Genomic DNA, 57,671 nt, shown 5'->3' with positions numbered 1-57,671 from the left:
TGGGTGCCGTAGATCAGGCGCGAGAGCATGTCGCGACCAACGGCGTCGGTCCCGAGCAGGAATTCGGCACGGCCGCCTTCCTGCCACACTGGCGGGATCAGCACCGCATCGCGGTACTGGGCGGTCGGGTCATGCGGCGCGATGATCGGCGCGAAGATCGCGAGCAGGACGAGGAACAGGAAGAACACAAGGCCGATGACGGCACCGCGGTTCTCGGAGAAATAGTACCAGAATTCGGCCAGTCGCGCCCGGCGGGACGGATCTGTCGAAACGGCGCTCGTTGCAGCAGCTTGAGACATATCGCCCTCCTTAGTGCCGGATGCGGGGGTTGATGAGACCGTAGAGCAGGTCGACGGCAAGGTTCACCAGCATGATGATGCCAGCAATGACCAAGAGGCCACCCTGAATGACGGCGTAGTCGCGCCGGAAGACGGAATCGACCATCCACTTGCCGATGCCCGGCCAGGAGAAGATCGTCTCGGTCAGGATCGCGCCGGCGAGCATGACGCCCACCTGCAGGCCGATCGTCGTGATGACCGGGATCATCGCGTTTCGAAGCGCGTGGACACCGACGACACGGAAGGTCGAGAGGCCCTTGGCGCGCGCCGTGCGCACATAGTCTTCCGAAAGCACTTCAAGCATCGCCGATCGGGTCTGGCGCGCAATCACCGCCAGCGGGATGGTGCCAAGCACGATCGTCGGCAGGATGAGATGGCTCACCGCAGACTTGAACGCACCCGCCTGCCCCGACAACAACGAGTCGATCAGCATGAAGCCTGTAACCGGCGGGAAGAAGTACATCAGCGAGATGCGGCCCGAAACCGGCGTCCACTGCAGGATGCCGGAGACCAGCATGATCAACAGCAGGCCCCACCAGAAGATCGGCATGGAGAAACCGACGAGTGCGGTGCCCATGATCGTCTGGTCGACGAAGGAGCCGCGCTTGATCGCCGCGATGACGCCGGCGGGAATGCCGAGCACGATCGCGAAGATGATCGCGCAGAGCGAAAGCTCCAGCGTCGCCGGGAACAGTTCGAAGAACTGGTCGATCACCGGCTTCTTCGTCACGATCGACGTGCCGAAGTCGCCCTGGACGACGCCCAAGAGATAATCGAAGTATTGGATCACGAACGGCCGGTCGAAACCGAGCGCGTGTGAAATTTCCGCATGCCGCTCCGGCGACATGACACGCTCGCCCGAAAGCAGGGCGACAGGATCGCCCGGAAGCATGCGAATGAAGGAGAAGGCAATGATGGAGACCCCGATGAAAGTCGGGATCAGGACCGCCAAACGCCCCAAGAGAAATCGAAACATGTTTTACCCCGCGCCACGTTGCCGCGCCGTTGTCTCCCGGCGCTGGCACCACTGCATGTTTCCTTGAACCCTTCGGATTCGAGGGCAAAAACATGCAGCAACTCAAATTGCTACAGCGACCTTTGCGCGTCTGACAGGACGCGCGCCACTGTAGTAGATGCAAAGAGGGGCGTTTGCCCGTGGCAAACGCCCCCTTTCGGATCAGTTCATTAGCTTACTCGACAATATCCACGCCGTCGAAGGCAAAATCGCCGAGTGGGCTCTGGACGAAACCTTCGACATTCTTGCGCATCGGAACGACCGACAGCGAGTGGTCGAGCGTTGCCCAGGGCGCTTCGCGCTTGAAGACGACCTGCGCCTCTTCGTAGAGCTTGGTGCGCTCTGCCAGGTCGGACGTTTCCTTGGCCTTCTTGACCAGGGTGTCGAATTCCTGGTTGCACCACTGAGCGCGGTTGTTGCCGCCGACAGCGTTGCAGCCGAGAAGGGTGTCGAGGAAGTTGTCCGGGTCGCCGTTGTCGCCGGTCCAGCCGAGGATGACGGCACCGTCACGGTCCTTTGCCTTCGACTTGTCGAGGTATTCGGCCCATTCGTAGGACACGATCTCGACCTTGACACCGATCTTGGCGAAGTCAGCCTGCATCAATTCGGCAGCGCGGCGGGCGTTGAGCATGTACGGGCGCGAAACCGGCATCGCCCACAGCTTCATCGACAGATCCTTGACGCCTGCGTCTTCGAGCATCTTCTTGGCTGCGTCGAGATCGTAGGTGTCGTCCTGGAGCGTGTCGTTGTACGACCACATCGTCGGCGGGATCGGGTTCGTTGCCGGCTGGGCAGCGCCCTGGAATACGGCATCGACGATCGCCTGCTTGTTGATCGCCTTGTTCAGCGCCTTGCGGACTTCCGGCTTGTCGAACGGAGCCTGCGTCGTGTTGTAGGCGAGGTAAGCAACGTTCAGACCGGCCTGTTCCATGACCTTCAGGTTCGGATCGGCCTTCATGGCCTGTACGTCGGCCGAGTTCGGGTACGGCATCAGGTGGCATTCGCCGGCCTGCAGCTTCTGGAAGCGAACCGAAGCGTCGGTGGTGATCGCGAAGACGAGGTCGTCGATCTTCTGCTTGCCACCCCAGTAGTCGGGGTTTGCCTTGTAGCGGATGACGGCATCCTGCTGGTAGGCGACGAACGCGAACGGACCGGTGCCGAGCGGCATCTGGTTCATCTGGTTCATCTTGCCTTCGGCCTGCAGCTTGTCGGCATATTCCTTCGACAGGATCGAAGCGAACGGCATGGCGATGTTGGCGAGGAACGGTGCTTCCTTGCGCGTCAGGGTGAACTTGACCGTCAGGTCATCGACCTTCTCGACCGACTTGATGACTTCCGGGAAGCCCATGCCGGCTGCGTATTCCCACGAAGCGCCGGTCACGTATTTGTTCCAGGGATTGTCGGCCTTGAGCTGGCGCTCATACGAGAACACGACGTCGTCGGCGTTCAGCTCGCGAGTGGGAGTGAAGAACTCCGTCGTCTGGAACTTCACGCCCGGACGCAGCTTGAACGTGTATTCAAGGCCGTCATCGGAAATGGTCCAGCTCTCAGCGAGGCCCGGCTCGGTTTCGGTCGTGCCCTTCTTGAACTCGAGCAGGCGGTTGTAGACCGTGTGCGCCGCTGCGTCGAACGTCGTGCCGGCGGTGTAGAGGCCCGGATCAAAACCCTCAGGCGAACCTTCCGAGCAGTAAACGAACGTTTTCGACCAGGCGGAGCCGGCCATCAGCGTGGCAAGCGCCGTCGCTGCGAAGAGTGTAGTGAGCTTTTTCATGAGCTTTGCTTCCCAGATTTGTTCTTGTTCTCGTATTTTCCTGACGCGGAATGACGTTTGCCCCCGGTCAAGGCCGGATGGAACGACATTTGGCGTCGCATTGCAATAAGTCGCCAAACAAATTTGTCTATGCGAAAAATTCCTCCTATGGCGGAGCCGGAAATCTGTCCACTGTTTTAGAATACCCTGACATTTCCAGGGGCTTTTTCGGCCGCTGCTCGGCCGGCGTGCAACATCCCGATCCGGCTTATCGGTGACGGCGTGACCGAAGTGCGACGGTGACAGGCGGGAGTGTGGAGCAGGTCACATGTGCCGACCGCATCCATCGTGCACCCGCCTTGCGTGTGTCGCTCCGGCCGGGCGATCGGCGATTCGACGAAAATCGCAAGAAACGGTCAATCCCAAGATAGTTGGGTAGAAATCCCCTATGCGATCGTGCAATAGAACCTGGACAAAATCTCGGGGGAGACAATCGACGTGCCAAAACGTCCTTGGGAGGGGGCGGCATCCGCCACTCGGCGCTTTCAACATCGCGGCGACGCGACCGCGAGACGACCATGATGATGCCGATCCGCAATTTCGTCACCGGCTTCATGCCGTTGATTGAGCCGGCCTTGCGAGTAGACTGCCGCCTCGCGACAAAAGGGTAGCGCACGCGTGGCACGTTTGCTGGAAAATCACAGGCGTTACGATCTCCGCGACGATCTGGAGAAAGCGCTCAACCGCGTCGACTTCTTCCGCATCTTTCACACGATGGCATTGCGGTTCGGCTTCAACCATTTCGGCATTCTGCAGCTCGGCAACGAGAACGACGCCTGCATGTTGTCCACCCGGCTCGTCCTGCACGATCTTCCGTCGGGCCTCGCGGAAGAATACGACAAGCGCCACCGCTTCGGCGATTCGCTTTTCTACAAAACCCTGCACACATCGATCATTTCCTCCGTCTGGAGGTCAGGCGATCCCGGCTGCGCCAATGGCCAGAACCTGCTGGTCCAGCTCGGCTTCGAGCTGCTCTTGAGCGTGCCGGTGCACGCGGCAGCGACCGGCGCGCGATACGCCGTCCTGTTTCTGGGCGACGGCAACGACATCGGCCGCTCCGAGCATTTCGAGCTGACCTATGACGCCGTCTGCGCCTTCGACTATTTCTATCGCATCGCGCTTTCCAACAAGGCCGGCATGGGCCTGACGCCGCGCGAGACGGAGATCCTCAAGTGGATCTCCCATGGCAAGACGGCAAGCGAGATCGCGCTGATCGTATCGGTGTCCGAACACACCGTGAATTCGCATACGGCGACAATCCTGAAGAAGCTGGATGTCGTCAATCGGACCCAAATGGTGGCGAAGGCGATACGCGAACAGATCATTCAGTGAAGCCGATCGACGGGGCGATCTGAACCTGGCGGCGTCGCAAGGCGGCCCCGCTGACAGCAGGCGCCGCAGAAACGATGCAAACTCGCCACCCCACCCGCTTGCCGATGACAGGCGCGCGCAGCAGAATGGCTCCCGGTCACTCAGGTACTTGGACGATCATGACACAAAAAGCCCATATCCTGCTCGTTGACGACGACCCTGCGGAGAACCTCATTCTGCGCGGGCTGATCAAGAAGGTCAGCACCATCGAGATCGAACTGCATTATTGCCAGACGATCGAAAGCGCCCTCGAATTCCTTCGTTCGGGCAAACCGGTGTCGATGGTGTTGATGGACAATCGCCTTCAGCCGCAGCGCGACTTTCGCGAAACCGTGCCGGCACTCCGGTACCAGGGCTTCATCGGCCCGATCGGCGTGATCTCGGGGTCGCTCGTCGAGCCCTATTTCCAGAGTCTGGAAGAGTACGGCGCGGATTTCCGGATCGACAAGTCCGAGATCGATCCGACGGCAATAGAGTTCATCCTGAGGGAATATCTGGCACCGAACTGAAGGGGCGGCCGGCGGCCGCTTTGAGCGGCTAAATCATGAGCGGTAGAGCTACGGCGCCGAGGTCATGACTGATACGCGGCGCCGCAAACGTCGGATCAGGCCGCAGTCGTCTGCGGGGCCTGCGGACGCTTGGTCTCTTCCAGGCCGAGCAGGAAGTTGATCTGGGGACGCGCCTTGACCAGATCGTCGATGGTGTAGCCCTGAAGCACCTCGAAGAAAGCGTTCAAAGCCTTGCGCAGAGCGGTATTGAGGCCGCAGCTGTCAACCAGCGGGCAATCGATTTCACCGGCTTCGAAGCACTCGGCCATCGCGAAGCTGTCTTCCGTGACCTTGACCACGTCGAACAGGGTGATTGCGGAAGCGGGCCTCGGCAGCCGTACGCCGCCGTTGCGGCCACGAACAGTCTCGACCAGGCCAGCGCGGGTCAGCGGCTGGAGAATCTTGAACAGAAACAGCTCTGAGACGCCATAGGCCCTGGCGATTTCAGGAATGCGGCTGAGCTTCTCGCCGTTTGCAGCGCAGTACATCAACATGCGAACCGCGTAGTTCGTTTGTTTCGTCAGTCGCATCATTCACTCCGAAATCGAGAGGTTTATCAAACCTTCATATAGGACGGATCGTAGTTTGGAACAATTCCAAAATACCAAAAAAGTCACATCTGCTTGATCGTTAACGGTTTCCCAGTTGACTGTTTGGTGGCTGCCGATCAAAAAGATGAGCGATTTTGTTAACTTAGCTCAAACCAAAAAAATGGAGGAAACCATGTCCGTTTCAAGAGCTGCAATGGGCGTATTGTCCCTCACCGCCAGCCTGTTCGCGTCCACTGCTGCCTGGGCCGATGGCGAGGTCAACATCTATTCCTATCGTCAGCCCGATCTGATCAAGCCATTGCTTGATGCCTTTACCAAGGAAACCGGCATCACGACGAACGTGCTCTTCCTCGACAAGGGCCTCGTCGAGCGCATCCAGGCCGAAGGCGCCAACTCGCCTGCGGACGTGATCCTCACCGTCGACATCAGCCGCCTCACTGAAGCCAAGGATGCGGGCGTGACGCAGCCGGTCGCCAACGAGACGATCAACAAGGACATCCCGGCGCACTTCCGCGACCCCGATGGCAACTGGTTCGGCCTGACGACCCGCGGACGCGTTGTCTACGCCTCCAAGGACCGCGTCGCCGAAAACGACATCACCTATGAGGAACTCGCCGATCCCAAGTGGAAGGGCAAGATCTGCACCCGTGATGGCCAGCACTCCTACAATATCGGCCTGTTCGCCTCGATGATCGCCCACAACGGCGAAGCCGAGACCGAGAAGTGGCTGACTGGCCTGAAGAACAATCTGGCGAAGAAGCCCGATGGCGGCGACCGCGACCAGGCAAAGGCGATCCTTGCCGGCGAATGCGATCTGGCGCTTGGCAACACCTACTATGTCGGTCTGATGCTGACCAACGAGAAGGAGCCGGAACAGAAGGAATGGGCGGCGGCTATCAAGGTGCTCTTCCCGAACGCCAAGGACCGCGGCACGCATGTGAACATTTCGGGCATGGCACTCGCCAAGAACGCCCCGAACAAGGACAATGCGTTGAAGCTGATGGAATTCCTGTCGGAAGGCGAAGCGCAGAAGATCTACGCCGAGCAGGTATACGAATATCCGGTGCTGCCGGGTGCCGAGCCCTCCGACGTGGTCAAGTCGTTCGGCACGATCAAGCCCGACGAACTGCCGTTGGCCGACATTGCAGCCAACCGCAAGAAGGCATCGGAACTGGTCGACAAGGTCGGCTACAACGACGGCCCGCAGGACTGATCCTACTGCATGTTTCCTTAAATCCCATTCGATTTAAGGATCAAAACATGCAGCAATTCAAAGTGCTACAGCGACCTTTGCGCGTCAAATTAAGACGCGCGGCGCTGTAGCCATCGCGTGAATTGGAAACAGCGGGCCGTGTGCCCGCTGTTTTCGTTTTGATGACAGCGTCGCGCCTTGTGTGGGGAAGCCGCTCGACGGACCAGAGGGCTACTGAGCCTGCGCCCTCAGTTCGCCGGCATAATCGAGGATCGCCTTGCGCCGTTCCGGTGTGCCGGGATGGGTCGCAAGGATGCTGGTGTCGGAACTGTCGCCAAGCTCCTTTTCGAGCAGGTCGAAGAACCGTGCGATTGCCGTCGGATCCCGCCTGGCTTTCAGCATCAGTTCCACCGAATGCCGATCTGCTGCCGCTTCCGCGCTACGCGAAAAGGAGAGCGTAAGGAGACCGGCACCCTGCACCAGAATGTCCTCAGCACCGGAGCCGATGTCGCCACCGATCATCATGACCAGCCCAGCGACGCCCGCGGCGCGGTAGATCTGGCGCAGGCTATGCTCGAGTTCGACATGACCGATCTCGTGCGCCAGCACGCCGACGATCATTTCGGTATCGTCGCCGGCAAGCTCGATCAGCTCATCGGTAACGATCAGCGTGCCGTCGGGCAGCGCGAAAGCATTCGGGCCGATGGTCCCGCCCATGCGGAAGTTGAGGGTGTAGCCACCCTCGCCGCGATCGGACAGCCGTGCGATCGCGTTGAACCCCTCACGGATCTTGTCCTGGCGCTCAATTGCAAGCGCCGACGTGTCGAGCAGCGTGCGATCCATCGTCTCCATGGTGCTTGCCGACATGATCTTCGGCACGATCGGCGGCGTCACCAGCACGGCGATTTCGACCAGCGCCGGTACGGCATAACGATAGATGGCCACGCCGCTGAGCACGGTCGCCAGGACGACCGCGATCAGGCGCGGGTGAAAACGCTCCCATTCGTGGACGAGATTGGTTTTTCCCTTGCGTTTCAGGAAACGATCGACGGCGTCGTTGTCGGTCGTCTCGAACAGAGAACCATCGGGAAACTCGATGCGACGCGGAATGGCGCCGACGCGCGCAGAAATATCGACGGCAGCAAGTGCTCCACCTGCAAGTTCGGCGCCGGCCTCATCCAAAGCCTTGAGGCCACCGCCATCTTCGATCAGCCGCGAGGGCACCGACCGGCTGGAACCGGCCGGATGCCACTCGCCAACAGCAATCTCCGTGCCGTTAGAAGCCAAAGTCGAACCCTTCGAAGTCCATGAACTCCGAACCGACGGCCGAACCTTCCTGGGCGATCCGGTCGAACATCTCGCCGACATTGCCTTCGAAATGGACGCCCGTGTGTTCATTGACATAACGCGCCATGCGCACGGCTGCCCAGGGACGCATAAGGCCCAGCGTGAAGATGGTGACGATCATGTTGGTAATCGCGATCCAGGCGTAACGGCCCCGCGACAGGTCGCTCGTCAACTGATGCTTGCCGTCGAAGGTCGTTGCCGACCAGGCGACGTTGCGCACGCCGGCACGGTAGAACAGCGCCGCGACCCCGAAGATCGAGAGGAATGCAATGTAGGCGATGACGAACAAGGCAATCATCGAAACGTGCATTCCCAGCGTTGCCTCAATGGAGCCGTCGAACAACGACATGATCACGGCCAGATTGAGGAAACCAATAAAGGCAATGATCAGCAGGCCAGCGACGATGATGGCCGCCGACAGGAACCACGACTTGTAGATCGCACCGACGGAAGGATCGGTCGCGAATGCCCGTTGCCCATAACGCAGGTTGCTGCCGATGTAGCGATAGGACCAGCGGCTGGCGAGCGGCACCAGGATGCCAAGTGTGAGGACCGAAATAACCGGACCGACGATGAAGGCGAGAAACGCACCGCCGACGCCGCCGACGAAATCGAACCGCACATTGCGATAGCTGGTCACGCGGGCACTGAAGCGCAGGCCCCTGACGACCAGCCATGGCACGAAGGCCACCAGCAACAGGGCAAGAATGATGCCGGCGATCGGCACGACGTTCAGCATGACGTTGTAGAAGATCAGGTAAGCGAAAACGATCACCCGACCGATCAGGATCTGCTTACCCTTTGCGTGATATTCGAAGGCGCGCCCGAGAAGCACCGTGTTACCGTAGAAATAGCGGTTGCGGCGGACCTTCGCCCAGGCGGAATAGATGCCGAGCGTGATGATCGTCAGCAGCACGTTGACGATCCAGATGCCAAAATACTCTTTTCCGCTACCGGTAAACGACAGACGGTGGAAATTGTCCGGTACCCTCTGCGTCAACGTCCCTTGCATCGACGCCGTTTCGGCCACGACCATGATAAAACCTCTCTCAATGAAATCAGCTTGCGGCAGCCCGCCATCACACAGGCGCCGCGTTGCGACAGATTGACGTCAATTGTGAACCCAGCGAACTGTGGCTATCCCCCGGATGAGCCTTCCATGCAAATGAACGGTCGAAATGCCTGCAATATTCGACCAAGGCGCGAATCAATTTTCCGCCGCCTCGGGCATATCAAATTAGTTGCAGTGCAACATGACATGCAACAGAAAAGGGTCTTTCGAAGGGGCCCCGGCATGCAAAAAAAGGCCTCTCGAAGGAGGCCTCGGGCACGCAACAAAAAAGGGCCTCCCGAAGGAGGCCCTGGAGGCGGGAGGATCTTTATCCCGTCATTACTTCATCGTCGGCATGACGAACTCGGCACCGTCCTTGATGCCTGACGGCCAACGCTCAGTGATCGTCTTGGTCTTGGTCCAGAACTTGATCGAGTCCGTGCCGTGCTGGTTGAGGTCGCCGAAGGACGAGGACTTCCAGCCGCCGAAGGAGTGGTAGGCGAGCGGAACCGGGATCGGAACGTTGACGCCGACCATGCCGATGTTGATGCGCGAGGCGAAGTCACGGGCAGCATCGCCATCGCGGGTATAGATCGCGACGCCATTGCCGTATTCGTGCTTCATCGGCAGGTCGAGGGCTTCCTCGTAGTTCTTGGCGCGAACAACCGAAAGGACCGGTCCGAAGATTTCGGTCTTGTAGATATCCATATCCGGGGTGACGTGGTCGAACAGGCAACCGCCGACGAAGTAGCCGTCCTCATAGCCCTGGAGCTTGAAGTCGCGGCCGTCGACCACGAGTTTCGCACCCTGCTCGAGGCCGCTGTCGATCAGGCTTCTGATGCGCTTCTCCGCTTCCTTGGTGACAACCGGGCCCATGTCGGCCTTCTCGTCGGTATAGGGGCCGATGCGCAGGCTTTCGACCATCGGCGTCAGCTTGGCGATCAGGCGGTTGGCAGTGTCCTCGCCAACGGGAACGGCAACCGAGATAGCCATGCAGCGCTCGCCGGCCGAGCCGTAGCCGGCGCCCATCAGCGCGTTGGCGGCCTGGTCCAAATCGGCGTCCGGCATGATGATCATGTGGTTCTTGGCGCCGCCGAAGCACTGGGCGCGCTTGCCGTTCATGGCAGCCGTGCCGTAGACGTAGCGGGCGATCGGGGTCGAGCCGACGAAGGATACGGCCGAAATGTCGGGGTTGGTGAGGATCGCGTCGACCGCGCCCTTGTCGCCATTGACGACGTTGAGGATGCCGGCCGGCAGACCTGCCTCGATCATCAGTTCGGCCAGGCGGACCGGCACGGACGGATCACGCTCGGACGGCTTCAGGATGAAGGCGTTGCCGCAGGCGATCGCCGGGGCGAACATCCACATCGGGATCATGGCGGGGAAGTTGAACGGCGTGATGCCGGCGCCGATGCCGACGGCCTGGCGGATCGAGTACATGTCGATGCCGGGGCCGGCACCTTCGGTGAACTCGCTCTTCTGCAGATGCGGAATGCCGATGACGAATTCGCAGACTTCCAGGCCGCGCACGAGATCGCCCTTGGCGTCTTCAATCGTCTTGCCGTGCTCGCGCGAGAGGATCTCGGCCAGCTCGTTCATGTGGGTGTTGAGAAGTTCGACGAACTTCATGAACACGCGGGCGCGGCGCTGCGGGTTGGTGGCTGCCCACTTCGGCTGCGCGGCCTTGGCGCTGGCGACGGCAGCGCCGAGTTCCGCGTCGCTTGCCAGCGCCACGGTGCCCTGCACTTCGCCCGTTGCCGGGTTGAAGATGTTGCTCGTGCGCCCGCTGGTGCCGGCGACGCGCTTGCCATCGATGAAATGACCGAGTTCGTACATGGATGTCTCCTCCTGATCTTGATTGTGGCGGCATGATCGCACTACGATTTGAACAAAGCAATTTCCGATATTCAGCAACCGTTGTGCGCAAATTGAAGTCCATAGGGATCAGAAACATGAATTGGGACGACGTGAGAATGTTTCTGGCGGTCGCGCGCACCGGGCAGATCCTTGCCGCCTCCAAGCGGCTCGGCCTCAACCATGCCACGCTCAGCCGGCGGGTGACCTCGCTTGAGGAAACGCTGAAGACCCGTCTCCTGGTGCGCAGGCCGAACGGCTGCGAACTGACGGCCGAAGGCGAGATCTTCCTGGCGGCGGCCGAACGCATGGAAACGGAGATGCTGGCAGCACAGTCGCAGATCGGCCGCATCGACACGGCGATCGCCGGGACGGTACGCATCGGCGCGCCGGATGGATTTGGTGTCTCCTTCCTCGCGCCGCGCCTCGGGCGGCTGACGGCGCGCTATCCGGAACTGAAGCTGCAGCTCGTGCCGGTGCCCCGCTCCTTCTCGCTGTCGCAGCGTGAAGCCGATATCGCCATCACCATCGAAAGGCCGGAACAGGGACGCCTGGTCTCATCGAAGCTTACCGACTACACGCTCGGTCTCTACGCCTCCTCGACCTATCTTGCGCAGCACGGCACGCCGCAAACGATCGACGACCTCAAGCACCATCGCCGCATCGGCTATGTCGAGGACCTGATCTTCACGCCGTCGCTGAATTTTTCGGCCGAGATCATGCGCAGCTGGGATGCCGCCTTCGAAATCTCGAGCGCCACCGGGCAGACGGAGGCGGTGCGCTCCAGCGCCGGCATCGGCATCCTGCACAACTACATCGCCCGGCACACGCCGGAACTCGAGCGCATCCTGCCTGAAACCACAATCCGGCGTGCCTACTGGACCACCTACCACGAAAGCGCCCGCGACCTGGTGCGCGTGCGCACCGTGGCGGCCTTCCTGCAGGAGCTGGTGACCGCGGAGCACCAGATGTTTGCCTGACCGCGCTCCAGAGCTACAGCGCCGCGCGTCTTGTTAGACGCGCAAAGGTCGCTGTAGCACTTTGAATGGCTGCATGTTTTTATCCTTACATCGAAAACGATTTTAGGAAACATGCAGTGGAGCGATCCCGGACGATTGCGCGCCGGCGAATGTCTCTACCCACAGAATCCAACGCGGCGGTCTGGCGCGTTTTTCGCTGTCAATGTGCGACTTGTGAAACTGCCGACATCAATTCTTCGGGATTCAGCGCCCGGCACATATTTTGGCCCTGGCCATCAACTTCCGTGAAGCTCCAACGCACCACACCTTCTCGATCGAGCAGGAACTGGCCAATGAGTTGCATATGGCCGGGTACCCTCACCTGCTGATCGGCTTCTGTGATTTCGTACCCATCCTTCTCGCTGAGAAGGTCGCCCGCGGTCGCCGGATCCATCGGTTCAGGCAATTCACCCGGCCGATCGACCCGCATCGTCATGACCACGTCCATTCCAACCTTGCGTGGCCAGTCGGTCTCATTCTCCGTAAACTCGAGGAGGGGTAAGCCGAAGGCGCGGTGTGAAGCTCGCTCCGGGTCCGATGCAGCAAGAAGACCGGGTATCGGATGATAGCGGAAATAGAGTCGCGCGCGCTCGACCGGGGTGTTGACCACCGCCAGAGATTCGACGCCTTTTTCGCGCAGAGCCGTGTTGAACTGTGCCATCGCCGCGACATGGCGTCGGCAGAACGGACACAGCAGGCCTCGAAACAAACCGACCAACAACGGGCGACGGCCGCGAAAATCATCAAGTGCGATCTTCCCCTCGCGTGAGATCGCATCCAGCACAAAGTTCGGAGCCTGGTCGCCCGGTTGTAACGGATGATCCAGATAATGTGCAGACATGGTCAACCTCCTCGCCCGAAGGACCAATGAAGAAGAGGCAGCACAAGACGTACTTCAAAGAGCCCGTACTGGGCGCAAACGTCCTGCTCCAACGCAGAGAGCTCTCGGCCTCCGCCATGTTGCCGAGGTCGAAATCAAGCGCCGCAGGGCCTGACCTCTCGCCATACAGCGCCGCGCGTCTTATTAGACGCGCAAAGGTCGCTGTCGCACTTTGAATTGCTGCATGTTTTTTCCTTAAATCGAATAGGATTTAAGGAAACATGCAGTAGCGTACAGCCAGGATCGACCTGAGAATGGCCTCACATTGGCCCACGAGCAAGCAGTAAACAGCGAATCGTCATCCGTGCCACGGGACGGCACGGCGGCGAGGTCGAATGGACCTCCTGACACGCGCCTTCCCTGGTTAGATAGACACTCCGGCCTCGCGGAGTCCGTCCGCCAGTCGATCGAGCACAGTGGGATCCCGGTAAGGCAAGGCCCGCTTGAGGTGGTTGATGGAAAAGTTCGGGTTAACCTCGAACACTTCGCGCCAGTAGCGGCGCGCCTCCTCGTGGCGCCCGGTGCGACCATAGAGGCAGGCGAGATAAAGGCGCGTCATGTCCGATCGCGGCGCAAGCGCCAGGCGGCGCTTGAAGGCGATCTCGGCCTCGCCGAAACGGCCGAGGTTCAACAACGTCCGACCCAGGAAATGCAGCGACAGGTCGAATTGCGGATCGAGCCGATGGGCCCGTGTGTAGAATGGCAGCGCGTCTTCGTACCGACCTTGGAAATCCCGTATCGTGCCAAGTGCAGTATGGCAGCTCGCGGAATTGGGATCGAGTTCGATCGCCCTTTGAGCGGCATGCTCCGCTTCGTCGAAGTGCCGCATCCAACAGTGCGCGAGCGAGAGAGCGTGATGGCCATGCGGCTCGTTATCGTCGATATCGACGGCCCTTTGTGCCAGCTCCAAAGCGCGTTCAAGATCGTCGGCCGTCCCGCCGTTCCACCGATTGATGAAATCGGTCAAGGCGATGATCGCGAGAGAAGCGTAGGCAGCCGCAAGCCCCGGATCGATGGCGATGGCACGCTCGAGCATGCTGCGCGCCTCCGCGGACGATACGGCGTTGAACTGCAGAATCGCCTGGCGGGAACGGACGAGCAGATCATAGGCTTCTGGATCGACCTTGCCGAGGCTCCCGCGTCGCTCTTCCTCGCCGGTTGTTAGCTTCACCTTGAGCGCGGTGACGATGGTGCGGGTCACTTCGTCCTGAACCGCAAAGATATCTTCAATTCCCCGATCGTAGCGCTCGGCCCATAGATGACCGCCGGTCGTGCCGTCGATCATCTGGGCATTGATGCGGATTCGATCAGCGGCCCGGCGTACGCTGCCTTCCAGGACATAGCGGACGCCAAGTTCCCGGCTCACCTTGCGGATATCTGGCGCCTTGCCCTTGTAGGCGAAAGAGGAGTTGCGGGCGATCACGAAGAGGCCGGAAACCTTTGAGAGATCCGTGATGATGTCCTCGGTGATGCCGTCGGCGAAATACCCCTGCTCCGGGTCGCCGGACATGTTGTCGAACGGCAGAACGGCTATCGATGGCTTCTTTGGAAGCTGCGGCGGGGCTTCGGTGGCAATCTTGACGGGATCGTTTGTGCGGTCGTCCGGCGACCACGTCCAGATATGCACCGGGCGTTCGATGTTCTTGACCTCGTGATGACCGCTGTCGACGAAGTCGAGGTCGATGCGACCATGCACATATTCATGAACACCATCCGCAATGGCTACGCTGCCAGGCCTGGCAAGCGCCTCGATACGCGCCGCCACATTGACCCCATCGCCGTAGAGATCGCTGTCGGCGACCATGATGTCGCCCAGGTTGACGCCGACGCGAAGCACGATCGCCAGGTCTGCCGGCACGTCCTTGTTGGCGGCTGCCATGGCCCGCTGAAGTGCCGCGGCGCATTCGACGGCGTTGACGGCGCTGGAGAACTCGACGAGCACGCCGTCGCCGGTCCTCTTGAAGACGCGGCCCTGATGTGTGGCGACGAGTGGCTCCAACACCTCTTTCCATCGCGCCATGAGCTGCGTGTAGGTGCTTTTCTCGTCACGCTCCATGAGCCGGCTGTAGCCGACTACGTCAGCCGCCAAAATGGCAGCGAGCCGCCGTGTGATGGGTTCGTTGGCCATGGACAATGGCGCCTTCCTGGGGCGCCTTCCTGGCGCCCATTGGCGAAATTTTACTGGCGTCTTGCTCCCATGTCCATTCGGCTTGAAGCCGATTGGTCGATATCCAACATCGTGGCAGGGCGCGCCAACCTCCACTTGTGTGGCGGTTCCAAAAAATGTCAGCTTCAGGGTGCGATCCGGGCCTCAGGAACGACCGGTTCGGGTCGATGGCGGAGATGGACACAGCGACGTTTGGAATTCCGTTCCTGCCTTAAGCGGATTTAAGCGTTGGAACACCAACCCGCACCGTCGATTGTGGTGCATTTGTCGTCCAAATATCCGGAGAACGTCGATAGAGACGGAAGCAGGTGCGCGAAAAGCGCTTAATATCAGATAGATATAAAGAGAATGGTACGGTTGGGGGGTCTCGAACCTCCGACCTCAGGTGCCACAAACCTGCGCTCTAACCAACTGAGCTACAACCGCACAAACGAGCGACATCAGTCGCTTGGCGGCTCACATACGGAGACTTCCGCCGCTTTGCAAGCCTAAACTTGAGATTATCCTGCAAAAAGACCGGATGGCAAGCCACCCGGTCCCATTCATGCCAAGCGCGGCCAGGGGCCGGCGCGGATCAGACCTTCTTGAAAGAAGACATCGCCTTTTCAGCGGCTTCCTTGCCAGGCTTGGTAACATTCTCAGCAACCTTCTTGGTTGCTTCCTGCATCGACTTGGTCTGTTCGACGGCAAGTTCAGCCTGCTTGCGGAAGAAAGAGGTCTGCAGCTCGACGAATTCGGACAGCGACTTCACACCGAGCAGCGCTTCCATGTGCGAAAGCGAGTTTTCGGCATTGGTGCGCAGGGCGTCGATGGCCTTGAGGCCGAGTTCAACGCTACCGGTCTGGGCGCTTTCAAGCGTCGCTTCGACGGTCTTGCTTGCTTCCTCGGCAGCGGTCTTCATCTTGGAATAAGCGTCCTTCGACTGGGCAGCGCCCTTTTCCGCGAAGTCGCGGAAGCTGTCGGCAACCTTTGCCGGGTCGAAAGAGGAGAAGGAAAATGCGTCGTCGATCTTCTTGGTAGCCATGAATGCGCTCCTTGGTGTCAGGGCCCTCTTTTGAGGCGCCGTTGATTGATGCACACTATATAACCGATCCTATTGTGCATTGCAATAAAATTGTGCAGTGCACAAATTCGCCTGCGTTAACCCTTCGCGATGAAAGGGGTGAGCGAAAGACGCCGATTGCTGGACCCTCAGCCGCGTGGCGGGTATTAATAGAGTGTTAACGTACCAGCGACCCGTCAATAGGCCCGTCCATGCCCGCAAGACAGTACCCCTTCATCGACATTGCCGTGCATGAGCGGGTGCGCGAACATTTTGCGCGCGGCGATGCGGCGATCCTGTTTTCGAGGGACCTTAACCGCGTTCTGTGGGCCAACGATCAGGGTGCCGCCTTCTTCGGCGCAGACTCGATCTACGACTTCATCGACACGGGCCCCAATGCGAACGACCTGTCGGCGCGGCAGTTGAAGGCCGCCGCGACGCAGCTCGTTTCGGTCGGCGATCGTCGCCAGCTCTTGATGCGCATTGCCGCGGGCTTTCGAAGCGTGCCGCTCAATACGACGGTGGAACTGATCCGCGTCCGGCCGGACGAATTGGGCGTGCTGTTCACCGCACCCCATTCCGGCAAGCCGCTTTCGACGGAAGATCGCGCGGCGCGCATGATCGCCGGGCTCGACGGCCCGGACACGCACATGGCCGTGCTGGATGCCGACGGTACGATCGTCGCCCAGTCGCCTGGCTTTGCCAATCTCGGCATGTCCGACGAGACGCGCCGCCAACTCGTCGCCGCCGTTGCCCGCGACCATGACTGGCTGATCAAGCGCCCGGTCGCCACGGCAAAGGGACACCTGCCCGCCGCCATCGGTAAGATCGCCGACGAACCGGCGCTTCATCTTCTCTTTGCGGTGGAAACCATCCTCGGCAACCTCGACCCGGATGAAGCACCGGCCGAGGCTGTCTTGCCGCCGACAGCCGTCGCGGAGGTCGTCGAGGCCGATGTTGTGACCGACGTCGCACCCGCTGTCGTCGAAACGGAAGCGGCGATGGCTACTGGCGCGGTGGAAACGGTCGTCGAGCAATCGGCTCCCGACGAGCTGGCTTCGGCGGATCAGCGGATCGTCGCCGAACGTGAAATCGAGCAGCCGCTTGCGGAAGCCGACGACGTCGTCGCCGCAGTCGAAGCAGAGGAACCCGACCTCGCCGTCGACACCGATACCGAAACGCCGCTGGAAACAGCGACCGCCGAAACATCAGATGCGGCCCAGGAACAGACGGACGCCGCACCAGAAGGCGCGGAGCAGTTGCCGTCCGCCGAGACGGCAATTGTCGCCGAGGCAGCGCCTGTCCCCGATGCTACATCGGTTGAACCGCGCGAACACAAAGACGCCCCTGTCGGCGCTCAGTCCGACTTCGCCTTTGCGATCGGCGGGCGGGCGGTGCGGTTCGTCTGGAAAATCGACGCGGAAGGACAGTTCAGCGAAATCTCGGAGGAGTTTGCCTCGGCGGTCGGGCCGAAGGCCGCCGACGTGATCGGTGTCAGCTTCGCCTCGCTTGCGGCGCGCTATGGTCTCGACCCCGACAACAAGATCAACGAGCTCCTGCACCGCCGCGACACCTGGTCCGGCAAGACGATTTTCTGGCCGGTCGAAGGCACGAGCCTTAAGGTCCCGGTCGACCTCGCCGCCCTGCCCACCTACTCGCGCTCGCGGGAGTTCGACGGTTTCCGCGGCTTCGGCATCGTGCGCGTTGCAGATGCCGTCGAAGATCACAACGCCAACGGCCTTTCGCTCGATCGTGACGAGGATGCGATAGAGGCCAACGATCTGACGGCGCCAACTTCGCCGAATGGCGTGGCAGCCGTTGAAGAGGCGACCCACGAGATCGCGACCGCCGGCGCGAATGAAGCCGACGAACCTGCACTTTTTTCCGACGAGCCGCAGCCGACCGAGGCAGTAACGACCGACCAGCCCGCGGTGCCGGCCGATCCCTTCCTTGGTGAGCGCCCAGCACTTCGCATCGTCGAGACGCCCGGACGCCGGGCTTCCGACAAGATCATCGAACTCGAGCTACACCGCCCGGCCGGTTCAAGCGCGCTCACCCGCGGCGAGCAGGCGGCTTTTCGCGAAATCGCGCGGCAGCTCGGCGAAAATTTTGTGGGACGCCCAGAGGCGCACGAGACCCGGTCGGACGAGGCTTCAGACGACGCCATCCAAGGCGAAGCGGAACAACCGGTATCTGAAACCCTGGACGAAGCAGCTCTTGAGGCCGCGCCGACCGCGACCAGCGAGTCTGAGTTCGAGACGCCAGAAGCTTCGAGCGAGGTGGCCGCAGCCAAACCTCGATCCGACGACCTGGCCGAGGCGAGCATGGACCCGGCGACGATCGCGACCGTCGGTTTCAGCGGCGAGATCCTCGATAGCCTGCCTGTCGGCCTGCTCGTGCATCTCGGCGACGACCTGCTGCACGCCAATCCGGAATTCCTGCGACTGACGGGCTACGACACGCTCGATGATTTCAAAGAGGAAGGCGGCATCGACGCGCTCTTTGCCAATGACGAGGAGGTCGGCGACACGGAGCCGGACGGCACGATGACGCTGATCCGCAAGACCGGGCAGTTGCTTCCGGTAACGGCCCACTTGCACTCGATCCGCTGGGACGGAAAGAGCGCGCTGATGCTGGCCCTGGCATCGACGGAAGTCGCGCAGCCCCAAGAGAGCGAAGCGAGCCCGGTCGAAACCGCTCCGGCTCCCGTCGCCGACGAACAGGTCGGCAAGCTCAAGACCGAAATCGACGAGCTGCGCTCGATCCTCGAGACGGCGACCGATGGTGTCGTCATTCTCGGACACGACGGCGATATCCGCTCGATCAACCGCTCAGCGAGCGCGCTCTTCAACTACGATGAGAGCGAAATCCGCGGCAAGCCGTTTGCAGCGCTCTTTGCCCATGAGAGCCAGAAGGCGGTCATCGATTATCTGCAATGCCTGTCCGGCCATGGGGTTGCCAGCGTACTCAACGACGGCCGCGAAGTGATCGGCCGCGAGGCCGCAGGCGGCTTCCTGCCGCTGTTCATGACCATCGGCCGCCTGTCCGCCTCCAACGGCTATTGCGCCGTCATCCGCGACATCACCCAGTGGAAGCGGACCGAAGAGGAGTTGCGCAACGCCAAGCGCGCGGCCGAGACGGCAAATGCCCACAAGACGGAGTTCCTGGCGCGCGTCAGCCACGAAATCCGCACGCCTCTCAATGCGATCATCGGCTTTTCCGACATGATGGCGAGCGAGCATTTCGGCCCGGTTGGCCATCCGCGCTATATCGAATACGCCGGCGACATCGGCCGCTCCGGCCGCCATGTGCTCGATATCGTCAACGACTTGCTCGATATCTCGAAGATCGAGGCGGGCGAGATGGATCTCGACTTCGGCTCGGTCGAAATCAACGATGCGGTTTCCGAAGCGGTGTCGCTGGTGCAGCCGCAGGCAAACAGCCAGCGCGTCATCATCCGCACGTCGCTTTCGACAGCTGTGCCGAACGTGGTTGCCGACAGCCGCTCGATCAAGCAGATCGCACTCAACATCCTGGCGAACGCCATCCGCTTCACGCCATCGGGCGGACAGATCGTGGTGTCGACCTCCTATGAGCCGAACGGCAGCGTGATCCTGCGTATCCGCGACACCGGCGTCGGCATGACGCGCAGCGAACTCGACCAGGCGATGAAGCCCTTCCGGCAGGTGACGACCGGTGGCCGCAAGCGTGGCGACGGCACCGGCCTCGGGCTGCCGCTGACCAAAGCCATGGCCGAAGCCAACCGTGCGCAGTTCGCCATCACCTCGGCACCGAACGAGGGCACGCTGGTGGAAATCTCCTTCCCGTCACAACGCGTCTTGGCGAACTGACGACAGATGCTGTAAGGAAATGTTGACTTGGGGAAACCAGTTTGTTGGCATCCTCACGGCAATTCCTGCTGCATAATCCTCTTCTTGAAATCGGAGGCGATCCAAGGGGAAGATTATGCAGCGAGTTTAAAGCGTTACAGCATCCTTAGAGCGTCATGTCAGACGCGCGGCGCTGTGGCCGTTTCGCTCCGGATCAGATCGATTGCAGTCCACGTCACAAATCCTCAAGCGGCGCCCAACCGGCGCGAAAACCGGTCTTTCGCATCCGCTGCTCGCCGTATGGGCCGGGGGCGCATCGCTGATCGTGCTGATGCCGATCCTCGCCATTGCATGGCTGGCGATTTCCGGCGGCGGTTCCGACTGGCCGCATCTCATGCAAAACGTCATCCCGCGCGCCACCATCCGCACGTTGCTGCTGATCGCGTTCACCGGGATGACGACGGCCGTCGTCGGCATCGTGACCGCGTGGCTGGTGGCGAGTTGCGAGTTTCCCTTGCGCCGGTTTCTGTCCGCCGCGCTGGTGTTGCCGCTTGCCATTCCCGCCTATCTCGCCGCCTACGCCTTCGGTGAGCTGTTCACCTTCACCGGGCCGGTGCAGGGGCTGATCCGCGCTATCTTCGGCTTCAAGACCAGCCGCGACTACTGGTTTCCCGATATCCGCTCGCTCGGCGGCGCCGTCCTGGTGCTGAGTTCCGTGCTCTATCCCTATATCTATCTCGCCTGTCGCTCGATGTTTCTGATGCAAGGGCGCGCGGCGGCCGATGTTGCCCGCACGCTCGGCGCCGGGCCGCTCAAGGTGTTCTTCCGCATCCAGATCCCGATGGCGCGACCGGCGATCATGATCGGTCTGACGCTGGTGGCGATGGAGACGCTGAACGACATCGGTGCCGTCGAATTCCTCGGCGTGCAGACACTGACCTTCTCGATCTTCGACACCTGGCTCAACCGCGGCAGCCTTGCCGGCGCGGCGCAGATCGCCTGCATCATGCTCGTCTTCGTCATCGGGCTGATGATGATCGAGCGGGCTGCCCGGCGAAGGCAGCGCTTCTCCAGCCAGAAGACGACGTCGGCAGTCCATGATGCGACCAGGCTTCCGCTTTCCGGCTGGAAGAAGTGGGCCGCGACGATTGCGTGCCTGCTTCCGGTGCTCTCCGGCTTCGCGGTCCCGTTCCTGATCCTCGGCAATTACGCGCTGAAGCGCCTCGATCAATTCATCGAACCGCGGTTGCTGAACGCACTCTTCCACAGCATCCTGGTTTCCGGTGCAACCGCGCTGGTCACGGTGCTGCTCGGTTTCGTGCTTGCCTATGCCGCGCGTACCGGACGCTCGCGTTTCACCGATACCGCCGGCCGCCTCGCCTCCTTCGGCTATGGCGTGCCCGGCACGGTTCTGGCGATCGGCGTGCTCTTCCCGCTGGCAGCGCTAGACAATCTGGTCGACGCCGGCTTTCGCAGCACCTTGGGCATATCCACCGGGCTACTGATGACGGGAACGGGCTTTGCCATCATCTACGCCTGCACCGTCCGGTTCCTCACCATGGCCGAAGGCACGCTGGAGGCGGGTTTCCAGAAGCTGTCGCCGCACCTCGACATGGCTGCACGTGCGCTTGGCCGCACCGGAGGGCAGACGCTGCGAACCGTGCTTCTGCCGATGATGCGCCCCGCCGTGTTGACCGCAGCACTTCTCGTCTTCATCGAGACCATGAAGGAACTGTCGGCGACGATCATGCTGCGCCCGTTCAACTTCAACACGCTTGCGACGCTTGTTTACGAGGACGCATCGCGTGCCAAGGTCGAGGATGCATCGGTGGCTGCGATGATCATCGTCGTTGCCGGCATGATCCCCGTGATCCTGGTTTCGAGATCGATGGAGCGTCGGCCCTAACGCAGGTCGCGCAAAAGTGCGCAGCGGTTTTGCGATAAGGACATGCGTTAAGAAAAGAGCTTAAAGCGCAACAAGGGAATCCTGGAAATCGCAACGCGCTTAACAGCATTTCCAGGAAAAGTGCGAAGCGGTTTTCCGTCTGGAAATACGGGAAAACAAAGAGATAGAGCGTTTCCGCACCTCCGCCCAAAACGCTCTGTCCCGAAGGCAAAAAAAGAGGTGGCTGGGAGGCCACCTCGATAATTCAATGCTAAACCAACAAATGCTCGAGAAGTAATGACATCATGTCTGCGGCGGCATCGCTGCCAGGCGCCGACCACTCATCGGCCGGCCTCAAGTTGACATGACCATGCGCCCCCAATCGTTAACAAGACCTTACCAGCCGATCCGACAATTTTAGGGATTTATCAGCAAGTCTGAAGCCTTGGTTAATTCCGAAAGCGCGAACAAGTTAACGGCCCCTCAATTTTTGAGGGCATCGAGCCCGGCGAAAAGATCGAGCGCTTCCGGGTTGGCGAGCGCCTCCTTGTTCTTGACCGGGCGTCCATGCACAACGTCGCGGACCGCCAATTCGACGATCTTGCCCGACTTCGTGCGCGGAATATCGGCAACGGCGATGATCTTCGCCGGCACATGGCGGGGCGATGCGCCGGTGCGGATACGGTTCCTGATCGCCTTCTCCAATTGCTCATCGAGCGAGGCGCCGGATGCCATGCGCACGAACAGCACGACGCGCACGTCGTCTTCCCAGTCCTGTCCGATGCAGAGCGCTTCGGCCACCTCTTCCATCTGCTCGACCTGATTGTAGATCTCCGCCGTGCCGATGCGCACACCGCCGGGATTGAGTGTCGCGTCGGAGCGACCATGGATGACGATGCCGCCATGCGACGTCCATTCGGCAAAGTCGCCATGGCACCAGACGTTGTCGAAACGTTCGAAATAGGCGGCGCGGTATTTGACGCCTTCGGGATCGTTCCAGAACATCACCGGCATCGACGGGAATGCCTTGGTGCAGACGAGTTCACCCTTTTCGCCGCGCACGGAGCGCCCCTCGTCGTCCCAGACATCGATGGCCAGTCCGAGGCCAGGACCCTGGATCTCGCCACGCCAGACCGGCTTCAGCGGATTGCCGAGCACGAAGCACGAAACGATGTCGGTGCCGCCGGAGATCGACGCAAGCTGGACGTCCTGTTTGATGCCTTCATAGACGAAGGAGAAGCCTTCGGGCGACAGCGGCGAGCCAGTCGAGGTCAAGAGCCGCAGGCTTGAAAGGTCGTGGGTCTTGGCCGGCTCAAATCCGCCCTTGCGGACCGCGTCGATGTATTTTGCCGACGTACCGAAGACGGCAAACGTTTCGTCCGCCGCATAATCGAACAGGACGTTTCCATCAGGATAGAACGGCGAGCCGTCGAACAGGCACAGCGTCGCGCCGACCGCCAGGCCGGAGGCGAGCCAGTTCCACATCATCCAGCCGCAGGTGGTGAAATAGAAGAGCTTCTCCCCGTCGCCGAGCCCGCAGTGGAAGCGATGTTCCTTCAAATGCTGCAGCAGCGTGCCGCCGGCCGAATGAACGATGCACTTCGGGACGCCCGTGGTGCCGGAGGAGAAGAGCACATAGAGCGGGTGGCTGAACGGCAAACGCTCGAAGGCGAGCGCCTCGGCTTTAAACGGAGCGATGAAGTCCTCGAGCGTCACGCCATCGGCAATTGAGGCCGCCAGCGCCCTCGCCTCGCCCGCATAGGGAACGATGAGGGCTGGAACGTCGAGAGCCATGGAGACCGCACGAACCTTGGCGTCGACGTCCTGTCGTTTGCCGTTGTACCAATAGCCGTCGCAGGCGATGAACAGTTTCGGGGTGATCTGGCCAAAGCGATCGAGAACGCCCTGCTCGCCAAAATCGGGAGAACAGGACGACCAGATCGCACCGATCGACGCGGTCGCCAGCATGAGAGCGATCGTTTCGGGCATATTGGGCATCATCGCGGCGACGCGGTCACCCTTGCCGATGCTGCGCGCTTTCAGCGCCTGCTGCAGCCGCGAGACCAGCGTGCGCAGATCATCCCAGGAAAGCCGGTAGCTGACCTTATCCTCGCCGCGGAAAATGAGCGCATCGTCGCCGCCGGCGCGCCGCAGCAGGTTCTCGGCGAAATTCAGCGACGCCTCGGGAAAGAACCGAGCGTCGAGCATGCTGTTACCATTGACCAGAGCCGTCGCGCCACGATCGCCGATGACTTCGCAATGCTCCCAGACCGCCGTCCAGAAATCGCCGCGTTCGGCAACCGACCACGCGTGAAACGCGTCGTAATCGGCAAAGTCTTTGCCGAAGCGCTCGCTGCACCAGGCGATAAATTGCGCCATCGGGCTGTGCTCGCGGATCTCTGGACCGGGAACCCACAAAGGTTGCTCAGACTGCATGCTTTCCTCCACTCCTACTCCATGCCCTCTATACCATGCTGCAACGCAAAATAAACAGCAGGAGAACCCGCTCCGGCGTCGCATTGGCGACATTTCCATGTCGGGCGCATTTGATTTATGCGGGCTGAAAGCCTATCCAAGCAGCGTGATCCCAAGCGATGGGCAACCAGGCGGAAATGACAAGAAAAATCCTGCATATGATGGGTGAATCACGCCTTTGGTCGCGGCTTCGTCGTCGCCATTTCCTCTGGCCGGCGGCGATCGGCATCGTGCTGGCCGTCGGATACAACGCGGCCCTGCCGCTCGTGATCTCGACGACGGACGTGCGGCCGACGATGGAGCGCATGCTCGACGCCTGGTCGGGTGGCAAGAGCAGGATAACCGGCGAGCCGAACATCCGTTTCTGGCCGAACCCGACGCTGACATTGTACGGCGCCACGATCGAGACGACCGACGGTACCCCCCGCACACTCGCCCGGATCGGCAGCATCACCGCAGCCTTCAGCCTGGTTTCTGCGCTTCGCGGCGAACCGGCACTCGAAGACATCCGCCTCATCGAGCCTGTGGTAACGCTGGAGCGTGGCATCGACGGCACGCTCAACTGGGAGCGGCCGCGCTGGCTTGCGCCGCGCGAGGCGAAAGCGGACAACGACGACACCCCCTTCGGCGACATCACGATCGAGAATGGCCGCCTGCAGGTATTCGACCGGGCGACCAATTATGCGCGGGAGTTTCCCGGCATATCCGGCACCGTGAAGTGGCCCTCCTTTGCCGGGCGCCTGAATGCGCAACTGTCGAGCATGATCGGCGGGCAGGCCGTGAGCTGGGCGCTGGCCTGCGACGAGCCGCTGACGCTGCTGGCCGGCCGCAACACGACGCTGAAGACATCGCTGACCTCGGCCCCCCTCAATTTCTCCTTCGAGGGCGTCGGCAATCTGTCGATGAAACCATTCGCCTCGGGGCGGCTCCAGGTTTCCACCGCCTCGCTGCCGGCGCTTGCCGCGTGGTTTGAGGGGGCCTCGCATGAGGGGCTGCCCGAGAGCAGCTTCGATCTCAGTGCCAACGTCACGACCGGAGACGCGACGCTGAAGCTGGATGACTTGCGCCTGGCGATCGGCGGCGCGACGGCAACCGGGGTGCTCGACGTTGTCGCTCCTGCCAACGACACACCGCGCGTCGAGGGCACGCTCGCGTTCGACAGGATCGACCTCAACGGACTGCAACCACTTTTTGCGCAGCTTCCGGTCGATCCAGAAGAACTCGCCAGACATATGACCGAGGCTTTCGCCCGCACCTGGCGCGTCGACGTGCGCCTTTCGACGCAGGAGGCAGCGATCGGCCCGTTGCGGCTGACCGACGTGGCGGCCGGCGTCATGGTCGATCACGGGCGGGCGTCGCTTGATATCGGCGACAGCACCTATGCCAATGGCAGGCTCAGCGGCCGCCTCGTGCTGTCGGAAGCGGGCTTGACCCGTGGCGGCAAGCTAGAGCTGGCTCTCAAGGATGCGGATCTTGCGGCCGCCGTCGCCGACTTCGGCTTCACCGGCCCGGTGCCGACGGGACGCGGCAACGTCAACCTGGACCTGGCGACCGATCACCCGTTCTGGACGCCACGCGCAGCCGACGCATCCGGGCGCCTGACCTTGTCGCTTGCCAACGGCAGACTATCCGAATTCGACTCCGACGCCTTCTCGGACCTGGTCCGCAGGGGTGAGTTCTTCTCGCTGTCGCAGGCAGGCAGCGGCACGTTCGATTTTCAGCGGGCCGACATCGAGGCGCGCTTCAGCGACGGATCGGCCCGGTTGAACCGCGCTACCTTTATCGGGCCGACGGGCAGCCTGTCGGTCAACGGCGTCATACCCTATCGCAGCGGCAGCCTGGCTCTTGCCGGAACCTTTACCGACGCTACCAATGCCGCCCAGCGATTGCGGTTCTTCGTCGGCGGCTCCTGGCCGAATGCGGTGATCTCGCCGCTCTCGGTTCTCGGCGAGCCCAACTGAAACGGCCGGCGCTTTAAATGCACCAGCCGTCCTCTTGAAAACGGAGCTGAACTCTACTGCGCGAAAGCGGCGCGCTCGTCCTTCTCGCGTTGCGCTTCACGCTGTTTGGTCACAACAGAGGCAACGACGACACCGATCGCGACAATGCCGATCAGGATCGTGCAGATCGCGTTGATTTCAGGCGTCACCCCGAGACGAACCTGGCTGTAGATCTTCATCGGCAGCGTGGTGGCACCGGGGCCTGTGGTGAAGCTCGAGATCACGAGATCGTCGAGCGACAGCGTGAAGGCCAGCACCCAGCCGGAAAAGACGGCCGGCGCGATCACCGGCAGAGTGATCGCAAAGAAGGTCCTGACCGGGGTCGCGCCCAGATCCAGCGCCGCCTCCTCGATCGACTGGTCGAAGCTCAGGAGCCGCGACTGCACGACAACGGCAACGAAGCACATGGTGAAGGTGATGTGCGCAAGGGTGATCGTCCAGAAGCCACGGTCGAGCCCGATGGCAACGAACAGCAACAGCAGCGACAGGCCGGTGATCACCTCAGGCATGACCAGCGGCGCATAGACCATGCCGGAAAACAGCATGCGGCCGCGAAAGCGCGTGTAGCGCACCAGCGCGAGGGCCGCCAAGGTCCCGAGCACGGTTGCGCAGGTGGCCGAGATCAATGCCACGCGGATGGTGACCCAGGCGGCGTCGAGAAGCGCCTGATTGTGCCAGAGCTGCGCGTACCATTTGGTCGAAAACCCGGCCCATACCGTGACCAGCTTCGATTCGTTGAACGAGAAGATCACCAAAAGCACGATCGGCAGATAGAGAAAGCCGAAGCCGAGCACGATCGAGGCAATGTTGAAGCGTGACCAGTTGCCCATGACCTACTTCCCCTCGCCGTCGGCTTTGGCCTGCGCGTTCTGGAAGAACACGATCGGTATCACCAGGATCAAAAGCAGGATCGTGGCAACCGCCGAAGAGACCGGCCAGTCGCGGTTGGCGTTGAACTCGTTCCACAGCGTCTTGCCGATCATCAGCGTTTCCGATCCGCCGAGCAGATCGGGGATGACGAACTCGCCGACAGCCGGAATGAAGACGAGCAGGCAACCGGCAACGACGCCGGCCAGTGACAGCGGGAACGTGACGCGCCAGAAGGCGGAGAATGGCGTGCAGCCGAGATCCAGCGCCGCTTCCGTCAGCGTGTGGTCCATCTTCTCCAGCGACGAATAGATCGGCAGGACCATGAACGGCAGGTAGGAATAGACGATACCGATATAGATCGCCCAGTTGGTGTTGAGGATGATCAGCGGCTGGTCGATGACATTGATGCTCATCAGGAACTGGTTGAGCAGTCCTTCCGGCTTCAGGATGGCGATCCAGGCGTAAACGCGGATCAGGAAGCTGGTCCAAAACGGCAGGATCACCAACATCAACAGCGTCGGGCGGATCGATTTCGGCGCCTTCGCCATCCCGTAGGCGACGGGATAGGCGATCATCAACGTCAGCACCGTCGAGATTCCGGCGATGATGACACTCGACACATAGGCGTTGAAGTAGAGAACGTCCTCGGTCAGCCAGACATAGTTGTCGAGCGAGAACTCCCGTGCCTTTTCCATAATGCCGGAAAGGCCACCGAGGAGATCGAAGACCGGCGTATAGGGTGGCATCGCCACCGCCGTCTGCGACAACGAGATACGGAAGACGATGAAGAAGGGAATCAGGAAGAAGAACAGTAGCCAGGCATAGGGGATGATGATGACCAGGCGGCTGAAGACGGCTGATGCAACGCGCGCCATGGCTTCAATCCTTCAAGACGACGCCGGCGTCTTCGCCGAACGAGATCCAGACCTGCTGGTCGTAGCCGAAGGGATCTTCCACGGCGCGCACCGCGTTCAAGGACGACGCCTTCACGACCCTGCCATCCTTCAATCTGATATGGAAGACGGTCATGTCGCCGAGATAGCCGACGTCCCAGATCTCACCCTCGACCGCGTTGACCGGCGCGTGCGCCGGCGGCTGGCGGGTGACACGGATCTTTTCCGGGCGAATGGCGACCGCGGCCTTGGCGCCGGCGGCAGGCCTCTCCGGCGATGCCATGCGAATGGGAAAGCCGTTGCCGGTTTCAATGCTGAGGTAGCCGTTTTCCGCGGTTGTGGCTGTTCCGTCGAAGATGTTCACATCGCCGATGAAGTCGGCGACGAAGCGCGAATTGGGCGCCTCGTAGATTTCCGCTGGCGTTGCCACCTGCGCGACCTTGCCGTGGCTCATGACGGCGATGCGGTCCGCCATCGTCATCGCTTCCTCCTGGTCGTGCGTGACCACGACGAAGGTAAGGCCGAGTTCCTGCTGCAGGTCCATCAGTTCGAACTGGGTTTCCTCGCGCAGCTTCTTGTCGAGTGCGCCGAGCGGCTCGTCGAGCAGCAGCACCTTCGGGCGCTTGGCGAGTGAGCGTGCCAGCGCGACACGTTGGCGCTGGCCGCCGGAAAGCTGGTGCGGCTTGCGCTTGGCAAACTTCTCGAGCTTCACCAGCTTGAGCATCTGGCCGACGCGCTCGGCGATGTCGGCCTTGGGCATGCCGTCCTGCTTCAGGCCGAAGGCGATGTTGGTCTCAACGGTCATATGCGGAAACAGCGCGTAGGACTGGAACATCATGTTGACGGGCCGCCGGTAGGGCGGAATGCCGGCAAGGTTCTGGCCGTCGAGAATGATCTCCCCCGAGGTCGGCTGCTCGAAACCGGCCAGCATGCGCAGGAGCGTCGACTTTCCGCAGCCCGACGCACCCAAGAGTGCAAAGAACTCGCGCGTGTAGATGTTGAGCGAAAGATCGTCGACGGCGGTGAAATCGCCGAACTTCTTGGTGACGTTCTTGACGGAAATGAATGGCTTGGAAGCGGGATCCGCCCAGGGGGCGAAAGAGCGCCTGATACTGCCGAGTGACTTCATCATCTATCCCCGAATGATACAGCCGATGGGCACTCTCGTTTTCCCCGGTGCCCCCTTTAAGAAAATTGCCCGGATTTTGAGGTCCGGGCAATTCGTTTTGCTCTTACTGGCCGGTGACGACCTTTGTCCAGAGCCGGGTCAATACCCGCTGCTCCTTCGCCTCGAACGGCGTGACCGTGAACAGTTTCTGCATCACATCATCGGTGGGGTAGATGGCGGTGTCTTCGAGAACCGCCTTGTCCAGGAACTGCTGCGAGGCCTTGTTGCCGTTGGCGTAGAAGACATAGTTCGACGCCTTGGCGACGACCTCCGGCTTCATCATGTAGTTGAGGAATTCATGCGCTTCGGCGACATGCGGAGCGTCCGCCGGAATGGCGAGCATGTCGAACCACATCTGCGCGCCCTGCGACGGGATCGCATAATCGACGGTTACGCCAGCCTTGGCTTCGGCGGCGCGGTCACGGGCCTGAAAGACATCGCCGGAAAAGCCGACCGCGAGGCAGATATCGCCATTGGCAAGCGCGTTGATGTATTCCGACGAGTGAAACTTGCGGATATTCGGACGAACGCTGGCAAGCAGTTCGGCAGCCTTTTCAAGATCGGCCGCTTCGTGGCTATCAGGATTGAGGCCGAGATAGGCGAGCGCCGACGGCATCACATCCGTCGGGGAATCGAGAACATGGATGCCGCAATCCTTGAACTTGGCGGCTAGTTCCGGCTTGAAGATGACGTCCCAGTTGGGCTTCTCGTCGGTGCCGAGAATTTCCTTCATCTTGTCGACGTTGTAGCCGATGCCGGTGGTGCCCCACATGTAGTCGATGGCGTATTCGTTGCCCGGATCGTACTTGGCCGTACGCTCCATGATCACGTCCCACATATTGGTGAGGTTCGGGAGCTTGGACTTGTCGAGCTTCTGGAACACGCCGGCCGCGATCTGGCGCTGCAGGAAGGTCGCCGTCGGGACGACGACGTCGTAGCCCGAGCCGCCTGCGAGCAATTTGGTTTCGAGGATCTCGTTGGAATCGAAGACGTCGTAGACGACCTTGATGCCCGTTTCCTTGGTGAAGTCTTCCAGAATGCTGCTGTCGATATAATCCGACCAGTTATAGACGTTGACCACCCGCTCCTGCGCCGAAGCGAGCATGGTCGAACCGGCCAGTATGACCGTCGCCATGGTTGTAACGATGAATTTGGACATGCAGTTCCCTCGTTATTATCGGTCCGGACAAGGCCGCCCCGTGACACGGATCCAGGCCCATTCTGGATCGCTCCGGGGCGAGGTTAGGCATGTTTCTCGACAACCTCAAGCGGTTTTGTGCCGGAAAGAGGCGGACCTCTTCAGCCACCCCAGTTTTCGCAAGCCAAGGAAAATCGGGCACTTATGGCGAAGGGCGCGATCCCGCCATCGGCAGGTACCAAGCGGCCGACGTTAACCATGGCGGCAACCAGCCAGAACACGCGTTCGTTTACGATTGATTAACCATAAGGCGCATGCGATTTTTCCCCTCGGTTGTGTATCAGCGTCTGGGTAGTGTCATGAGTGGACGGAACCGCAGGATCGATCCGAGAGAGTTGAAGCGCCTTTCGATACTCGAGCCACAGAAATCCCTTGCGGCGATCGCGGTCGACTGGGCGATCATCGCCACCGCCATCGCCGTCAGCGAATATACCGGCAATATCCTCGTCTACCTCATGACCGTGATCGTGATTGCCGGTCGCATGCATGCGTTCGGTTGTCTCGTTCATGAGGCGGCGCACTACCGCATCATCAAGAACCGCAAGCTCAGCGACTGGATGAGCGACCTGTTGCTCGCCTGGCCGATGCTGGCGACCGTCGATGGCTACCGGCAGAACCACCTGGCACACCACCAGCATGCCAACACCGACGACGACCCGGACTGGACGGCAAAGCTCGGCATGGCGCAGTTCACCTTTCCGCAGAAGATCGCGCGTGGCGTGATGCAACTGCTCGGCTATCTCGTCGCCGTCAACTCGATCCGCGACATGGTGCACATGGCCAAGCGCATGTCGAAGAACGACCGGTCGACGCGGAGCTACAAGATGCTGCGCCTTTGCTTCTATATCGCTGCCGCCGCCATTTTCAGCCTTCTCGGCATCTGGCGCGAATTCGCGCTCTACTGGCTCGTGCCGTTCTTCACCTTCTTCTGCCTGTTCCTTTACGTGCGCAGCGTTGCGGAGCATTTCGGCAACATGGACTATAGCGACGAGCTGACGAGTTCACGCACGGTCTATCCGCATGCCTGGGAAAGACTGTTCTTTGCTCCGCACCACATCAACTATCATCTGGAGCACCACCTCTATCCCGGCGTGCCGTTCTATAACCTGCCCGAACTGCACGCGATCCTGATGCGCGACAAAGCCTATGCGGACAAGGCGCACATTACCCGCGGCTATACGACCGGACTACCGGCCGAATGCTTCGCCGCCAGTGCGCCGCTGCTGCCGAGCCATCACCCCGTCCGCTACTGAAAGTCCCAGCGCCTACTGAAAATCGAAGACGCTGAGGCCTGTTGCCATCTCGTCGAGCCCAAGCGGGCGCGTCACCGGAGGCTCGGCGCGCGCAAGACAGCCCTGCCGCTCGCAGAGCCGACAGGCCGCCCCGATCGCAACCGCGGGCGAGCGTAGCGTGCCATAGACCACCTCATCGGCAAAAGAGGCCTCACAACTGATCAGCAACGCGGTGCGGCGAACCCGCTCTTCAAAGCCCGCCTGCGGACCATCGAGCGTGCGCGACACGGTAAGGAACGCCAGTCCCTCTGTTGTCTCTACGCGGTCCACCAGGATTTGCCCCGGCACCGAGAAGGCGGCATGGATATTGAGCTTCGGACAGCCGCCGCCGAACCTCGCTTGCGGGAAACCCGATGCGCCGGAACGACGGAGCCGATGCCCGGCATTGTCGATCTCCATCAGGAAAAACGGAACGCCGGTCGCGCCGGGCCGCTGCAGCATGGTCAGCCGGTTGGCGACCTGCTCGAACGACACTTGGAAACGCGCCCTGAGCACGTCGATATCGTATCTCGCCCGGACGGCTGCCGCATGAAATGCCGCATAGGGCATCATCAATGCGTGGGCGGCATAGCGGGCGAGTTCGAAGCGGCCGATGCGGCGCGCTTCGGCGGTCGACAGGCGCAGCGTCTCCAACTCCCGGACGATCGCTTCGTGACAGGCAATCGAGGCAACCTCCATGGCGATCTCGCGCAACTGGTCATAGGGCGATAGGCGCTCGGAGATGAAGAGCCGCATGGAATGGCGATCGAAGCGGCGACGCAGATTGGGCATGGCATGAACGGGCAGATTGCGCACGACCAGGCCGTGTTCCTTCTTCAGCCAGGCTTTCAGTGCGCCGATCAGATCATCGCCCGGCGAAAGCGCCTCGTGAAAGGCCTCCGCCATTTCTTCGATCCGGGCGAAATGATTGGGTCTCGCCTCCAGCGTCTCGCGCACCTCGTCCATCGGTAGGCGGGTGCCCGACAGCGCCTCCATGTGCCCCTGCCCCGCCAGGAGGTCGGCAAGGTCCTTTAGCCGCGCCGCCTGCTCGCGATAGGCGCGGTAAAGCTTGACGACGCCGCCGGCGGCATTGGGCGCCGCTTCGGCAACTTCGATCAATTCCTGATCCCCCGGCAGTTCCGCCGCCAGCAGCGGATCGGCAAAGACCTCGCGCAATTGCGCCAGTCCACCGCCAGTTTCACCCTGCAGTTCCTCGAGGTCGACCTTGTAGACCGATGCGAGTTTCAGAAGCAGCTGGACGGTCAGCGGACGCTGATTGCGCTCGATCAGGTTGAGGTAGGACGGCGAGATGCCAAGCGCTTCGGCCATCGCCGTCTGCGTCAGCGAGAGCCCGTTGCGGATCCGCCGGACACGAGGACCGGCAAAGATCTTGTTCTCAGCCATTTGTCACTACCTTTACAACTCTGACGACGACCACACATTTACATAATTTACAAATTTACCGTGCACGCCTGTCAAAGGCAAGACAAGATAACCCTTTTGAAAGGCCATGAACTTCGATTTCCATAGCCCTATTGCGCAGCGCAATGTAAAAACTGTCACATCAACTAGAGACGAGGAAAGCCATACGACAAAAGTCGAATGGTGGATGAGTTCCAGCAGGAGGAAATGATGACTGATTTTTACAAGCTTGTTCCCAGTGCCCAGCAAGGCCGCTTTGATGGCATCGAACGCCCCTACACCGCTGAAACCGTGAAGCGGCTGCGTGGTTCGGTCGAGATCCGTTACTCCCTGGCCGAAATGGGTGCCAACCGCTTGTGGAAGCTCATTCACGAAGAGGACTTCGTCAACGCGCTCGGCGCGCTCTCGGGCAATCAGGCCATGCAGATGGTTCGCGCCGGCCTGAAAGCAATCTACCTCTCCGGCTGGCAGGTCGCGGCCGACGCCAACACCGCATCAGCGATGTATCCGGACCAATCGCTCTATCCGGCAAATGCCGCTCCGGAGCTGGCAAAGCGCATCAACCGCACGCTCCAGCGCGCCGACCAGATCGAGACCTCGGAAGGCAAGGGGCTATCGGTCGACACCTGGTTCGCACCGATCGTTGCCGACGCCGAAGCCGGTTTCGGCGGCCCGCTCAATGCCTTCGAGATCATGAAGGCCTTCATCGAGGCCGGAGCTGCGGGCGTTCACTACGAGGACCAGCTGGCGTCCGAAAAGAAGTGCGGCCATCTCGGCGGCAAGGTCCTGATCCCGACGGCCGCGCATATCCGCAATCTCAACGCGGCACGGCTTGCAGCCGACGTCATGGGTACGCCGACGCTCGTCATCGCCCGCACCGATGCGGAAGCGGCCAAGCTGTTGACGTCGGATATCGACGAACGCGATCGCCCCTTCGTCGATTATGACGCCGGACGCACGGTCGAAGGCTTCTACCAGGTGAAGAACGGCATCGAGCCGTGCATCGCGCGCGCCATCGCCTATGCGCCGCATTGCGACCTGATCTGGTGCGAAACCTCCAAGCCGGACCTGGAGCAGGCCCGCAAGTTTGCCGAGGGCGTGCACAAGGCGCATCCGGGCAAGCTGCTCGCCTACAACTGCTCGCCGTCGTTCAACTGGAAGAAAAACCTCGACGACGCGACGATCGCCAAGTTCCAGCGGGAACTCGGTGCGATGGGCTACAAGTTCCAGTTCATCACGCTTGCCGGCTTCCACCAGCTGAACTTCGGCATGTTCGAGTTGGCGCGCGGCTACAAGGCCCGGCAGATGGCGGCCTATTCGGAGCTTCAGGAGGCGGAGTTCGCCGCCGAGGTCAATGGCTACACCGCGACCAAGCACCAGCGCGAAGTCGGCACCGGCTATTTCGACGCCGTGTCGCTGGCCATCACCGGCGGCCAGTCATCGACGACAGCCATGAAGGAATCGACCGAGCACGACCAGTTCCGCCCGGCCGCAGAGTGAAGGACCGGGGAGCGCGGCAATCCCTGCCCGCCGCGCTCCCCATGCAATCGACGAGAAACCGCTGACACCAAGGAGAACTCCAATGACAGTTCAGACACGCGTCAAGGAAAGGGCCGAGGAACAGTCTTCGGCCATGACCCCGGATCAGCAGGCGGCGATCCGCATGGTCGCCAACGACCTGCACCGCCTTAACCAGGCCGTCATGAAAGCCGTCGACGCCGGCGTATCGGTCGAGCTGGTACGTTCGGCCCGCCATCATGGCGGCGAAGGCAACTGGGGCGACCTGTTGATCCCTGTTATCGTCACTCAGGGACGCGCGTGATGACGGTGCTGACGGCCGCAGCCTTGCTGCTTCTGGCGGCTTGGTCGAGCATACCCAAACCACAGACGGCAACCGCGACCGTCCGCCGCCCCGTTTAGCACCCCACAGACCGACAACCCTGACGCGAAAACGGCCGGCAGCAACGCCGGCCTGCCGCGTTTCACGCCGGTCTTGCAAGCAGATATACCATTTCAAGTTGCTTATTGCCGAGGCTCCTGCCTATACTAACTCGGTCTAGTGCGAGCGGGGGCACGCATGTTCCGGACAGGAACGGCGAATACGGAAGAACTGATCTATCTGATCTATGGCGCTGCGTTCGGCGAATGCAGCTGGGAGGATTTTCTGAGCCGGTTGGCGGGCACTGTGCCAAACGGTAAGTCCGCGCTCCACTATCATGACCTCGCGGCACCCGCGTCGCATGTCCCCTATGTCTCCGGATTTACGGCCGACGACCTCGATCAATTCAACAACCATTTCGCCGCAGTGAACCCGTGGATCCCGAGAACCGTTCTGGTACCCGTCGGCCGGGGCCTATGTGGCGAGCATATCGTTTCGCGGGAAGATCTGGTCAAATCCGAATTCTACAACGACTGGCTAAAGCGACAAACCGGATGCGAGACCAGCGTCGGCGTGACGATCATAAGAGATGCGACACGCACATTCATTCTATCGACATGTACGACATCAACCGACGCAGAGTTCAACCATCACGCCGCCGATCAATATACGAGCCTTGCACCGCATCTCAAACGCGCGTTCGAGTTTGTCCGGAAGCGCGATGTGATGACGGTCGAGCGCCAGCAAGGGCAATCTTTGCTCGATTCGATCGGCGTTGGCCTGATGTATGTCGGCGAGAATCTCCGTGTCCGCTCCATGAATGAACACGCGCAACGCATATCGGCGACAGGCGCGCCAATTCGTATCGCTACAGGCGGGCGCTTGACGTTAAGCTGTCCGCAGACAAGCGCAGCGCTGGAAGCGCTGACATTGCGTGGCTGCACGGATACGCGCCCACATGTCTCCATTGTCAAGGGCGCCGGTGGGACGGCATATCGCATCACGCTCTTGAAGTTGAATTCCGATGCCTTCACCGAACTCCTTAGCGGCCCAACCGTTGCTGTCGTCATTGAACCGACCACGTCGCTGCTTCCGGAAGTGCGGAGCAGGCACTTGGAGGACATCTACGGATTGACTCCCGCCGAAATCAGAATCGCCTCCGGCCTCGCTGCAGGACTGTCGTTAAGGGAAATCGCCCTGGCGAACAGCGTCAGCTACGAAACGATCCGCACCCAGCTGAAGAGCATCTATTCCAAGACCCAGGTGAACTCGCAGGCGGCACTCGTCAGCCTCTTGATGCGCTGACCGCTTCAGCTGCGGCGGGGTCGTTTGCCGGCGAAGATGTCGGCGTGGCTTTTCAGTAATTTTGTCATGCGATCGACGACCGTGCGGATTTCCGTGCGATGGCGGTCCTCGTTGTTCATCACGATCCATTGCCGATGCATAAGCGCAGGGATCTCCTCGCCCGCCCGCTCCAGCAGAGGGTCGAGGTCGCCGACGAAACAGGGCAGCACGGCACAACCGGCTCCCGCCCGGGCGAGATCGAGCAACGAACGAGGGCGCGTTACGGTCGCTACGATACGTCCCGTCGCGTTCTCATGCGGCCAACGCAGATAGGATGAGATTGCATCCTCGTCGCCGACGGCGACCCATCGGCCGTTTGCCGCCGGCGTTGCATTCTTCTGCCGGTAGACGGCATAGGCAACTTCTCCCACCGGGCGGGCTGCCAGATAGCTCTCTTCCGGCTCGAAAGCGCGGATGCCGATATCGCTCTCGCGATAGGCAAGGTTGGCGCGGGTCTCGCCTATGGTGATCGCAAGGCTGAAGCCATCGCGCTCGGTGCAGAGCGCCGGGAAATTTTCGGCAAGCAGCCAGGACACCCAGGTTCCGGCGGTGATGCGAACGACCGCCCCCTCGCCCTCCCGTCGCCAGCTCTCGACGCGGCGGGCCGCCGCCTCCATCTCCTCGAGCTGCTCGAACAGAACCTGCCCGTCGCCGGTCAGCTGGTAGCCGGTCTGGCTGCGCACGAACAGCGTGCGGCCGGTGCGTTCCTCGATCTCGAGCATGCGCCGGCCCAAGGTCGCCGGGCTGGAGCCCAGCGCCTGCGCGGCGCCCGTCAGTCCGCCGGTGCGCGCGACACTCATGAAGCAGCGATAAATGTCCCAATCCATGTCTTTCATCGGTGAAAAACATAGGCCGATATCTTGTGTATGTAAAATAGCCTTTGCTGCATAGAAGAGGGGATGCCATCCAATGAGGAGCATCACCATGGAAATACTGGCAATGGCCTATCTGGCCGATATGACGATGAAAAGCCGCCGCTGGGACGAACATTTCGACCCCAAGCCGCCGGGGTTGGTGAGGCGGATGTTTCGCCGCTGCATCGCTGCGTTTGCGGCGCATCAAGAGATACAAGCCGGCAAGAATAGCCTACAAACGACTTGCGCCGCGCAACCGGTGGGTCGCGCGGCGCAATGCTGAGGACGAAGCCGCTGTGGCCTTGGCCAATCAGGCGGCGCGGTAAGCGTGGATATCGGCGGCTTCCGGCTCGAGCCGGAACTGCTCGACCAGCATCATCAGCGTGTCGGCCTGGTTGGAGAGCGCCAGGCTCGTTGCCGTTGCCTCTTCGACCATCGAGGCGTTCTGCTGGGTCATCTGGTCCATCTGGTTGACCGATCCGTTGACCTCGTTGAGCGCCACCGCCTGGTCACGGCTGGCGGTCGCGATCATTTCGACATGCTGGCTGACAGTAACGATCTGGGCGCTGATCGAGGCCAGCACCGCGCCGGTCTCCTTGACCAGGTGCGAACCGGAATTGACCTCGTTGGTCGACTTGTTGATGAGGCCCTTGATCTCGCGGGCAGCTTCGGCTGAGCGTTGCGCCAGTTCGCGAACCTCCTGTGCCACCACCGCGAAGCCCTTGCCGGCTTCGCCGGCACGTGCCGCCTCGATGCCGGCATTCAGCGCCAAGAGGTTGGTCTGGAACGCAATGTCGTCGATCACCTCGATGATCTGCTCGATCTGGCGTGAGGCCTCTTCGATGCGGCCCATGGCGGCGATCGCATTGGTGACGACGGTTGCCGAGCTGTCGGCGCTCTTCTTCGTCTGCGTGACGGCGACGTTAGCCTCGTTCGCGCGCTCCGCCGACGAGCGGACCGTCACGGTGATCTGGTCGACCGCAGCGGCCGTCTCTTCGAGCGAGGCTGCCTGGGCCTCCGTCCGCTTCGACAGCGAGTCAGCGGCATGATGCATGTCCGAGCCGCTCTGCTGGATCGCCTGTGCATTGGCGCGGATCTGGGCCAGCGTATCCTGCAGGCGGATCAGCGAGCCGTTGAAGTCCGTGCGCAGCTGTTCGAGGCGGCCATGGAACGGAATGTCGATCTGGCGCGACAGGTCGCCCTGCGCCAGACGGCCGAGGCCGGCGGCGAGTTCGCTGACGGCAAGATCGATCTGGCGATCGAGCTCGCGCTTCTCGGCGTCGTTGCGGCTTCGCTCGATCTCGGCGCGGGCGCGCTGTTCTTCGCTTTCTGCCTCGATGCGCACCTTGGAAAGCGCGTTTTCCTTGAAGACGCCCAAGGCGCGGGCCATGTCGCCGATCTCGTCCTGACGGGCGTCGCCGTCAATGGAGGTATCGAGGCGGCCGTCTGCCAGGCGACGCATGGCGGCGGTGATCTGACCGATCGGCTTCTTCAGCGTCAGCGTCAGGGCGATGCCGGCAAGCAGGGCGATGACGACGCCTGCAACAGTCGCGGCCACGGAGATCTGGTTTGCTTCCTGGCGCTCGGTGCCGGCGGCAACCTTCTGCTGTTCGGCAAAACCGGTCAGGTCGCTCCAGATCTGGTTGATCGACTGGCCGGCGGCGTCGAAATCGGCGGTCCGCTTCACGGTGATTTCAACCAGAGACGCGGCGTCCTTTTTCATTACGGTGATGATCGGCATCAGCGTGTCGGCAATGGCGTCGAAGGAGGCACCTTCGCTTGCAACACCGCGCAGCGCTGCCATGTTCTGCTGAACTGCAAGGAACTTGTCGAGCAGCTTCTGGCGGTTGCTTTCCGTCGTCGACCCCATGAAGGTTGCGGCGGAGATCTGGATGTCGGTGATCGAGCTCGAAAGCCGGCGCGTGGCCGTCAGAACGGATTCGGTGCTGACGATAAGCTGATCGAGTTCGGCGAAAATCCGGGTGGCATCGCGCATCTTGCCGACAGAAGCCGCTTCGAGACGGAAGCTCGCGGTGCGGAAACGGTCGACATACTTCGAGATACCGGCAAGCGTTTCAGGACCGGCGGGCGCCTTCAAAAGCGCACCGATCTCGCTCGATGCGGAGGTGATCGTCTCGGTCAGCGACTTCTCGTCTTTCGGCAACAGCCGGAAGATGTCGCGCTCGGTGCGGCCGATCATCGGGAAGCGTTCCTTGACGGCCTTGAGCTTATCCTCGACCGTCGTCGCCTTGCTGACTTCGGTGCCGAACTCGTTGAAGAAGCGGCTGGCGCGCATCAGCTTTTCGGCTTCGCGCAGCATGGTCTTGGCGGCATTCTCGTTCTTGCGCACGGCATATTGCAGCCGGTTCGACTCGTCGTTGATCTTGGCGCGTTCGACCAAGAGAGCATCGAGGTTCGCCGTCATCGTTGCGCGCATCTCCTGCTCGCCGACATGCAGCTTCCAGAGCCCGTCGATGCGGGCTTCGATGTCGGCGGTCGCGGCGATAGCGGCCGTCAACTCGTCCTGGCCGCTCTGGCCGGCAACCTGTGCGGCGGTCTCGGCGAGAATTTCCTTCTGCGCAGTGATCTTGCCCTGCACGGCGTCGCGGGTTTCCTCGGTGGTCGAGTGCAGGAAGTTGTTCATCCCCGCATAGACATCCTTGAAGCCGCTCAGCGTCTGCAGGACGCTGTTCGAAATCTCCATCCGGCCCTGAAGCAGGCCGGACGCATAAAGGCCGGTAATGCCGACGGCACAGATGCTGACGACGAAGGGCAGAATGAAGAACAGCACCTTCGTCTGGATCTTGAAACGGGCAAGAATTCTATCGATGAACATGGAAAACACCTTGGCTCGCAGCTCGCATTCGCCTCCCCCGGCGGCTCGAAACATGTCCCGCCTTCCGCGTAACCGCGAAAAGGACGAAACGATCGAGAGCCACCCGATGCGCAAACAGGCTGATGTTTTTCGGAAAAATCATGCGGCGCACACCGCCAGTCCGTCAGCAATCATTGCGGGACCGCGCCACCTCCCCGGTAGCGAAGTCCTGACGGAACTCACTTCGTCGCAATATTCATTTTGAACGATTAAAAATTGTATAAGCGCGGAGCACTCGCCAACGAATTTCCGAAGGCGTTGGGCTCATGAGGCGCTCGAGGTCCGGCCGTTAGCGGCCGGCTGGCAGCATCAGAGCCAATAAGCCGGCAGCGTTGCGAGGGCAGCAACGGCAAAGAACGCGATCAGAGCAATGCGGGTCAACGCTACTCTCTGGACGCGGCTCTCGTCGGTGCGAGCGATCGCGATGGCGCGGGGACGACGGCGTGGCTGGTTCATGACATCCTGTCCTTCTCACTGACCGGCAACGTTCGGCCCGGATAAACCGGCTTGCCAGTCCAGACCATATTGCAGCCATGCCGTGGCAGAGAAAAGCCCTAAAAATGGAAACAGTGTGATTTCCGTTTGCGGAACAGTTCTTTCTGACCAACCGCCGGCTGTGCCGACACCAAAGAGGTTCCGGCATATCCGTTAACAATGGCTGAAGCCAAATGCCGCAAAACCAGGGATCAGACGTCCTGGCCGGCTGCGAAGCCCGATGCCCAGGCCCATTGGAAATTGTAGCCGCCGAGCCAGCCGGTCACGTCGACGCATTCGCCGACGAAATAGAGACCGGGAACAGCCTTCGCCTGCATCGTCTTTGAATCGAGACCATTGGTGTCGACGCCGCCGAGCGTCACCTCGGCAGTGCGATAGCCTTCGGAACCGGCGGGCTTGATCGCCCAAGCCTGGATCGATGCCGATAGCGCATCGATGGTCTTGTCCGAGAGGTCGGCGAGCTGCCGTCCCGTCAGCTTGGCGCCATCGGCAAAGAATTGCGCAAGCCGGCGTGGCAGAATATCGCCGAGCGCCGTCTGGACGGCCTGCTTGCCATTGGTGCGGCGCAAACCTTTTAGGATCGAGGCGATGTCGATATCGGGCATCAACCTCAGAACGATGTCCTGCCCCTCGCGCCAGTAGGACGATATCTGCAGGATCGCCGGGCCACTGAGGCCGCGATGGGTGATCAGCACCGCCTCGCGAAACGCCGTCTTACCGGAGCGCGCCTCGGCGTCGGCGGCGACGCCGGCTAGTTCGCCGATCGTCTCAAGCTGCACCGGATCGAGCGTCAGCGGCACAAGCCCGGGACGGGTTTCGACCAGGGCCAATCCGAACTGCTCTGCGATTTTATAGGCAAGCCCCGTTGCGCCCATTTTCGGGATCGACTTGCCGCCGCTGGCCACCACCAGCGACTGGGCATCGACCGGTCCGTCGCCGGTCATCACCCGGAAGCCGGCACCATGGCGCTCGACACTCGCGACCGTCGTCTCAAGCCGAAGCTCGGCGGCCGCATCGCGCATCTCGGCGAGCAACATCCTGATGATGTCCTTGGCCGAATGATCGCAGAACAATTGCCCCAAAGTCTTCTCGTGCCAGGCGATGCCGTGTTTTTCGACCAGCGCCAGGAAGTCTCGCGCGCCGTAGCGCGCGAGCGCCGATTTGCAGAAATGCGGATTGGCCGAGAGGAAGTTCTTCGGCCCGGCATGGATGTTGGTGAAGTTGCAGCGGCCGCCGCCGGAGATGCGGATCTTCTCGCCCGGCGCCTTTGCATGGTCGATGACCAGCACCCGCCGGCCGCGCTTGCCGGCCTCGATGGCGCACATCATGCCGGCCGCACCGGCGCCAATGATCACCACATCCTTCTTCTCAGCCACGAAACACCTTTGAGCTCTTTGCGCATTCCATTCCGGTCACGGCGGCGAAAGTCAATCGTCACGCTCTAGCCAATTGCCAATCTCTGGTTATGATGCGCTATCCGAAGCCAAAACCGGTGATTTATGCCCTCCAAGAGAAGTGCTGCCCAACAAACAACGAAAATCAGCAAAACCTCGAAAATACCCGCCGCCCTGCATTCCCTCCGAGGCGTCAAGACCTGGAAGGAAGCAACGGATTGGCTGAAGATCCGCGGGATCGAAGACATCGAATGCATCACGCCCGACCTTGCCGGCGTTCCCCGCGGCAAGATGATGCCCACCTCCAAGTTCACCTCCAACACCTCGCTTGCACTGCCTTCCGCCGTCTACCGCCACACGATCTCAGGCGAATATCCTGACGAGACCGGACAATTCCGCTACGATTCGCGCGACAGCGACATCAAGCTCGTCCCTGATCTTTCGACGCTTTCGGTCGTCCCCTGGGAAACCGACCCAACGGCGCAGGTGATCTGCGACATCGTCGGCTCCGAAGGCGAACAGATCAGCTACACGCCGCGCAACGTCTTGAAGCGCGTGGTCGACCTCTATCGCCAGAAGGGCTGGAAGCCGGTCGTTGCGCCCGAAATCGAGTTCTACCTCGTCGCCACCAATGACGATCCCGACTATCCGCTGCATCCGCCGAAGGGCCGCTCCGGCCGGTCGATCCTTGGCGGCCAGGGCTATTCGATCGCCGGCATCAACGAATTCGACGAGCTGATTGACGACATCTATCACTTCTCCGAGAAGCAGGGTCTGGAGATTGACACGCTGATCCACGAGGAGGGACCAGCGCAGCTCGAAATCAACCTTCGTCACGGCGATCCGATCGAGCTTGCCGACCAGGTGTTCCTGTTCAAGCGCACCATCCGCGAGGCGGCGCTGAAGCACGGCATCTACGCGACCTTCATGGCCAAGCCGATGCAGGGTCAGCCGGGTTCGGCCATGCACATCCACCAGTCGGTGATCGAGATCAACACCGGCCGCAATCTGTTCTCCAATCCGGACGGCTCTGCCTCCAAGGAGTTCTTCAACTTCATCGGCGGCATGCAACACTATGTGCCGCGCACGTTGGTGATGATGGCGCCCTACGTGAACTCCTTCCGCCGGCTGACGCCCGATATGTCGGCGCCGGTGAATACGGCTTGGGGCTACGACAACCGCACGACCGCGTTCCGCATTCCGGTTTCCGAACCGGTTGCCCGGCGGATCGAGAACCGGCTGCCGAGTTCGGATGCCAACCCCTATCTGGCGCTCGCCGCCTCGCTTGCCTGCGGCTATCTCGGCATCATCGAAGGCCGCGATCCGACGGCACCGACGGAAGACACGGCCAACGAAGGCGAAATCGATCTGCCGCGCGGGCTGCTCGAGGCCGTCGCCCTGCTCGAGTCGGCGCCGTCGCTTGCCGAGGTGCTGAGCCCCGAATTCATCGCCATCTATGCCGGCGTGAAACGTGGCGAGTTCGAAACCTTTATGCAGGTTATCAGCCCGTGGGAACGCGAGTTCCTGCTGCTGAACGTCTGACCTGAAAGGCAGTCCAATGCCCTGGCAAAGCCCGATCTCGCCCGGTTTCTCCTGGTATGAGGCAACCGTTCCCGATCGACCCGAATATCCGCAGATGCCGGGATCGAGGAAGGCGGATGTCGCCATTATCGGCGGCGGCTATACCGGGCTTCAGGCGGCCTACAACCTTGCTCGGCAAGGCGTCGATGTCACGCTCATCGACGCCTGCCGCTTCGGCGACGGCGCGTCGGGGCGCAACGGTGGCCAGTTCGGCACCGGCCAGCGCGCCTGGGCCGACGAGACCGAGGAAACGCTTGGCCAGGAACGGGCACAACTGCTGTTCGATATGGCAGAGAACGCCAAGCGGCACGTGCTCGACTTCGCCAGCCAACACGACATCGATATCGAGTTCATGCCGGGGCAGCTCTCCGTCGGCCACAAGAAGAGCCTGGAGAAGGATTATCGCGACCACGTCGAGGCGATGGCGACCCGCTTCGGCTATCCGCATCTCTCGTTCATGGAACGGGAGGAGACGGCGAGCCGGCTCGGATCGTCTCGCTATCACTTCGGCATCCGCGATGTCGGCACCGGACATATCCATCCGATGAAGCTGCTGCTCGGACTGGCGAAGCAGGCGGCCCTTGCCGGCGCCAATCTGTTCGAGCAGACCAAGGCGCAGAAGATCGAGCGCAAGGGAACGGCTGTTGTCATCACTACCGATCGCGGCACGATCACCACTGAGCGGGTGCTTGTCGCGTGCAATGCCTATATCGGCAATCTCGAGCCGGTCAGCGCCAGCCATGTGATGCCCATCCGCTCCTTCATCGGCGCGACCGAAGTTCTTTCCGCTCACCCCAACGTGCTTCCCGGCGGTGAATCGGTCGACGATTCGCGCTTTGTCGTGCGCTACTTCCGCAAATCGAAAGACGGGCGGCTGCTATTCGGCGGGCGCGAAGCCTACACCGCCGACAATCCGCGCGACATTTCCACCCATATCCGCCGGCAGATCAGCGAGATCTATCCGGAACTCGGCAATGTCGAGATCACCCACGCCTGGGGCGGTTCCGTTGGCATCACCTTGCCGCGGACGCCCTTCTGTCGCGAGGTGATGCCGGGCGTCACCTCGATCGGCGGCTATTCCGGCCACGGGGTCATGCTTTCCAACTATTGTGGCAAGCTCTACGCTGACCTTGTGCTGGGCAAACCGACGGAACTCGACCTGTTGAAAGCCTTGAAAATACCGGCTTTTCCGGGCGGAACACGCTTCCGATCGGCGCTTCTGTTCCTGGCGCTCAGCTGGTATGCGCTGCGCGACAGGCTCTAAGGCACGTTGTGTCAGGATGGTGTCACACTATGTGCATTAGATCTTTGTTTCCGTGCATGTCGTCGCCCCGAAACCGCGGCATATTTTCGGGCGACATGCATGAGAAAGCGTGTGCGACAGCATTTTATTGCGTCGCACCCTAGCGCGTTTAAATCGATTAGATTATATGTGTCCCTGACCTGAACAAGATCGAGATTATCCCATGAGCAGCCAGATCATTCCCGTCGAACCATTTGATTATGTCGTGTTCGGCGGCACCGGCGATCTCGCGGAGCGCAAGCTGCTGCCAGCGCTCTATCACCGCCAGATGGAAGGCCAGATTACCGAGCCGACCCGCATCATCGGCGCCTCGCGCGCCGCGTTGACGCATGAAGAATATCGCAAGTTCGCCGCCGATGCGCTGAAGGAACACCTGAGGCCGGCGGAATACAATGAAGAGGAAGTGGCGAAGTTTACCGCCCGCCTCTTTTACGTTTCCGTCGATGCCAAGTCCGACCAGGGCTGGGATACGCTGAAGAAGATCCTGGAAGAAGGCAAAGACCGTATCCGCGCCTTCTATCTCGCCGTCGGACCGGCGATCTTCGGCGATATTTCCGAGAAGATCCGCGATCACAAGCTGATCACCAAGACCACCCGCATCGTCGTCGAAAAGCCGATCGGCCGCGATCTGGCGTCGGCGACCGAGCTCAACGACACGATCGGCAAGGTCTTCCGCGAAGAGCAGATCTTCCGCATCGACCACTATCTCGGCAAGGAGACGGTGCAGAACCTGATGGCGCTGCGTTTCGCCAATGCGCTCTACGAGCCGCTGTGGAACTCCGCCCATATCGACCACGTGCAGATCACCGTTTCGGAAGCCGTAGGCCTCGAAAACCGGGCCGGCTACTACGACAAGGCCGGTGCGCTGCGCGACATGGTGCAGAACCACATCCTGCAGCTCGTCTGCTTTGTCGCAATGGAAGCCCCGACCTCAATGGACGCGGAAGCCGTGCGCGATGAAAAGCTTAAAGTTCTGCGCGCGCTGAAGCCGGTCAATGCATCCAATGTCGAGCAGGTGACGGTGCGCGGCCAGTACCGCGCGGGCGCCTCTGCCGGCGGCCCGGTCAAGGGCTACCTGGAAGAGCTCGAAGGTGGCGTTTCGAACACAGAGACCTTCGTAGCGATCAAGGCCGAAGTCAGCAACTGGCGCTGGGCCGGCGTGCCGTTCTACATCCGCACCGGCAAGCGGCTTGCTGGCCGCATGTCGGAAATCGTCATTACCTTCAAGCAGATCCCGCACTCGATCTTCGACAACAGTGCCGGTCGCATTTCCGCCAACCAGCTCGTCATCCGCCTGCAGCCGAACGAAGGCGTCAAACAGTCGCTGATGATCAAGGACCCCGGTCCAGGCGGCATGCGCCTTCGCAACGTTTCGCTCGACATGAGCTTCGCCGAGGCTTTCGACGTGCGCAATGCCGACGCCTACGAGCGGCTGCTGTTCGACGTCGTGCGCAACAACCAGACGCTGTTCGTACGCCGCGACGAGGTCGAGGCCGCATGGAAGTGGGTCGATCCGATCCTGAAAGCCTGGGAAGAGACCGGACAGCAGGTGCAGGGCTACACCGCCGGCACCTGGGGTCCGAGCCAGTCGATCGCACTCATCGAGCGTGACGGCCGCACCTGGCACGATGCGATATAGGTAAGGCAATGAGCACGACGCTTCACACATTCGACAATGGCGCCGCCCTGGCAGAGGGCTTGGCGGACGCCGTCAGCGCCGCACTTGCCACCGGCATTGCCACCCGTGGCACAGCAAGCATCGCCGTTTCCGGCGGCTCGACGCCCAAGGCATTCTTCCAGGCGCTCGCCAGGAAGGATATCGCCTGGGACAAGGTGACGGTCACGCTGGTGGACGAACGCTTCGTTCCACCGGAGAGCGATCGCTCCAACCACGCGTTGGTCACGGCCAATTTGCTGCAAGGCCCTGCGGCGAAAGCGCATTTCCTACCGCTTTACCACGCCGCCGCTTCGGCAGAAGATGCGGCCGGGCTCTCCAGCAAGGCGACGGCAAAGATCGGCACGCCCTTCGACGTCGTCGTGCTCGGCATGGGAACGGATGGCCATACCGCGTCGTTCTTCCCGGGCGGCACGCAACTTTCAAGGGCGATCGACGCGACGACGCCGCGCGGCGTGATCACCATGGAAGCCGAAGGTGCTGGCGAACCGCGCCTGACCTTTACCTTCTCCAGCCTTCACGATGCCAGGCTGCTGGTCCTGCACATCGAAGGCGAGGGCAAGAAGGTGGTGCTTGCCAAGGCGGAAGGTCCCGGCGACGAAGCCGAGATGCCGATCCGCACCATGCTGCGCCGTGCGGCCTCGCCGCTGCAAATATACTGGGCGCCATAACGGCCGGATCACCGGCCGGTTCAGGACGCTTTCAACCGGTGGCGCCCCACCGGAACGCGAAGGCGTTGAAAGAGCTCATACCGGGGCGTGGCCTGCACGTTCTCCCAAGCAGGCAACGCTCCGGATCGATGACTGGATGAAGATGAGGAGTCTCAAGACTCCGGAACAGGATTTGCCATGTCCGCCGATTCCCGCATTGCCGCAATCACCGCCCGCATCGTCGAGCGCTCGAAGCCGCACCGAGAGCCTTATCTCGATCGGGTGCGTCGTGCGGCGTCCAGCGGCCCACATCGCAGCGTTCTTGGCTGCGGCAACCTCGCGCACGGGTTTGCCGTCTGTTCCCCCGCCGAGAAGGTGGCGCTCGCCGGGGATCGCGTCGCCAACCTAGGCATCATTACCTCCTATAACGACATGCTTTCGGCGCATCAGCCGTTCGAAACCTATCCGGCGCTGATCCGCGAAGCCGCGCACGAGGCAGGCGGCGTCGCCCAGGTTGCCGGCGGCGTGCCCGCCATGTGCGACGGCGTCACCCAGGGCCAGCCGGGCATGGAACTGTCGCTGTTTTCGCGCGACCTGATCGCCATGGCCGCCGGTGTCGGCCTGTCGCACAACATGTTCGATTCCACCGTCTATCTCGGCGTCTGCGACAAGATCGTGCCGGGCCTTGTCATCGCGGCCCTGACCTTCGGTCACCTGCCGGCAGTCTTCGTGCCGGCCGGGCCGATGACGACGGGCCTGCCGAACGACGAGAAGGCGCGCGTGCGCCAGCTCTTCGCCGAAGGCAAGGTTGGCCGCGAAGAGTTGCTCGAAGCGGAATCCAAGTCCTATCACGGACCCGGCACCTGCACCTTCTATGGCACCGCCAATTCCAACCAGATGCTGATGGAGATCATGGGCTTCCACCTGCCCGGCGCCTCCTTCATCAATCCCGGCACGCCGCTGCGCGACGCGCTGACGAAGGAAGCGACGAAGCGGGCGCTGGCGATCACCGCCATGGGCAACGAGTTCACGCCATCAGGTGAAATGATCGACGAGCGCTCGATCGTCAACGGTGTCGTCGGGCTGCACGCCACCGGTGGCTCGACCAACCACACCATGCATCTCGTCGCCATGGCGCGCGCCGCCGGCATCCTGCTCACCTGGCAGGATATTTCCGAACTTTCGGACATCGTGCCGCTGCTTGCGCGCGTCTACCCGAACGGCCTTGCCGACGTGAACCACTTCCATGCCGCCGGCGGCATGGGCTTTCTGATCAGCCAGTTGCTTCGGGGCGGCCTGCTGCACGACGATGTGCGCACCGTCGTCGGCCAGGGCCTGGAGGCCTACAAGATCGACGTCCGCCTCGGTGCCGACGGCGGTGTCGAGCGCCGGCCGACGCCGGCCGAAAGCGCCGATCCGAAGGTACTCTCCACCATCGACCAGCCGTTCCAGCACTCGGGCGGCCTCAAGATGCTGACCGGCAATCTCGGCAAGGCGGTCATCAAGATTTCCGCCGTCAAGCCGGACCGCCACGTCATCGAGGCACCGGCAAAGATCTTTCATGACCAGGGCGAGTTGAACGCCGCCTTCAAGGCCGGCAAACTCGAAGGCGACTTCGTCGCCGTCGTGCGCTTCCAGGGCCCGAAGGCGAACGGCATGCCGGAACTGCACAAGCTGACGACCGTGCTCGGCATCCTGCAGGACCGCGGCCAGCGCGTGGCGATCCTCACCGACGGCCGCATGTCGGGCGCCTCGGGCAAGGTGCCTGCCGCCATCCACGTTACGCCGGAAGCCAAGGATGGCGGGCCGATCGCCCGCATTCAGGAAGGCGACATCGTGCGCATCGATGCCGTCACCGGCACGATCGAAGTGCTTGTCGAGGATATCGCGCTCAAGACGCGCATTCCCGCCCATGCCGATCTCTCGGACAACGAGTTCGGCATGGGGCGCGAGCTGTTCGCACCGTTCCGCGCCATTGCCGGCTCGGCCGACCACGGAGCAAGCGTGCTGTTCAACTGAGCCGAACCTCGGCGTCACCGCGGAGGATTTGTCTTCCATCGAGCTATCGCTGCCGGCCCTCGCCGCCGGTAGCGGGCCGCGCTTGCGAAGACGAGCGCTACTTCAGCGGCCCCGGATACATGTCGTTTCGACCGTCGTAACGCTCGACCTCCAGCGTGAAGATGTCGATATCCTCGATGCAGCGCGCATTGAGCGAGACGCGATTGTTCGGGTAGCCGCTGCGCATGATCGCCACACTGCAGGTCGGGCAGAAGTGATGACCTTCAGTCACGCCGCGCCAGACATAGGTGGAAAGGCGACGCTTCTCGGTGATCAACCGGATCTTGCTGCCGTCAATCTTCCAGTGGAGGAAGCCGGTGCGCCGGCATGTCGAGCAGTTGCACTCGACCAGCCCCGAGAGCTCCTCATCGACTTCGATGCAGATATCGCCGCAGTGGCAGGAAAGGCGGTAGGGTCGTTTCATCGATCGGTTGCCTCGCTTCTGGCGTGCAGGCGACAACAATCCAACGCCCACACTCCATGTCAAGCATAGTTTGGAGGCCTCGAAATACGGTGTCCCTGGCCGCAAAGGCGCATCGCCCGCCAGTCCGTCTCGGCCGGACGGGGCACCCGCACGAACGCTTGCCGGTTCAGCGGTAGATGTCGAGTGTGCGGTTCCGGTGGTTCGGATGGGTGCTGTAGACGAAGATGCGATTGAGGTCGCGATCGGTCAGGAGCCGCAGGAAGCGCGCTTCGACGATGTTGTTGGCGTGCACGCGCTTGAGCAGGCAGCCGACCATCTGGATGCGGGCGCTTGGAATGTCGAGGTAGAAATTCTGCGGCAGCTGGTACTTGGTCAGGATACCCAGAACCGCGCCGCTTTTCGACAGCTTGATGATTTCGCAGCGGCGGGAGCTCAGCTGCGTCATGCCCTTTTCGGTATATTCGATCCGCGCCTCGTTCCTCGTGTCCTCCATCGGGAACGTGGTTTCGCGATCGTACATGAAAGATTCTTCCTTGTTCAGGAAGTGTTGCTGCATCACCGGTGCCGCGGTCGTCATTCTACAGGCCCCTTAGTATCCCCTGCCCGTCAGGCTAGAGGAAGAAATTTAACAGAGGGTAGATTGAGGGCCTTCGCAAAGAAAAACCCGTCCGAAAATCGGACGGGTTGAAGACAAACGATGGTGGTCTTTGTCAGACGCGGTAGCTCTTGCCGCCGGCGTCGAACAGATGCAGCTTGTTCTTATCGGCCGTGAACCGGACTTTTTCGCCGCGATGAACGGGCAGGATGCCCGGGATCTTGGCGATGATCGGCTCCTTCTCCACCAGTCCCTCGATATAGAGCAGCGTCACCTCGCCGAGCGCCTCGACGATGGCGACCGTTCCTTCGAACAGGAAGTCCTCGCCGCTGGCCGTCTGGAGATCTTCAGGACGCACGCCGAAGCTCGCCGTCTTGCCGTTTTCCGACGCGTTCGTGGCGATATCGAGTGTCACCGACTTGCCGCCAGAAAGCTTCACCGTCGTCTGCGGGCCGGTGGCGGTGATCGTCGCGGGGATGACGTTCATCGCTGGCGAACCGATGAAGCGGGCGACGAACAGGTTCGCCGGGCGCTCGTAAAGCTCGAGCGGCGGGCCGACCTGCTCGATATGGCCGGCCGACAGCACGACGATACGATCGGCAAGCGTCATCGCCTCGACCTGGTCGTGGGTAACGTAGATCATCGTCGTGTCCGCCATCTGCTCGTTGAGCTTGGCGATCTCGATGCGGGTGGCAACGCGAAGCGCCGCGTCGAGGTTCGACAAAGGCTCGTCGAACAGGAAGACCTTGGGATCGCGGCAGATCGCCCGGCCGATCGCCACGCGCTGGCGCTGGCCGCCCGAAAGCGCCTTCGGCAGACGATCGAGGTACTTGGTGAGCTGCAGGATATCGGCTGCCGCGCGCACGCGCCGGTCGATCTCCTCCTTCGTCTCCTTGGCGATCCGCATGCCGAAGGCCATGTTGTCGTAGACGGTCATATGCGGATAGAGCGCATAGGACTGGAACACCATGGCGATCCCGCGCTTGGACGGCGGCACGTCGTTGACGCGCTCGCCATCGATGAACATGTCGCCGCCGGTAATCTCCTCCAGACCCGCGATCATGCGCAGCAATGTCGACTTGCCGCAGCCGGACGGACCGACAAACACGACGAACTCGCCCTGCTTGATGTCGAGATTGATGCCGTGAATGACATCGACCGCACCGTAGGACTTGCGGATATCTTTAAGCGTCAGACCTGTCATCGCACCCTCCCCTTCGTCTCTTTTGTCTGTCGTTGTCTCAAACCAGCCGCGCGAAGAATGCGCTCCAGGCTGGAAGATTGACCTTGTCGTTCTTGATCTCGGCCGTAAAACCATGGCCGTCAAGCGCTTCCACTGGCTCCTTCGGCAAATCAACCGTAGCGGCCGTACCGCTCATGTTGAATGCGCAGAAGAGCTTCTCGTTGCCGTGGCTGCGCACGAAGGCAAGCACGGGCGCATCGGTGCTGCGGAACTCGATCTCGCCTTTGGCAAAGGCCGGATGCGCCTTTCTGAACTGCAGGAAGCGTCGATAGTGCTCCATGACCGAAGCGGTGTCATCCTTCTGCGCGGAGACCGCCCGGTTCAGGTGTTCGGCCGGCACCGGCAGCCAGGGTTTGGCATCGCCGAAGCCGCCATTGGCAGCAGTGCTATCCCAGACCATCGGCGTGCGGCAGCCGTCGCGCCCCTTGAAGTCGGGCCAGAACTGAATGCCGTAGGGATCCTTCAGATCCTCGAAGGCAAGCTCGGCTTCGGTGAGAGCCAATTCCTCGCCCTGATAGATGCAGACCGAGCCGCGCAGCGACATCAGCAGGCTTGCCAGCAGCTTGGCGTGCGCGTCGCGATCGGCAACGCCATCGCCCCAGCGACTGACATGGCGAACGACGTCGTGGTTGGAAAAGGCCCAGCAGGCCCAGCCCTCCGGCGCCGCCTTGTGAAAGTCGCGCAGAACCTCGGCGACACGCGCCGGTGTCAGAGCGTCGGGCGCCAGGAACTCGAAGGCGTAGCACATGTGCATCTTGTCGCCGCCGGAGGTGTACTCGCCGGCGATCTCGAGACCACGCTGGCTGTCGCCGACTTCGCCGACCGCCGCGATTGCCGGAAACTCGTCCATGACAGCACGGAACCGCTTCAGGAACGCAAGGTTCTCCGGCTGGTTCTTGTCGTAGAGATGTTCCTGATAATTATACGGGTTGACCGCCGGTGCAGTGGAGGCGTTGCGCCGCTCCGGCGCCAGCGCCGGATTGTCGCGCAGCTGTTTGTCGTGGAAATAGAAGTTGATGGTGTCGAGGCGGAAGCCATCGACGCCGCGCTCCAGCCAGAAGCGCTCGACGCCCAAAAGCGCCTCCTGCACATCAGGATTGTGCAGGTTGAGGTCCGGCTGCGAGGTCAGGAAGTTGTGCAAGTAATATTGCAGCCGCGTCGGATCCCAGGCCCAGGCCGAGCCGCCGAAGATCGACAGCCAGTTGTTCGGCGGCGTTCCATCGGGTTTCGAGTCTGCCCAGACGTACCAGTCCGCCTTGGCGTTCGCCCGGCTGGCGCGGCTCTCGACGAACCAGGGATGCTGGTCCGAGGTATGGGACAGAACGAGGTCGATCATCACCCGGATACCGAGCCGATGCGCCTCGGCGATCAGCGCATCGAAATCGGCGAGATTGCCGAAGATCCCGTCGACGTCGGTATAGTTCGAAACGTCGTAGCCGAAATCCTTCATCGGCGAGGTGAAGAAGGGCGATATCCAGATAGCATCGGCGCCGAGCGAGGCGACATGCGGCAGGCGGGCGGTGATGCCCTTCAAATCGCCGATGCCGTCGCCGTTGGAGTCCTGGTAGGAGCGCGGATAGATCTGATAGATCACCGCGCCTCGCCACCAATCCTTGTCGGCCTGCAAAATGGATTCGCTCATTTCAGTCATGCTCATTCCGTTCAGAAGTCCCTGTGAGGTCAACCACCCTTGACCGATCCCGCCAGCAGGCCGCGCACGAGGTAGCGCTGCAGGCTGAAGAACACGATCAGGGGGACGACGATGGTGATGAAGGCGGAGGCGGTCAGGATTTCCCAATTGCCGCCGCGAGAACCCAAGAGATTGACCAGCCGGCCGGTGAGGACCAGTTCATCCTGGCCGGCGCCGAGGAAGACGATGGCGACGAGCAGGTCGTTCCAGGTCCACAGGAACTGGAAGATCGCGAAGGACGCCAGCGCCGGGAACGACAGCGGCAGGATGATCTTGACGAAGATGTCGAAGTCGCTGGCGCCGTCGACGCGTGCGGATTCCATGATCTCGCGCGGCAGGCCGGCCATGTAATTGCGCAGGAGATAGATCGCCAGCGGCAGGCCGAAACCGGTATGGGCGAGCCAGATGCCGACATAGGTCTTGGCCGGCACGCCGAAGAAGGCGCCGACGCCGTTATAGAGTTTCAGAAGCGGGATCAGCGACATCTGCAGTGGCACGACGAGCAGGCCGACGACGACCGCAATCAGGATCGCGCGCCCCGGAAACGGCATCCAGGCGAGCGCATAGGCGGCGAAGGCCGCAATCAGGATCGGGATGATCGTCGAAGGAATGGCGACCGTCAGCGAGTTGATGAAGGAAGCGCCGATGCCTTCGGCGCTCAGCACTTCGACGTAATTGTCGAAGGTGAAGCGCGGCGGAACGGCGGCGGTGAAGAAGATGCGCTGGCCGCGCGAGCCTTCCATCTTCGTGTCCGAGACGATCTCGAAGCTACCATCGGCCTGGACGGTCAGCTTCTCGCCGTCGTTGAGCTCAGCAGTTTCGCCAGGCTTGAAGGCGGTCGGCTTTTGGCTCGAAAAGCCGAAGGCGGAAACCTCACCGGCAGAGGTGCCTTCAAGCACGTCGCCCGAGATCACGAACTTGCCGTCGCGTTCGACCTGGGTATCGGCACCCGGCGCGCGGGCGACGATATTCTGGGTCGAAGTCGACAGTGCCGTCCACCAGCCGGAAACCGCGAGCTGATCCTTGTCGCGCAGCGACGAGATCAACAGGCCGGCGGTCGGCAGCGTCCAGAGGGCGACCAGGAGAAGAACAGATAGATGTACGGCCCAGGTGAGAGGGGAGCGTGTCGCCGGGTTCATCTCAGTGCCCCTTCATTTCTTTGGCCGCATTGCGGATGTTCCAGATCATGATCGGGATGACGAGGACCATGATGACGACGGCGATCGCCGCACCGCGCCCAAAGTCGCCGCCGCCGCGGAACATCCAGTCGAACATGAGATTGGCGAGCACCTGGCTCTGCCATTGCCCGTTGGTCATCGCCAGAACGATATCGAACACCTTGAGGACCAGAATAGTGATCGTCGTCCAGACGACGGCGATCGTGCCCCAGATCTGCGGCACCATGATCTTGAAGAAGATCTGCCAGCCGTTGGCGCCGTCGATCACGGCGGCCTCGACCGTCTCTTCCGGGATACCGCGCAGGGCGGCCGAGAGGATCACCATGGCGAAGCCGGTCTGGATCCAGACCAGGATGGCCATGAGGAAGAAGTTGTTCCAGAAAGGCAGCGTGATCCAGGCCTGAGGATCGCCACCGAAGGCAACGACGATCGCGTTCAGGAGGCCGATCTGCTCCGTGCCCTCGGCGCGATAATCATAGATAAACTTCCAGATGACGGCGGCGCCGACGAAGGAGATCGCCATCGGCATGAAGATCAGCGTCTTGGCGATGTTGCCCCACCAGATGCGGTCGGTCAAAGCGGCGATGACCAGCCCGAAGAAGGTCGCGAGCGCCGGCACCACCAGCAGCCAGAGGAAGTTGTTGAAGATCGACTGGCGAAACTCTCCGTCGTTCAGCATCCAGACGTAGTTACTGGCACCGACGAAGTTTTGTCCGGCGCGGTCATGCAGGCTGAACCAGACCGACATGATCACGGGGTAGATGAGGTAGATCGTCAACGCGAACAGCGCCGGGGCGAGAAACAGCCATGGCCGGATGGCATTGGTGATGCGCAGGTTGCGCGACGCCTCGACACCAGATCTCCCCTTCGATGGGAAAATCAGATCGAGAATGAAGCTGGTTCCCCAGAAGTAGGCGGCGCAGCCGAGAACCCCGGCCACCATCGTTCCTACGGCAAAGACGAGCTGTTGCATGACATGTCCCTCCCCCTGAAATGCACTTTGCGTGCAGGGCATGGCGATTGTCGCCGTTCTCGTTGGGGCCCTGCCGCGCCAAGCGTTCAACGGACCCAAGGACAGGACGGGCGGCGCAATCGCCGCCCGTCGTCCATTTTTACTTGATGGCGTCCCAGGCCTTCTGAACGCTGTCGGCAACGTCGGAAGCGGACTTGCCGCCGACGAAATCGACCATGCCGGTCCAGAAGGCGCCCGCGCCGATCTTGCCGGGCATCAGGTCGGAGCCGTCGAAGCGGAAGGTCGTCGCATTCAGCAGGATCTCGCCCTGCTTCTTCAGCGGCGGGTTGCCGTAGGCATCGACGTTGACGCTCTTGTAGGGCGTCAGGAAGCTCGTCTGCGCCATCCAGACTTCATGCGCGATCGGTGTCTTCAGGAACTCGATGAAGGCGCGTGCCGCCGGCGTGTCCTTGGTGATCATCGCCAGCGTGCCGGCACCGAGAACCGGATTGCCGAGATCCTTCTTGCTGTCATAAGGCGGCATGTAGAAGAAGTCGGCATCCTCGCCGATCACCGTGCCCTCAGGGAAGAACGACGGAATGAACGAAGCCTGGTGATGCAGGTAGCACTTCGGCGGCGACGCGAAGAGCCCCTTCGGGCTGTCGCGGAAGTCGGAGGACGCGACCGCTGCCGCGCCGCCGTCGACGAACTTGTCGTTCTTGGCAAACCAGCCGAATTCGTCGATCGCGCCGACGACTGCCGGATCGTTGAACGGGATCTCGTTCTTGACCCACTTGTCGTAGACATCGGCCGGCTGCGTGCGCAGCATCATGTCTTCCACCCAGTCGGTGGCCGGCCAACCGGTCGCGCCGCCCGAGCCGAGGCCAATGCACCAGGGCTTCTGGCCATCAGCGGCGATCTTCTCGGTAAGCGCCTTCAGCTCTTCCATGGTCTTCGGCACTTCGTAGCCGGCGTCCTCGAAGTTCTCAGGCGAATACCAGACCAGCGACTTCACGTCGATCTTGTATGGGAAGGCATAGAGGGCGGCGTTACCGTCCTTGCCCTTGTAGGTCGAGAGATCGACCCAGGACTGGCCGGCCGCATAATTGTCGAGCAGCCACTTCTGAGTATCATCGCCGAGCGGCGTCAGGTAGCCCTTGGACGCCAAGTCGCCAATCAGGCCCGGCTGCGGCAGGATGGAAATATCGGACGGGCTGCCGGCCTGGGTGTCGATGACGATCTGCTGTTCGTAGTTTTCAGAGGACGAATATTTGAGCTCGACGCCGGTCGCCTCGACGAAATAGGCATAGACGCTCTTGAAGAGCGCTTCGTCCTCGCCGCGCCAGGGTCCGAAGATCGTCAGCGTCTGCCCCTTGAGGTCGTGACCCTTCTTGAATTCCTCGAAGCTCGCCCAGTTGAATTTGGAATCTTCGCCAGGCTTGAACTTCAGATCCGCAGCGCCGGCAGCGCCCGCAAACAGCGCCAGCGCAGCCACGCTCAACAGAAATGATCTCTTCACGGTGTTCTCCTCCCAAGATGAACCCGGATCCCGCCGGGCAGATCATCAACGCGCAAAATTCAAAGCGCTTTGAGTTTGCTAACAAACCATTCCGACACTCCAGGAGTCAAGAGCTTTCGATTCACCGGCCTTCTGCCGACAGTATTTTGCTTTGCGGCAACTTTTTGCAGCGCGAAGTCGGCTAATTCCGCTTTGTATGATGAAAAACGAGTGTTACAGAATTCGAGGGCGCTGGATCAAACCATAAAAATCATACGGATATTCAAAGCGCTTTGGGAGGGAAATTGACCATGGCGGTCAATCTCAAGCAGCTCGCGGAACTGCTCGGCCTGTCGCAGACGACAGTCAGCCGGGCGCTGAACGGCTACCCGGAAGTCAATGCGGAAACCCGCCAACGCGTGCTGCAGGCCGTGCGCGAAACGGGCTATCGGCCGAACCGGGCCGCCCAGCGCCTCGCTACCGGCAAGGCCTATTCGATCGGCATGGTCATGCCGATAGCGGCCGGCATCGATTCCGACGTGCATTTCGGCGAATTCCTCGCGGGCCTCGGCGAGGAAGCGGTCAAGCACGACTTCCATTTCGTGCTCAATCCGAGCGCGCCGGAAGACGAGGAGGCGACCTTCCAGCGCCTGGCCGCCAGCGGCAACGTCGACGCACTGTTCCTCGCCTATATGCGCGCCAACGACCCGCGCATCGCGATGCTCAAATCGCTGTCGATGCCCTTTGTCGTCCATGGGCGCTCGATCGGCGAGGCACGGGACTATC

At 61.4% G+C, this 57,671-nt stretch carries 47 protein-coding genes and 1 tRNA gene (2 of these 48 cut by a window edge); 20 read left to right on the top strand and 28 right to left on the bottom strand.

Annotated features, from left to right (window positions below; translation table 11 throughout):
* The 3 genes from J3R84_RS01895 to J3R84_RS01885 form a co-directional block, all read right to left on the bottom strand.
* Positions 1 to 299 carry the start of an ABC transporter permease subunit gene (locus J3R84_RS01895; protein WP_025426003.1) on the bottom strand. The gene continues 610 nt to the left of window position 1, outside the view, so the window shows 299 of its 909 coding nt (coding positions 1–299); it begins with the start codon at positions 297 to 299; its stop codon lies off the left edge, out of view.
* A gap of 10 nt (positions 300 to 309) precedes the next feature.
* Positions 310 to 1,314, bottom strand: coding sequence for an ABC transporter permease subunit (locus tag J3R84_RS01890; protein ID WP_203527663.1), 1,005 nt, complete (start codon positions 1,312 to 1,314; stop codon positions 310 to 312).
* A gap of 214 nt (positions 1,315 to 1,528) precedes the next feature.
* Complete coding sequence (locus J3R84_RS01885; RefSeq protein WP_025426001.1) at positions 1,529 to 3,124, bottom strand: ABC transporter substrate-binding protein; 1,596 nt, start codon at positions 3,122 to 3,124, stop codon at positions 1,529 to 1,531.
* Positions 3,125 to 3,781: 657 nt separating this feature from the next.
* Between J3R84_RS01885 and J3R84_RS01880 the strand changes: the two genes are divergently transcribed.
* Positions 3,782 to 4,495, top strand: a complete 714-nt coding sequence (locus J3R84_RS01880; RefSeq protein ID WP_144239132.1) for a helix-turn-helix transcriptional regulator — start codon at positions 3,782 to 3,784, stop codon at positions 4,493 to 4,495.
* Between the two features lie 158 nt (positions 4,496 to 4,653).
* Entirely contained in the window at positions 4,654 to 5,043 is a 390-nt protein-coding gene (locus tag J3R84_RS01875; RefSeq protein ID WP_025425999.1) for a response regulator, read from the top strand.
* 95 nt (positions 5,044 to 5,138) lie between these two features.
* On the opposite strand, the gene rirA is transcribed toward J3R84_RS01875, so the two are convergent.
* The gene (rirA, locus tag J3R84_RS01870; protein ID WP_025425998.1) at positions 5,139 to 5,612 is read right to left on the bottom strand and encodes an iron-responsive transcriptional regulator RirA; all 474 of its coding nucleotides are present in this window, start codon (positions 5,610 to 5,612) and stop codon (positions 5,139 to 5,141) included.
* Positions 5,613 to 5,805: 193 nt separating this feature from the next.
* On the opposite strand from rirA, the gene J3R84_RS01865 reads away from it, so the two are divergent.
* On the top strand, positions 5,806 to 6,846 hold the full coding sequence (locus J3R84_RS01865) for a Fe(3+) ABC transporter substrate-binding protein (RefSeq protein WP_025425997.1): 1,041 nt from the start codon (positions 5,806 to 5,808) through the stop codon (positions 6,844 to 6,846).
* Positions 6,847 to 7,056: 210 nt separating this feature from the next.
* Here J3R84_RS01865 and J3R84_RS01860 read toward each other — a convergent pair whose 3' ends face one another.
* From J3R84_RS01860 to J3R84_RS01850, 3 genes are all read right to left on the bottom strand, one after another.
* On the bottom strand, positions 7,057 to 8,112 hold the full coding sequence (locus J3R84_RS01860) for a M48 family metallopeptidase (protein ID WP_025425996.1): 1,056 nt from the start codon (positions 8,110 to 8,112) through the stop codon (positions 7,057 to 7,059).
* Positions 8,102 to 9,208 carry a YjgN family protein gene (locus J3R84_RS01855; RefSeq protein WP_025425995.1) on the bottom strand — a complete coding sequence of 369 codons (1,107 nt, stop codon included), beginning with the start codon at positions 9,206 to 9,208 and terminating at the stop codon, positions 8,102 to 8,104. The genes J3R84_RS01860 and J3R84_RS01855 overlap by 11 nt, the downstream gene beginning before the upstream one ends.
* Before the next feature lie 354 nt (positions 9,209 to 9,562).
* Positions 9,563 to 11,059, bottom strand: coding sequence for a CoA-acylating methylmalonate-semialdehyde dehydrogenase (locus tag J3R84_RS01850; RefSeq protein WP_025425994.1), 1,497 nt, complete (start codon positions 11,057 to 11,059; stop codon positions 9,563 to 9,565).
* Positions 11,060 to 11,175: 116 nt separating this feature from the next.
* On the opposite strand from J3R84_RS01850, the gene J3R84_RS01845 reads away from it, so the two are divergent.
* Positions 11,176 to 12,057: a LysR family transcriptional regulator gene (locus tag J3R84_RS01845; RefSeq protein ID WP_025425993.1), complete on the top strand. Its 882-nt coding sequence runs from the start codon at positions 11,176 to 11,178 to the stop codon at positions 12,055 to 12,057.
* 199 nt (positions 12,058 to 12,256) lie between these two features.
* On the opposite strand, the gene J3R84_RS01840 is transcribed toward J3R84_RS01845, so the two are convergent.
* The 4 genes from J3R84_RS01840 to J3R84_RS01825 form a co-directional block, all read right to left on the bottom strand.
* Positions 12,257 to 12,937, bottom strand: a complete 681-nt coding sequence (locus J3R84_RS01840) for a peroxiredoxin-like family protein (protein ID WP_025425992.1) — start codon at positions 12,935 to 12,937, stop codon at positions 12,257 to 12,259.
* 403 nt (positions 12,938 to 13,340) lie between these two features.
* Positions 13,341 to 15,104 carry an adenylate/guanylate cyclase domain-containing protein gene (locus J3R84_RS01835; protein WP_025425990.1) on the bottom strand — a complete coding sequence of 588 codons (1,764 nt, stop codon included), beginning with the start codon at positions 15,102 to 15,104 and terminating at the stop codon, positions 13,341 to 13,343.
* A 388-nt stretch (positions 15,105 to 15,492) separates the two neighbouring features.
* Positions 15,493 to 15,569 (bottom strand) — tRNA-His (locus J3R84_RS01830).
* Positions 15,570 to 15,717: 148 nt separating this feature from the next.
* Positions 15,718 to 16,167, bottom strand: a complete 450-nt coding sequence (locus J3R84_RS01825) for a phasin (protein WP_025425989.1) — start codon at positions 16,165 to 16,167, stop codon at positions 15,718 to 15,720.
* 230 nt (positions 16,168 to 16,397) lie between these two features.
* Between J3R84_RS01825 and J3R84_RS01820 the strand changes: the two genes are divergently transcribed.
* Positions 16,398 to 20,036 (top strand): PAS domain S-box protein, encoded by a 3,639-nt coding sequence (locus J3R84_RS01820; protein ID WP_203527665.1) that lies wholly within the window; start codon positions 16,398 to 16,400, stop codon positions 20,034 to 20,036.
* Between the two features lie 310 nt (positions 20,037 to 20,346).
* A complete protein-coding gene (locus J3R84_RS01815) occupies positions 20,347 to 21,921 on the top strand; it encodes an ABC transporter permease (protein WP_373688513.1) in 1,575 nt (524 codons plus the stop codon).
* A gap of 462 nt (positions 21,922 to 22,383) precedes the next feature.
* On the opposite strand, the gene J3R84_RS01810 is transcribed toward J3R84_RS01815, so the two are convergent.
* Positions 22,384 to 24,336 carry an acetoacetate--CoA ligase gene (locus J3R84_RS01810; RefSeq protein ID WP_025425986.1) on the bottom strand — a complete coding sequence of 651 codons (1,953 nt, stop codon included), beginning with the start codon at positions 24,334 to 24,336 and terminating at the stop codon, positions 22,384 to 22,386.
* A gap of 176 nt (positions 24,337 to 24,512) precedes the next feature.
* On the opposite strand from J3R84_RS01810, the gene J3R84_RS01805 reads away from it, so the two are divergent.
* A complete protein-coding gene (locus J3R84_RS01805; RefSeq protein WP_025425985.1) occupies positions 24,513 to 26,336 on the top strand; it encodes an AsmA family protein in 1,824 nt (607 codons plus the stop codon).
* Positions 26,337 to 26,389: 53 nt separating this feature from the next.
* On the opposite strand, the gene J3R84_RS01800 is transcribed toward J3R84_RS01805, so the two are convergent.
* From J3R84_RS01800 to J3R84_RS01785, 4 genes are all read right to left on the bottom strand, one after another.
* Positions 26,390 to 27,205: an ABC transporter permease gene (locus J3R84_RS01800; protein ID WP_025425984.1), complete on the bottom strand. Its 816-nt coding sequence runs from the start codon at positions 27,203 to 27,205 to the stop codon at positions 26,390 to 26,392.
* 3 nt (positions 27,206 to 27,208) lie between these two features.
* The gene (locus J3R84_RS01795; RefSeq protein WP_025425983.1) at positions 27,209 to 28,120 is read right to left on the bottom strand and encodes an ABC transporter permease subunit; all 912 of its coding nucleotides are present in this window, start codon (positions 28,118 to 28,120) and stop codon (positions 27,209 to 27,211) included.
* A gap of 4 nt (positions 28,121 to 28,124) precedes the next feature.
* A complete protein-coding gene (locus tag J3R84_RS01790) occupies positions 28,125 to 29,267 on the bottom strand; it encodes an ABC transporter ATP-binding protein (protein ID WP_025425982.1) in 1,143 nt (380 codons plus the stop codon).
* 103 nt (positions 29,268 to 29,370) lie between these two features.
* Positions 29,371 to 30,465 carry a polyamine ABC transporter substrate-binding protein gene (locus tag J3R84_RS01785; RefSeq protein ID WP_025425981.1) on the bottom strand — a complete coding sequence of 365 codons (1,095 nt, stop codon included), beginning with the start codon at positions 30,463 to 30,465 and terminating at the stop codon, positions 29,371 to 29,373.
* 89 nt (positions 30,466 to 30,554) lie between these two features.
* On the opposite strand from J3R84_RS01785, the gene J3R84_RS01780 reads away from it, so the two are divergent.
* Both J3R84_RS01780 and J3R84_RS01775 read left to right on the top strand, forming a co-directional pair.
* Positions 30,555 to 30,743: a hypothetical protein gene (locus tag J3R84_RS01780; protein ID WP_128090405.1), complete on the top strand. Its 189-nt coding sequence runs from the start codon at positions 30,555 to 30,557 to the stop codon at positions 30,741 to 30,743.
* A 60-nt stretch (positions 30,744 to 30,803) separates the two neighbouring features.
* Entirely contained in the window at positions 30,804 to 31,757 is a 954-nt protein-coding gene (locus J3R84_RS01775) for a fatty acid desaturase family protein (RefSeq protein ID WP_162250494.1), read from the top strand.
* A 12-nt stretch (positions 31,758 to 31,769) separates the two neighbouring features.
* Here the strand turns inward: J3R84_RS01775 and J3R84_RS01770 are convergent, their stop codons facing one another.
* Positions 31,770 to 33,179 (bottom strand): helix-turn-helix domain-containing protein, encoded by a 1,410-nt coding sequence (locus J3R84_RS01770; RefSeq protein ID WP_025425979.1) that lies wholly within the window; start codon positions 33,177 to 33,179, stop codon positions 31,770 to 31,772.
* 228 nt (positions 33,180 to 33,407) lie between these two features.
* On the opposite strand from J3R84_RS01770, the gene aceA reads away from it, so the two are divergent.
* The 3 genes from aceA to J3R84_RS01755 all read left to right on the top strand — a co-directional run bounded on the left by aceA (position 33,408) and on the right by J3R84_RS01755 (position 36,381).
* Entirely contained in the window at positions 33,408 to 34,697 is a 1,290-nt protein-coding gene (aceA, locus tag J3R84_RS01765; RefSeq protein ID WP_025425978.1) for an isocitrate lyase, read from the top strand.
* An 82-nt stretch (positions 34,698 to 34,779) separates the two neighbouring features.
* On the top strand, positions 34,780 to 35,019 hold the full coding sequence (locus J3R84_RS01760; protein WP_025425977.1) for an SMc00767 family acetate metabolism repressor: 240 nt from the start codon (positions 34,780 to 34,782) through the stop codon (positions 35,017 to 35,019).
* A gap of 255 nt (positions 35,020 to 35,274) precedes the next feature.
* The gene (locus J3R84_RS01755) at positions 35,275 to 36,381 is read left to right on the top strand and encodes a helix-turn-helix transcriptional regulator (RefSeq protein ID WP_203527667.1); all 1,107 of its coding nucleotides are present in this window, start codon (positions 35,275 to 35,277) and stop codon (positions 36,379 to 36,381) included.
* Between the two features lie 5 nt (positions 36,382 to 36,386).
* Here J3R84_RS01755 and J3R84_RS01750 read toward each other — a convergent pair whose 3' ends face one another.
* On the bottom strand, positions 36,387 to 37,256 hold the full coding sequence (locus tag J3R84_RS01750) for a LysR family transcriptional regulator (protein ID WP_025425975.1): 870 nt from the start codon (positions 37,254 to 37,256) through the stop codon (positions 36,387 to 36,389).
* Between the two features lie 88 nt (positions 37,257 to 37,344).
* On the opposite strand from J3R84_RS01750, the gene J3R84_RS01745 reads away from it, so the two are divergent.
* Positions 37,345 to 37,557, top strand: a complete 213-nt coding sequence (locus J3R84_RS01745; RefSeq protein ID WP_057212488.1) for a hypothetical protein — start codon at positions 37,345 to 37,347, stop codon at positions 37,555 to 37,557.
* Positions 37,558 to 37,584: 27 nt separating this feature from the next.
* On the opposite strand, the gene J3R84_RS01740 is transcribed toward J3R84_RS01745, so the two are convergent.
* A complete protein-coding gene (locus J3R84_RS01740; RefSeq protein ID WP_203527669.1) occupies positions 37,585 to 40,110 on the bottom strand; it encodes a methyl-accepting chemotaxis protein in 2,526 nt (841 codons plus the stop codon).
* Between J3R84_RS01740 and J3R84_RS01735 the strand changes: the two genes are divergently transcribed.
* Positions 40,103 to 40,354: a hypothetical protein gene (locus tag J3R84_RS01735; protein ID WP_146160867.1), complete on the top strand. Its 252-nt coding sequence runs from the start codon at positions 40,103 to 40,105 to the stop codon at positions 40,352 to 40,354. The two genes, J3R84_RS01740 and J3R84_RS01735, sit on opposite strands and share 8 nt — an antisense overlap.
* Positions 40,355 to 40,458: 104 nt before the next feature.
* Here J3R84_RS01735 and J3R84_RS01730 read toward each other — a convergent pair whose 3' ends face one another.
* A complete protein-coding gene (locus tag J3R84_RS01730; RefSeq protein ID WP_164474899.1) occupies positions 40,459 to 40,605 on the bottom strand; it encodes a hypothetical protein in 147 nt (48 codons plus the stop codon).
* 230 nt (positions 40,606 to 40,835) lie between these two features.
* Positions 40,836 to 42,020, bottom strand: coding sequence for a BaiN/RdsA family NAD(P)/FAD-dependent oxidoreductase (locus tag J3R84_RS01725; protein WP_025425972.1), 1,185 nt, complete (start codon positions 42,018 to 42,020; stop codon positions 40,836 to 40,838).
* 123 nt (positions 42,021 to 42,143) lie between these two features.
* Here J3R84_RS01725 and J3R84_RS01720 point away from each other — a divergent pair, with 123 nt between their 5' ends.
* From J3R84_RS01720 to edd, 5 genes are all read left to right on the top strand, one after another.
* The gene (locus tag J3R84_RS01720) at positions 42,144 to 43,580 is read left to right on the top strand and encodes a glutamine synthetase family protein (RefSeq protein WP_025425971.1); all 1,437 of its coding nucleotides are present in this window, start codon (positions 42,144 to 42,146) and stop codon (positions 43,578 to 43,580) included.
* Positions 43,581 to 43,596: 16 nt separating this feature from the next.
* Positions 43,597 to 44,883, top strand: coding sequence for an NAD(P)/FAD-dependent oxidoreductase (locus tag J3R84_RS01715; RefSeq protein ID WP_025425970.1), 1,287 nt, complete (start codon positions 43,597 to 43,599; stop codon positions 44,881 to 44,883).
* Positions 44,884 to 45,085: 202 nt separating this feature from the next.
* Positions 45,086 to 46,561, top strand: coding sequence for a glucose-6-phosphate dehydrogenase (gene zwf, locus J3R84_RS01710; RefSeq protein WP_025425969.1), 1,476 nt, complete (start codon positions 45,086 to 45,088; stop codon positions 46,559 to 46,561).
* An 8-nt stretch (positions 46,562 to 46,569) separates the two neighbouring features.
* On the top strand, positions 46,570 to 47,268 hold the full coding sequence (pgl, locus tag J3R84_RS01705; RefSeq protein WP_025425968.1) for a 6-phosphogluconolactonase: 699 nt from the start codon (positions 46,570 to 46,572) through the stop codon (positions 47,266 to 47,268).
* Between the two features lie 177 nt (positions 47,269 to 47,445).
* On the top strand, positions 47,446 to 49,266 hold the full coding sequence (gene edd, locus J3R84_RS01700; protein ID WP_025425967.1) for a phosphogluconate dehydratase: 1,821 nt from the start codon (positions 47,446 to 47,448) through the stop codon (positions 49,264 to 49,266).
* 97 nt (positions 49,267 to 49,363) lie between these two features.
* Here edd and J3R84_RS01695 read toward each other — a convergent pair whose 3' ends face one another.
* The 7 genes from J3R84_RS01695 to J3R84_RS01665 all read right to left on the bottom strand — a co-directional run bounded on the left by J3R84_RS01695 (position 49,364) and on the right by J3R84_RS01665 (position 56,906).
* Positions 49,364 to 49,729, bottom strand: a complete 366-nt coding sequence (locus J3R84_RS01695) for a GFA family protein (protein WP_025425966.1) — start codon at positions 49,727 to 49,729, stop codon at positions 49,364 to 49,366.
* Between the two features lie 166 nt (positions 49,730 to 49,895).
* On the bottom strand, positions 49,896 to 50,306 hold the full coding sequence (locus J3R84_RS01690; protein WP_025425965.1) for a hypothetical protein: 411 nt from the start codon (positions 50,304 to 50,306) through the stop codon (positions 49,896 to 49,898).
* Positions 50,307 to 50,439: 133 nt separating this feature from the next.
* Positions 50,440 to 51,528: an ABC transporter ATP-binding protein gene (locus tag J3R84_RS01685; protein WP_025425964.1), complete on the bottom strand. Its 1,089-nt coding sequence runs from the start codon at positions 51,526 to 51,528 to the stop codon at positions 50,440 to 50,442.
* A gap of 37 nt (positions 51,529 to 51,565) precedes the next feature.
* The gene (gene bglA, locus J3R84_RS01680; RefSeq protein ID WP_025425963.1) at positions 51,566 to 53,218 is read right to left on the bottom strand and encodes a beta-galactosidase BglA; all 1,653 of its coding nucleotides are present in this window, start codon (positions 53,216 to 53,218) and stop codon (positions 51,566 to 51,568) included.
* Positions 53,219 to 53,247: 29 nt separating this feature from the next.
* Positions 53,248 to 54,396, bottom strand: coding sequence for a carbohydrate ABC transporter permease (locus J3R84_RS01675; protein WP_025425962.1), 1,149 nt, complete (start codon positions 54,394 to 54,396; stop codon positions 53,248 to 53,250).
* A gap of 1 nt (position 54,397) precedes the next feature.
* Positions 54,398 to 55,408, bottom strand: a complete 1,011-nt coding sequence (locus tag J3R84_RS01670; RefSeq protein ID WP_025425961.1) for a carbohydrate ABC transporter permease — start codon at positions 55,406 to 55,408, stop codon at positions 54,398 to 54,400.
* Between the two features lie 139 nt (positions 55,409 to 55,547).
* Positions 55,548 to 56,906 (bottom strand): ABC transporter substrate-binding protein, encoded by a 1,359-nt coding sequence (locus tag J3R84_RS01665; protein WP_025425960.1) that lies wholly within the window; start codon positions 56,904 to 56,906, stop codon positions 55,548 to 55,550.
* A 290-nt stretch (positions 56,907 to 57,196) separates the two neighbouring features.
* Between J3R84_RS01665 and J3R84_RS01660 the strand changes: the two genes are divergently transcribed.
* A protein-coding gene (locus tag J3R84_RS01660) for a substrate-binding domain-containing protein (RefSeq protein WP_025425959.1) crosses the window boundary here: on the top strand, positions 57,197 to 57,671 show its 5' end (the start). It continues 557 nt past the right edge of the window; 475 of the gene's 1,032 nt are visible here — the first part of the coding sequence; it begins with the start codon at positions 57,197 to 57,199; its stop codon lies off the right edge, out of view.

This window comes from Ensifer canadensis (genome assembly GCF_017488845.2).
Lineage (GTDB): Bacteria > Pseudomonadota > Alphaproteobacteria > Rhizobiales > Rhizobiaceae > Ensifer > Ensifer canadensis.
Note: the sequence above shows the minus strand (reverse complement) of the source record. Positions and strands in the feature narration are given on the sequence as shown.

Coding starts and splice junctions, on each gene's coding strand:
- J3R84_RS01890 (WP_203527663.1), bottom strand. CDS start 1,314: ATGTTTCGATTTCTCTTGGGGCGTTTGGCGGTCCTGATCCCGACTTTC.
- J3R84_RS01885 (WP_025426001.1), bottom strand. CDS start 3,124: ATGAAAAAGCTCACTACACTCTTCGCAGCGACGGCGCTTGCCACGCTG.
- J3R84_RS01875 (WP_025425999.1), top strand. CDS start 4,654: ATGACACAAAAAGCCCATATCCTGCTCGTTGACGACGACCCTGCGGAG.
- rirA (WP_025425998.1), bottom strand. CDS start 5,612: ATGCGACTGACGAAACAAACGAACTACGCGGTTCGCATGTTGATGTAC.
- J3R84_RS01865 (WP_025425997.1), top strand. CDS start 5,806: ATGTCCGTTTCAAGAGCTGCAATGGGCGTATTGTCCCTCACCGCCAGC.
- J3R84_RS01855 (WP_025425995.1), bottom strand. CDS start 9,208: ATGGTCGTGGCCGAAACGGCGTCGATGCAAGGGACGTTGACGCAGAGG.
- J3R84_RS01850 (WP_025425994.1), bottom strand. CDS start 11,059: ATGTACGAACTCGGTCATTTCATCGATGGCAAGCGCGTCGCCGGCACC.
- J3R84_RS01845 (WP_025425993.1), top strand. CDS start 11,176: ATGAATTGGGACGACGTGAGAATGTTTCTGGCGGTCGCGCGCACCGGG.
- J3R84_RS01840 (WP_025425992.1), bottom strand. CDS start 12,937: ATGTCTGCACATTATCTGGATCATCCGTTACAACCGGGCGACCAGGCT.
- J3R84_RS01835 (WP_025425990.1), bottom strand. CDS start 15,104: ATGGCCAACGAACCCATCACACGGCGGCTCGCTGCCATTTTGGCGGCT.
- J3R84_RS01825 (WP_025425989.1), bottom strand. CDS start 16,167: ATGGCTACCAAGAAGATCGACGACGCATTTTCCTTCTCCTCTTTCGAC.
- J3R84_RS01820 (WP_203527665.1), top strand. CDS start 16,398: ATGCCCGCAAGACAGTACCCCTTCATCGACATTGCCGTGCATGAGCGG.
- J3R84_RS01815 (WP_373688513.1), top strand. CDS start 20,347: ATGCCGATCCTCGCCATTGCATGGCTGGCGATTTCCGGCGGCGGTTCC.
- J3R84_RS01810 (WP_025425986.1), bottom strand. CDS start 24,336: ATGCAGTCTGAGCAACCTTTGTGGGTTCCCGGTCCAGAGATCCGCGAG.
- J3R84_RS01805 (WP_025425985.1), top strand. CDS start 24,513: ATGACAAGAAAAATCCTGCATATGATGGGTGAATCACGCCTTTGGTCG.
- J3R84_RS01800 (WP_025425984.1), bottom strand. CDS start 27,205: ATGGGCAACTGGTCACGCTTCAACATTGCCTCGATCGTGCTCGGCTTC.
- J3R84_RS01795 (WP_025425983.1), bottom strand. CDS start 28,120: ATGGCGCGCGTTGCATCAGCCGTCTTCAGCCGCCTGGTCATCATCATC.
- J3R84_RS01790 (WP_025425982.1), bottom strand. CDS start 29,267: ATGAAGTCACTCGGCAGTATCAGGCGCTCTTTCGCCCCCTGGGCGGAT.
- J3R84_RS01785 (WP_025425981.1), bottom strand. CDS start 30,465: ATGTCCAAATTCATCGTTACAACCATGGCGACGGTCATACTGGCCGGT.
- J3R84_RS01780 (WP_128090405.1), top strand. CDS start 30,555: ATGTTTCTCGACAACCTCAAGCGGTTTTGTGCCGGAAAGAGGCGGACC.
- J3R84_RS01775 (WP_162250494.1), top strand. CDS start 30,804: ATGAGTGGACGGAACCGCAGGATCGATCCGAGAGAGTTGAAGCGCCTT.
- J3R84_RS01770 (WP_025425979.1), bottom strand. CDS start 33,179: ATGGCTGAGAACAAGATCTTTGCCGGTCCTCGTGTCCGGCGGATCCGC.
- aceA (WP_025425978.1), top strand. CDS start 33,408: ATGACTGATTTTTACAAGCTTGTTCCCAGTGCCCAGCAAGGCCGCTTT.
- J3R84_RS01760 (WP_025425977.1), top strand. CDS start 34,780: ATGACAGTTCAGACACGCGTCAAGGAAAGGGCCGAGGAACAGTCTTCG.
- J3R84_RS01755 (WP_203527667.1), top strand. CDS start 35,275: ATGTTCCGGACAGGAACGGCGAATACGGAAGAACTGATCTATCTGATC.
- J3R84_RS01750 (WP_025425975.1), bottom strand. CDS start 37,256: ATGAAAGACATGGATTGGGACATTTATCGCTGCTTCATGAGTGTCGCG.
- J3R84_RS01745 (WP_057212488.1), top strand. CDS start 37,345: ATGGAAATACTGGCAATGGCCTATCTGGCCGATATGACGATGAAAAGC.
- J3R84_RS01735 (WP_146160867.1), top strand. CDS start 40,103: ATGAACATGGAAAACACCTTGGCTCGCAGCTCGCATTCGCCTCCCCCG.
- J3R84_RS01740 (WP_203527669.1), bottom strand. CDS start 40,110: ATGTTCATCGATAGAATTCTTGCCCGTTTCAAGATCCAGACGAAGGTG.
- J3R84_RS01730 (WP_164474899.1), bottom strand. CDS start 40,605: ATGAACCAGCCACGCCGTCGTCCCCGCGCCATCGCGATCGCTCGCACC.
- J3R84_RS01720 (WP_025425971.1), top strand. CDS start 42,144: ATGCCCTCCAAGAGAAGTGCTGCCCAACAAACAACGAAAATCAGCAAA.
- J3R84_RS01715 (WP_025425970.1), top strand. CDS start 43,597: ATGCCCTGGCAAAGCCCGATCTCGCCCGGTTTCTCCTGGTATGAGGCA.
- zwf (WP_025425969.1), top strand. CDS start 45,086: ATGAGCAGCCAGATCATTCCCGTCGAACCATTTGATTATGTCGTGTTC.
- pgl (WP_025425968.1), top strand. CDS start 46,570: ATGAGCACGACGCTTCACACATTCGACAATGGCGCCGCCCTGGCAGAG.
- edd (WP_025425967.1), top strand. CDS start 47,446: ATGTCCGCCGATTCCCGCATTGCCGCAATCACCGCCCGCATCGTCGAG.
- J3R84_RS01695 (WP_025425966.1), bottom strand. CDS start 49,729: ATGAAACGACCCTACCGCCTTTCCTGCCACTGCGGCGATATCTGCATC.
- J3R84_RS01690 (WP_025425965.1), bottom strand. CDS start 50,306: ATGACGACCGCGGCACCGGTGATGCAGCAACACTTCCTGAACAAGGAA.
- J3R84_RS01685 (WP_025425964.1), bottom strand. CDS start 51,528: ATGACAGGTCTGACGCTTAAAGATATCCGCAAGTCCTACGGTGCGGTC.
- bglA (WP_025425963.1), bottom strand. CDS start 53,218: ATGACTGAAATGAGCGAATCCATTTTGCAGGCCGACAAGGATTGGTGG.
- J3R84_RS01675 (WP_025425962.1), bottom strand. CDS start 54,396: ATGAACCCGGCGACACGCTCCCCTCTCACCTGGGCCGTACATCTATCT.
- J3R84_RS01670 (WP_025425961.1), bottom strand. CDS start 55,408: ATGCAACAGCTCGTCTTTGCCGTAGGAACGATGGTGGCCGGGGTTCTC.